This window comes from Dactylosporangium roseum (assembly GCF_025264685.1).
GTDB lineage: Bacteria > Actinomycetota > Actinomycetes > Mycobacteriales > Micromonosporaceae > Dactylosporangium > Dactylosporangium roseum.
In genome coordinates, this window is the sequence record NZ_CP073721.1 from 764,667 (window position 1) to 820,651 (window position 55,985).

56 protein-coding genes, 1 tRNA gene and 1 pseudogene (2 of these 58 cut by a window edge) are annotated in these 55,985 nt (G+C 71.7%); 34 read left to right on the top strand and 24 right to left on the bottom strand.

Annotated elements, in window-relative coordinates; genetic code table 11:
- On the top strand, nt 1-137 hold the final stretch of the coding sequence (locus Drose_RS03495; RefSeq protein ID WP_260726716.1) for a hypothetical protein. Its footprint begins 343 nt before the window's first position; 137 of the gene's 480 nt are visible here — the last part of the coding sequence; the start codon falls outside the window, past its left edge; it ends in the stop codon at nt 135-137.
- Between the two features lie 99 nt (nt 138-236).
- Here the strand turns inward: Drose_RS03495 and Drose_RS03500 are convergent.
- Nucleotides 237-512: pseudogene (locus Drose_RS03500) on the bottom strand (SDR family NAD(P)-dependent oxidoreductase); the annotation flags it as partial.
- 205 nt (nt 513-717) lie between these two features.
- Here Drose_RS03500 and Drose_RS03505 point away from each other — a divergent pair.
- From Drose_RS03505 to Drose_RS03515, 3 genes are all read left to right on the top strand, one after another.
- Nucleotides 718-1,671, top strand: coding sequence for an HpcH/HpaI aldolase/citrate lyase family protein (locus Drose_RS03505; protein WP_260726717.1), 954 nt, complete (start codon nt 718-720; stop codon nt 1,669-1,671).
- A 53-nt stretch (nt 1,672-1,724) separates the two neighbouring features.
- Nucleotides 1,725-2,633, top strand: coding sequence for an SDR family NAD(P)-dependent oxidoreductase (locus tag Drose_RS03510; protein ID WP_260726718.1), 909 nt, complete (start codon nt 1,725-1,727; stop codon nt 2,631-2,633).
- A 238-nt stretch (nt 2,634-2,871) separates the two neighbouring features.
- Nucleotides 2,872-4,071 carry an acyl-CoA dehydrogenase family protein gene (locus tag Drose_RS03515; RefSeq protein ID WP_260726719.1) on the top strand — a complete coding sequence of 400 codons (1,200 nt, stop codon included), beginning with the start codon at nt 2,872-2,874 and terminating at the stop codon, nt 4,069-4,071.
- Here the strand turns inward: Drose_RS03515 and Drose_RS03520 are convergent.
- From Drose_RS03520 to trxA, 4 genes are all read right to left on the bottom strand, one after another.
- Nucleotides 4,049-4,462 carry a CoA-binding protein gene (locus Drose_RS03520; protein WP_260726720.1) on the bottom strand — a complete coding sequence of 138 codons (414 nt, stop codon included), beginning with the start codon at nt 4,460-4,462 and terminating at the stop codon, nt 4,049-4,051. The two genes, Drose_RS03515 and Drose_RS03520, sit on opposite strands and share 23 nt — an antisense overlap.
- A 197-nt stretch (nt 4,463-4,659) precedes the next feature.
- The gene (locus Drose_RS03525; protein ID WP_260726721.1) at nt 4,660-5,370 is read right to left on the bottom strand and encodes a hypothetical protein; all 711 of its coding nucleotides are present in this window, start codon (nt 5,368-5,370) and stop codon (nt 4,660-4,662) included.
- A 54-nt stretch (nt 5,371-5,424) separates the two neighbouring features.
- The gene (locus tag Drose_RS03530; RefSeq protein WP_390891318.1) at nt 5,425-7,527 is read right to left on the bottom strand and encodes an intein-containing Rv2578c family radical SAM protein; all 2,103 of its coding nucleotides are present in this window, start codon (nt 7,525-7,527) and stop codon (nt 5,425-5,427) included.
- A gap of 73 nt (nt 7,528-7,600) precedes the next feature.
- Nucleotides 7,601-7,981 (bottom strand): thioredoxin, encoded by a 381-nt coding sequence (gene trxA, locus Drose_RS03535; protein WP_260726722.1) that lies wholly within the window; start codon nt 7,979-7,981, stop codon nt 7,601-7,603.
- Between the two features lie 132 nt (nt 7,982-8,113).
- Here trxA and Drose_RS03540 point away from each other — a divergent pair, with 132 nt between their 5' ends.
- Nucleotides 8,114-8,503 carry a thiol-disulfide oxidoreductase DCC family protein gene (locus tag Drose_RS03540; RefSeq protein WP_260726723.1) on the top strand — a complete coding sequence of 130 codons (390 nt, stop codon included), beginning with the start codon at nt 8,114-8,116 and terminating at the stop codon, nt 8,501-8,503.
- Nucleotides 8,504-8,747: 244 nt separating this feature from the next.
- Here Drose_RS03540 and Drose_RS03545 read toward each other — a convergent pair whose 3' ends face one another.
- Both Drose_RS03545 and Drose_RS03550 read right to left on the bottom strand, forming a co-directional pair.
- Nucleotides 8,748-9,635, bottom strand: a complete 888-nt coding sequence (locus Drose_RS03545) for an MFS transporter permease (RefSeq protein ID WP_313899994.1) — start codon at nt 9,633-9,635, stop codon at nt 8,748-8,750.
- Nucleotides 9,632-10,066 carry a hypothetical protein gene (locus tag Drose_RS03550; RefSeq protein WP_260726724.1) on the bottom strand — a complete coding sequence of 145 codons (435 nt, stop codon included), beginning with the start codon at nt 10,064-10,066 and terminating at the stop codon, nt 9,632-9,634. Before Drose_RS03550 ends, Drose_RS03545 begins: the two co-directional genes overlap by 4 nt.
- A gap of 328 nt (nt 10,067-10,394) precedes the next feature.
- On the opposite strand from Drose_RS03550, the gene Drose_RS03555 reads away from it, so the two are divergent.
- The 13 genes from Drose_RS03555 (at nt 10,395) to Drose_RS03615 (ending at nt 20,222) form a co-directional block, all read left to right on the top strand.
- Nucleotides 10,395-10,889, top strand: a complete 495-nt coding sequence (locus Drose_RS03555) for a MaoC family dehydratase (protein WP_259861350.1) — start codon at nt 10,395-10,397, stop codon at nt 10,887-10,889.
- Nucleotides 10,890-10,908: 19 nt separating this feature from the next.
- Entirely contained in the window at nt 10,909-11,667 is a 759-nt protein-coding gene (locus tag Drose_RS03560; RefSeq protein WP_260726725.1) for a DUF695 domain-containing protein, read from the top strand.
- Nucleotides 11,668-11,738: 71 nt separating this feature from the next.
- Complete coding sequence (locus Drose_RS03565) at nt 11,739-12,389, top strand: hypothetical protein (protein ID WP_260726726.1); 651 nt, start codon at nt 11,739-11,741, stop codon at nt 12,387-12,389.
- A 103-nt stretch (nt 12,390-12,492) separates the two neighbouring features.
- A complete protein-coding gene (locus tag Drose_RS03570; protein ID WP_260726727.1) occupies nt 12,493-13,116 on the top strand; it encodes a TrmH family RNA methyltransferase in 624 nt (207 codons plus the stop codon).
- Nucleotides 13,117-13,199: 83 nt separating this feature from the next.
- Nucleotides 13,200-13,838, top strand: a complete 639-nt coding sequence (locus tag Drose_RS03575) for a DUF6758 family protein (RefSeq protein WP_313899995.1) — start codon at nt 13,200-13,202, stop codon at nt 13,836-13,838.
- Between the two features lie 121 nt (nt 13,839-13,959).
- Complete coding sequence (locus Drose_RS03580) at nt 13,960-14,127, top strand: hypothetical protein (RefSeq protein WP_260729983.1); 168 nt, start codon at nt 13,960-13,962, stop codon at nt 14,125-14,127.
- Nucleotides 14,128-14,132: 5 nt separating this feature from the next.
- A complete protein-coding gene (locus Drose_RS03585) occupies nt 14,133-14,978 on the top strand; it encodes a PH domain-containing protein (RefSeq protein WP_260726728.1) in 846 nt (281 codons plus the stop codon).
- An 81-nt stretch (nt 14,979-15,059) separates the two neighbouring features.
- Nucleotides 15,060-15,749, top strand: coding sequence for a SigE family RNA polymerase sigma factor (locus tag Drose_RS03590; protein WP_260726729.1), 690 nt, complete (start codon nt 15,060-15,062; stop codon nt 15,747-15,749).
- On the top strand, nt 15,746-16,927 hold the full coding sequence (locus Drose_RS03595; protein WP_260726730.1) for a hypothetical protein: 1,182 nt from the start codon (nt 15,746-15,748) through the stop codon (nt 16,925-16,927). Before Drose_RS03590 ends, Drose_RS03595 begins: the two co-directional genes overlap by 4 nt.
- A complete protein-coding gene (locus tag Drose_RS03600) occupies nt 16,928-17,776 on the top strand; it encodes a PHP domain-containing protein (RefSeq protein ID WP_260726731.1) in 849 nt (282 codons plus the stop codon). It begins immediately after the preceding gene.
- A complete protein-coding gene (locus Drose_RS03605; protein ID WP_260726732.1) occupies nt 17,773-18,525 on the top strand; it encodes a TetR/AcrR family transcriptional regulator in 753 nt (250 codons plus the stop codon). Before Drose_RS03600 ends, Drose_RS03605 begins: the two co-directional genes overlap by 4 nt.
- Before the next feature lie 188 nt (nt 18,526-18,713).
- Nucleotides 18,714-19,331, top strand: coding sequence for a MarC family protein (locus Drose_RS03610; protein ID WP_260726733.1), 618 nt, complete (start codon nt 18,714-18,716; stop codon nt 19,329-19,331).
- Between the two features lie 36 nt (nt 19,332-19,367).
- The gene (locus tag Drose_RS03615; protein WP_260726734.1) at nt 19,368-20,222 is read left to right on the top strand and encodes a RecB family exonuclease; all 855 of its coding nucleotides are present in this window, start codon (nt 19,368-19,370) and stop codon (nt 20,220-20,222) included.
- An 84-nt stretch (nt 20,223-20,306) separates the two neighbouring features.
- Here the strand turns inward: Drose_RS03615 and Drose_RS03620 are convergent, their stop codons facing one another.
- Entirely contained in the window at nt 20,307-22,553 is a 2,247-nt protein-coding gene (locus Drose_RS03620; RefSeq protein ID WP_260726735.1) for a hypothetical protein, read from the bottom strand.
- A gap of 265 nt (nt 22,554-22,818) precedes the next feature.
- Complete coding sequence (locus tag Drose_RS03630) at nt 22,819-23,250, bottom strand: Fur family transcriptional regulator (protein WP_260726736.1); 432 nt, start codon at nt 23,248-23,250, stop codon at nt 22,819-22,821.
- Between the two features lie 116 nt (nt 23,251-23,366).
- Between Drose_RS03630 and Drose_RS03635 the strand changes: the two genes are divergently transcribed.
- Nucleotides 23,367-23,849, top strand: coding sequence for a DUF2231 domain-containing protein (locus Drose_RS03635; protein ID WP_260726737.1), 483 nt, complete (start codon nt 23,367-23,369; stop codon nt 23,847-23,849).
- Here Drose_RS03635 and Drose_RS03640 read toward each other — a convergent pair.
- On the bottom strand, nt 23,846-24,145 hold the full coding sequence (locus Drose_RS03640) for a translation initiation factor 2 (RefSeq protein WP_260726738.1): 300 nt from the start codon (nt 24,143-24,145) through the stop codon (nt 23,846-23,848). The two genes, Drose_RS03635 and Drose_RS03640, sit on opposite strands and share 4 nt — an antisense overlap.
- 114 nt (nt 24,146-24,259) lie before the next feature.
- The gene (locus tag Drose_RS03645) at nt 24,260-24,439 is read right to left on the bottom strand and encodes a hypothetical protein (RefSeq protein WP_260726739.1); all 180 of its coding nucleotides are present in this window, start codon (nt 24,437-24,439) and stop codon (nt 24,260-24,262) included.
- An 86-nt stretch (nt 24,440-24,525) separates the two neighbouring features.
- On the opposite strand from Drose_RS03645, the gene Drose_RS03650 reads away from it, so the two are divergent.
- Complete coding sequence (locus Drose_RS03650; RefSeq protein WP_260729984.1) at nt 24,526-24,708, top strand: hypothetical protein; 183 nt, start codon at nt 24,526-24,528, stop codon at nt 24,706-24,708.
- A gap of 152 nt (nt 24,709-24,860) precedes the next feature.
- On the opposite strand, the gene Drose_RS03655 is transcribed toward Drose_RS03650, so the two are convergent.
- On the bottom strand, nt 24,861-25,202 hold the full coding sequence (locus Drose_RS03655; RefSeq protein WP_260726740.1) for an FmdB family zinc ribbon protein: 342 nt from the start codon (nt 25,200-25,202) through the stop codon (nt 24,861-24,863).
- A gap of 3 nt (nt 25,203-25,205) precedes the next feature.
- Nucleotides 25,206-25,874 carry a 5-formyltetrahydrofolate cyclo-ligase gene (locus Drose_RS03660; protein ID WP_260726741.1) on the bottom strand — a complete coding sequence of 223 codons (669 nt, stop codon included), beginning with the start codon at nt 25,872-25,874 and terminating at the stop codon, nt 25,206-25,208.
- 41 nt (nt 25,875-25,915) lie between these two features.
- Between Drose_RS03660 and Drose_RS03665 the strand changes: the two genes are divergently transcribed.
- From Drose_RS03665 to Drose_RS03690, 6 genes are all read left to right on the top strand, one after another.
- On the top strand, nt 25,916-27,985 hold the full coding sequence (locus Drose_RS03665; protein ID WP_260726742.1) for a GGDEF domain-containing protein: 2,070 nt from the start codon (nt 25,916-25,918) through the stop codon (nt 27,983-27,985).
- A 9-nt stretch (nt 27,986-27,994) separates the two neighbouring features.
- On the top strand, nt 27,995-28,930 hold the full coding sequence (locus Drose_RS03670) for a UTP--glucose-1-phosphate uridylyltransferase (RefSeq protein WP_260726743.1): 936 nt from the start codon (nt 27,995-27,997) through the stop codon (nt 28,928-28,930).
- Nucleotides 28,927-30,213 (top strand): molybdopterin molybdotransferase MoeA, encoded by a 1,287-nt coding sequence (locus Drose_RS03675; protein ID WP_343871466.1) that lies wholly within the window; start codon nt 28,927-28,929, stop codon nt 30,211-30,213. The genes Drose_RS03670 and Drose_RS03675 overlap by 4 nt, the downstream gene beginning before the upstream one ends.
- Complete coding sequence (locus tag Drose_RS03680) at nt 30,210-30,830, top strand: GNAT family N-acetyltransferase (RefSeq protein WP_260726744.1); 621 nt, start codon at nt 30,210-30,212, stop codon at nt 30,828-30,830. The genes Drose_RS03675 and Drose_RS03680 overlap by 4 nt, the downstream gene beginning before the upstream one ends.
- Nucleotides 30,831-31,001: 171 nt before the next feature.
- Complete coding sequence (gene sepX / locus Drose_RS03685) at nt 31,002-31,754, top strand: divisome protein SepX/GlpR (RefSeq protein WP_260726745.1); 753 nt, start codon at nt 31,002-31,004, stop codon at nt 31,752-31,754.
- A gap of 64 nt (nt 31,755-31,818) precedes the next feature.
- A tRNA-Ala gene (locus Drose_RS03690) sits at nt 31,819-31,892 on the top strand.
- Between the two features lie 334 nt (nt 31,893-32,226).
- Here Drose_RS03690 and Drose_RS03695 read toward each other — a convergent pair.
- The 3 genes from Drose_RS03695 to rpsD all read right to left on the bottom strand — a co-directional run bounded on the left by Drose_RS03695 (nt 32,227) and on the right by rpsD (nt 34,260).
- Nucleotides 32,227-32,658, bottom strand: a complete 432-nt coding sequence (locus tag Drose_RS03695) for a hypothetical protein (protein WP_260726746.1) — start codon at nt 32,656-32,658, stop codon at nt 32,227-32,229.
- Nucleotides 32,659-32,809: 151 nt separating this feature from the next.
- Entirely contained in the window at nt 32,810-33,619 is an 810-nt protein-coding gene (locus Drose_RS03700) for a metallophosphoesterase family protein (RefSeq protein WP_390891415.1), read from the bottom strand.
- A 32-nt stretch (nt 33,620-33,651) separates the two neighbouring features.
- Nucleotides 33,652-34,260, bottom strand: coding sequence for a 30S ribosomal protein S4 (rpsD, locus tag Drose_RS03705; protein WP_260726748.1), 609 nt, complete (start codon nt 34,258-34,260; stop codon nt 33,652-33,654).
- Nucleotides 34,261-34,305: 45 nt separating this feature from the next.
- On the opposite strand from rpsD, the gene Drose_RS03710 reads away from it, so the two are divergent.
- From Drose_RS03710 to Drose_RS03720, 3 genes are all read left to right on the top strand, one after another.
- Nucleotides 34,306-35,019 (top strand): DUF2470 domain-containing protein, encoded by a 714-nt coding sequence (locus tag Drose_RS03710; RefSeq protein ID WP_260726749.1) that lies wholly within the window; start codon nt 34,306-34,308, stop codon nt 35,017-35,019.
- A 235-nt stretch (nt 35,020-35,254) separates the two neighbouring features.
- Nucleotides 35,255-35,524, top strand: a complete 270-nt coding sequence (locus tag Drose_RS03715; protein ID WP_260726750.1) for a helix-turn-helix domain-containing protein — start codon at nt 35,255-35,257, stop codon at nt 35,522-35,524.
- 12 nt (nt 35,525-35,536) lie between these two features.
- Nucleotides 35,537-38,083 carry a helix-turn-helix transcriptional regulator gene (locus Drose_RS03720; RefSeq protein ID WP_260726751.1) on the top strand — a complete coding sequence of 849 codons (2,547 nt, stop codon included), beginning with the start codon at nt 35,537-35,539 and terminating at the stop codon, nt 38,081-38,083.
- A gap of 161 nt (nt 38,084-38,244) precedes the next feature.
- Here Drose_RS03720 and Drose_RS03725 read toward each other — a convergent pair whose 3' ends face one another.
- From Drose_RS03725 to Drose_RS03740, 4 genes are all read right to left on the bottom strand, one after another.
- Nucleotides 38,245-39,801: a hypothetical protein gene (locus Drose_RS03725; protein WP_260726752.1), complete on the bottom strand. Its 1,557-nt coding sequence runs from the start codon at nt 39,799-39,801 to the stop codon at nt 38,245-38,247.
- Between the two features lie 28 nt (nt 39,802-39,829).
- Nucleotides 39,830-40,678 carry a hypothetical protein gene (locus Drose_RS03730; RefSeq protein ID WP_260726753.1) on the bottom strand — a complete coding sequence of 283 codons (849 nt, stop codon included), beginning with the start codon at nt 40,676-40,678 and terminating at the stop codon, nt 39,830-39,832.
- Nucleotides 40,666-41,139, bottom strand: coding sequence for an AI-2E family transporter (locus Drose_RS03735; protein WP_260726754.1), 474 nt, complete (start codon nt 41,137-41,139; stop codon nt 40,666-40,668). Before Drose_RS03735 ends, Drose_RS03730 begins: the two co-directional genes overlap by 13 nt.
- Nucleotides 41,140-41,291: 152 nt before the next feature.
- Nucleotides 41,292-43,802 (bottom strand): LuxR C-terminal-related transcriptional regulator, encoded by a 2,511-nt coding sequence (locus tag Drose_RS03740; RefSeq protein WP_260726755.1) that lies wholly within the window; start codon nt 43,800-43,802, stop codon nt 41,292-41,294.
- A gap of 371 nt (nt 43,803-44,173) precedes the next feature.
- On the opposite strand from Drose_RS03740, the gene Drose_RS03745 reads away from it, so the two are divergent.
- The 3 genes from Drose_RS03745 to Drose_RS03755 all read left to right on the top strand — a co-directional run bounded on the left by Drose_RS03745 (nt 44,174) and on the right by Drose_RS03755 (nt 46,449).
- Nucleotides 44,174-44,815: a DivIVA domain-containing protein gene (locus tag Drose_RS03745; protein WP_260726756.1), complete on the top strand. Its 642-nt coding sequence runs from the start codon at nt 44,174-44,176 to the stop codon at nt 44,813-44,815.
- Nucleotides 44,816-44,868: 53 nt separating this feature from the next.
- On the top strand, nt 44,869-45,279 hold the full coding sequence (locus Drose_RS03750; RefSeq protein WP_260726757.1) for a hypothetical protein: 411 nt from the start codon (nt 44,869-44,871) through the stop codon (nt 45,277-45,279).
- A gap of 159 nt (nt 45,280-45,438) precedes the next feature.
- Nucleotides 45,439-46,449, top strand: coding sequence for a cation diffusion facilitator family transporter (locus Drose_RS03755; protein WP_260726758.1), 1,011 nt, complete (start codon nt 45,439-45,441; stop codon nt 46,447-46,449).
- Nucleotides 46,450-46,453: 4 nt separating this feature from the next.
- Here Drose_RS03755 and Drose_RS03760 read toward each other — a convergent pair whose 3' ends face one another.
- Nucleotides 46,454-47,242 (bottom strand): DUF7144 family membrane protein, encoded by a 789-nt coding sequence (locus Drose_RS03760; protein ID WP_260726759.1) that lies wholly within the window; start codon nt 47,240-47,242, stop codon nt 46,454-46,456.
- Between the two features lie 493 nt (nt 47,243-47,735).
- Here Drose_RS03760 and Drose_RS03765 point away from each other — a divergent pair, with 493 nt between their 5' ends.
- Nucleotides 47,736-48,617, top strand: a complete 882-nt coding sequence (locus Drose_RS03765; protein WP_260729605.1) for a formylglycine-generating enzyme family protein — start codon at nt 47,736-47,738, stop codon at nt 48,615-48,617.
- Between the two features lie 241 nt (nt 48,618-48,858).
- Nucleotides 48,859-51,360 carry a LuxR C-terminal-related transcriptional regulator gene (locus tag Drose_RS03770; RefSeq protein ID WP_260726760.1) on the top strand — a complete coding sequence of 834 codons (2,502 nt, stop codon included), beginning with the start codon at nt 48,859-48,861 and terminating at the stop codon, nt 51,358-51,360.
- Nucleotides 51,361-51,637: 277 nt separating this feature from the next.
- On the opposite strand, the gene Drose_RS03775 is transcribed toward Drose_RS03770, so the two are convergent.
- The 3 genes from Drose_RS03775 to Drose_RS03785 form a co-directional block, all read right to left on the bottom strand.
- Nucleotides 51,638-52,444, bottom strand: coding sequence for a DUF7144 family membrane protein (locus Drose_RS03775; protein ID WP_260726761.1), 807 nt, complete (start codon nt 52,442-52,444; stop codon nt 51,638-51,640).
- 368 nt (nt 52,445-52,812) lie between these two features.
- Entirely contained in the window at nt 52,813-53,502 is a 690-nt protein-coding gene (locus Drose_RS03780) for a PP2C family protein-serine/threonine phosphatase (RefSeq protein WP_260726762.1), read from the bottom strand.
- Between the two features lie 140 nt (nt 53,503-53,642).
- Nucleotides 53,643-55,985, bottom strand: partial view of a LuxR C-terminal-related transcriptional regulator gene (locus tag Drose_RS03785; RefSeq protein WP_260726763.1) — the 3' portion only. Its footprint extends 462 nt past the window's final position; the window shows 2,343 of its 2,805 coding nt (coding positions 463-2,805); the start codon falls outside the window, past its right edge; its stop codon occupies nt 53,643-53,645.

The window sequence follows — 55,985 nt, forward strand, 5'->3', positions numbered from 1 at the left end:
GCCGCCTGACCCCGGCCGGCGGCACGCACGACCTCCCCGACGACTCGCAGGCGGCTCCGCCGCGGCCGTCCAGCGCGACCCGGGTGCCGAAGCGCCCGTTCCGCCTCCACAAGGTCCGCGGCGCGACCAAGCGCTGAGCGCTTGCCCGCTCGGTGCAGGTCCGCCGGGTCGAGCGCCCCCATCGCGTGTGCGCCGGACGCCGTGTCGACGATCCGCCCGTTGCGCAACTGCTCCCGGAGCAGGTTGCTGAGCAGGAGGCCGGCCAGGCGGTTGGTCTGCGGCGTCGCCTCGAACCCGTCCTGGGTGACCACCCGGCCGGACACGAGACCACCCGCGTTGTTCGCCAGAACGTCGATCCGCTGGTACCGCTGGCGGAGATGATCGACGAGGACGTGGACGTCGTCGAGACGGGCGAAATCGCTGCGGTACGCCGGGGGAGTGCGCCCGCCCGACGCGTCGCGCACCGCGGCGACGGCGGCGGTGAACCGGTCGGGGTCGCGGCCCACGAGCACGACGTGGGCACCCCGGCGGCCATGTCGCCGGCGGCGGCCAGACCAACTCCGGAGCTGGCGCCGGTGACGACAGCCGTACGGCCGGTGAGATCTCCCACAGGAGCACTCTGCGTGCTCACGCGACGAGGCTACCGTGGCGTAGCTTGCCCTGAACCAACGCTAAGGCCCGCCAGACATCGATTGCTCGGAGCAAAGGAGCCCCGCCATGGCCGCCCTCGGACGCCCGCGCCGCTCGTGCCTCGCCGTTCCCGGATCGAGCGTGAAGATGCTCGACAAAGCCCAAGGGCTCCCCGCCGACCAGGTGTTCCTCGACCTGGAGGACGCGGTCGCGCCGCTGGCGAAGCCGGGGGCGCGCAAGAACGTGGTGGCCGCGCTCAACGACGGGGACTGGGCCGGCAAGACCCGCGTCGTGCGGGTCAACGACCTGACTACGCAGTGGACGTACCGCGACGTGATCGAGGTCGTCGAGGGCGCCGGTGAGAACCTCGACTGCATCATGCTGCCGAAGGTCCAGTCGGCCGGCCAGATCGAGTGGCTCGACCTCACGCTCACCCAGATCGAGAAGACGATCGGACTGCCCGTCGGCAAGATCGGCATCGAGGCGCAGATCGAGAACGCGGCCGGGCTGGTCAACGTCGACGCGATCGCCACCGCCTCGCAGCGGGTGGAGACGATCATCTTCGGCCCGGCGGACTTCATGGCGTCGATCAACATGAAGTCGCTGGTCGTGGGCGGGCTGATCCCCGACTACCCGGGCGACCCGTACCACTACATCCTCATGCGCATCCTGATGGCGGCCCGGATGCACGACCTTCAGGCGATCGACGGCCCGTTCCTGCAGATCCGCGACGTCGACGCGTTCCGCGAGGTCGCCAAGCGCAGTGCCGCACTCGGGTTCGACGGCAAGTGGGTGCTGCACCCTGGCCAGATCGACGCGGCGAACGACGTCTACAGCCCGGCGCAGGAGGACTACGACCACGCCGAGCTCATCCTCGACGCGTACGACTACTACACCTCCGAGGCTGGTGGGAAGCTCGGCGCGGTCATGCTCGGCAACGAGATGATCGACGAGGCCTCGCGGAAGATGGCCCTCGTCATCTCCGCGAAGGGGCGGGCGGCGGGCATGCTTCGTACCACGACCTTCACCCCACCGGCCTGAGAAAACGCGCGTCGCATTGCCCGGTGGCGGATCCGGCAGGCAGGATTTGCCCTATGGCACCCGATCTACGTTCCAGTGGACCCGCCGGCAAGGGCGGCCGGCGCGACGTGAGCCGACCGTCCTCGGCTCGGCGCACCCTGCGAGCCGTTCCGTCCAGCGGTCCCGAGCTCGCCGACGATCCCGCGGGTGAGGAGTCCATGACGACCGACCGGCTCGACGGCAGGGTCGCCCTGGTCACCGGGGCCGGCAGCCCCGACGGCATCGGCTACGCCACGGCCCGCCGCCTGAAATCGATGGGCGCCGCCGTCGCGATCGTATCCACCACCCGCCGGATCCACGACCGCGCCAGCGAGCTGGGCGTCATCGGGTTCGTCGCCGATCTCACCGTCGAGGCCGAGGTCGGCGCCCTGGCCGACGCGATCAGCGACCAGCTCGGCGGGGTCGAGATCCTGGTCAACAACGCCGGCCTGGCCAGCAAGGCGAGCCCCGAGGTGCTGCGTCCCGTCGCGCAGCTCACCTACGAGGAGTGGCGTGCCGAGATCGACCGCAATCTCACGACCGCGTTCCTGGTCAGCCGCGCCTTCGTCGGCGGCATGGCCGAGCACGGCTGGGGTCGCATCGTCAATCTCGCCGCGACCGCCGGCCCGGTCAACGCTCTGCCCGCCGAGGCCGGATACGCGGCGGCCAAGGCCGGCGTGGTCGGCCTGACGCGGGCCCTCGCGATGGAGCTCGTCGCCGACGGCATCACGGTCAACGCGGTCGCCCCCGGCATCATCCACACCGGTGCGTCGACGCTCGTCGAGCTCAAGCAGGGCTTCGGCACGCCGATGGGCCGCCCCGGCACACCAGAGGAGGTCGCCGCCACCATCGCCTTCCTCTGCTCGCCGGGCGCGTCCTACATCACCGGCCAGATGCTGGTCGTGGACGGCGGCAACAGCGTCCGCGAGGCCCAGTACCGCTGACCCCCCTTTTTTCGTGTTGATCATGCAGTTGTGGTGCCTGACAAGCCGGACATCGTGGGAGTGTCGCGGCACCACGACTGCATGATCAACGCCAAGGGCCGGTCGGTCGGTAACTCCTCCGCTTGAGAACCATTTCACAGGGTGATGTGGTCCGCTCACAGTGGTCGCACCCGCCGGCGACCGCGATACTGCCTGCGAACCCGCCAGTAACTTGTTGCTGACCAATCGGAGGTCGACAATGGCCCGCCTTGCCCAGACACCCGGTCTGACCGACGTGCAGCGATCGATCCTCGAAACCGTGCGGGAGTTCGTCGACAAGGAGATCATCCCGCAAGCCCAGCGGCTCGAGCACGACGACGTCTACCCGGCCGACATCGTCGACGGCATGCGTGAGATGGGCCTCTTCGGCCTGACCATCCCCGAGGAGCACGGCGGGCTCGGTGAGTCGCTGCTGACCTACGCCCTAGTCGTGGAGGAGCTTTCCCGGGGCTGGATGTCCGTCTCCGGCATCGTCAACACGCACTTCATCGTGGCGTACCTCGTCAGCCACCACGGCTCGCCCGAGCAGAAGGCGGCGCTGCTGCCGCGGATGGCCGCCGGCGAGGTGCGTGGTGCGTTCTCGATGTCCGAACCCGGCTGCGGCTCCGACGTCGCCGCCATCCGCACCAAGGCCGTCCCCGACGGCGACGACTACGTCATCAACGGGCAGAAGATGTGGCTGACCAACGGTGCGTACTCGTCGGTCGTCGCCACGCTGGTCAAGACCGACCTCGGCGCCGAGTCGGTGTACGGCGAGATGACGACGTTCCTGATCGAGAAGGAGCCCGGCTTCGGCGAGACCGCGCCCGGCCTGACGATTCCCGGCAAGATCGAGAAGATGGGCTACAAGGGCGTCGAGACGACGGAGATGGTCCTCGACGGCGTGCGGGTGCCGGCGACCGCGGTCCTGGGCGGCGCCGCGAAGGCCGGCCGCGGCTTCTACCAGATGATGGACGGCATCGAGGTCGGCCGGGTCAACGTCGCCGCGCGCGCCTGCGGCATCTCGATCCGGGCGTTCGAGTTGGCCATCGCGTACGCGCAGCAGCGCCAGACGTTCGGCGCCCCGCTGGTCAAGCACCAGGCAATCGCCTTCAAGCTCGCCGAGATGGCGACGAAGATCGAGGCCGCGCACAGTCTGATGGTCAACGCCGCCCGGCTGAAGGACGCCGGACAGCGCAACGACGTCGAGGCCGGCATGGCCAAGCTCCTGGCGTCGGAGTACTGCGCCGAGGTGGTCCAGGAGGCCTTCCGGATCCACGGCGGCTACGGCTACTCCAAGGAGTACGAGATCGAGCGGCTGATGCGCGAGGCGCCGTTCCTGCTCATCGGCGAGGGCACCAGCGAGATCCAGAAGACCATCATCAGCCGTGGACTGCTCAAGGAATACGGGGCCCGGTGATCGCGTGCACCGCCCGGATGACGGCGATGCAGGTGTCCTCGAGGAAGTCGACCCCGGCGGCCTCGGCCAGCGCCCGGCCCTCGGGCGAGAAGATGTCCTGCTGCAGCCAGATCGCGGGCGCGCCGATCGCGAGCGCCTCCTTGACCACCTGCGTGGCGTCCTCCGACGGCCGGAACACGTTGACGACGTCGACGGGCTCGGGGATGTCGGCGAGCGTCCGGTAGGCCTTCACGCCGAAGATCTCGTCGGTGAACGGGTTGACGGGGATGACGCGCCACCCGTGGCGTTGGATCGAGAGTGGTACGGAATGTGCCGTCTTCGTGTGGTCCCGCGAGGCCCCGACGACAGCGATGGTGGTGGCTTCCCGCAGGATCTGTTCCGCGCTACGCATGAGCGAAACGGTATCTCGGCCCGGCGCCGATCCGCCCTTTGCCGGCCCGGCCCCGCATCGCGGGCACGACGAGACAGGCGACTGCGAGGTCGTGGCCGGCCTCGGCGGCGGTGAGCCGGAACGGCGGCTGGGACGTCCAGGCGGGCCGGGCCGGCGGTTCGGGGCGTCGTCGCCGGTCGTTGATGAACCGGTTGAACTCAGGTGAGCTGGAGGGCGAGCGCGCCGCGCAGGCGGTCGAGCTCCTCCGGCGTGCCGATCGCCGCCCGATGCTCGGGGTGCGCGAGATAGCTGTGGATCGACAGCGACAGGAACCACAGCGACACGTCGAGCGGCACGGTCTGCCCCGGCCGGAAGGCCTTGATCCGCCGCCCCCGCACCAGCTCCGGCCGGGCCAACGTCCACTGCGGACTGTCGTGCCCGGCCTCCAGCGCCGCCCACGGCACAAACGTGCGGCCACCGTCGATCGCGATCCCGTCGGCGGTGAGCAGCAGCGGCCCGCTCCGGAGCATCCGGTGGAGCATCAGGGCCAGGGCGGTCGCGTTGAACACCAGGATCGCCCAGGCCGTCGCCGGCACGACCCGGCCCGGCACCCGCAGCCCGTTGACCGCCATCAGCACGAGCGCCGCGCTGAGCAGCCCGTTGAACAGGCACTGCCGCCGGTAGTTCGGCCGCACCGCAAAGGCAGCCCGCCCGTCGTGCCCGACCAGCCGAAACGTCGACGGCCCCCGGTTGCTGCGGGTTAGCTGCACCAGCCCGACCACGATCCCGAGCGTCGTCAACGGCTGTAACACGATCAGCAGTGGCAGGAACGCCTCCGGGGAGTCGGCCACCACGACCACACCGACGGCCGCCCCGACGGCGACCGGCGGCCCCAGAAGCAGCAGATAGTCGCCGGCACGCGCCCCCATGCGGCGAACCCTAGCCAACGAAGCTGACCGTTAGCTGACCGTGAACCTTCGGTTTCACAGCAATGACAGTTGCTCGGCGATCACCGGTTCCCGACGCGTCCGCCGCTCATACCGTTGCTGCCCGCGCTGCTGTGCTGCCCACCCGGTCGTCCGTGTCGCCTGCTCGCCACCGTGCCCTGCCTGGTCGACCGGGTGCGCGCCCCCGGTGCCCGAGTCCGTGCCGCCGGTCGAGGGCGTGCGGGTGGTCCCGGTGCCGCCGGTCGGCACACCGTGGCGGCGCGCCGCGAGCCGCACCCGCGCGGCGACCTCCCGCTGATACGCCTGGGGGGCGTAGCTCCCGTCGCCGTACAACTCCCGGTATCGGGGCGCCAGACGCGGATGCTCCCGCGCCAGCCAGGCCTGATACCACTCCCGGGCACCGGGCCGCAGGTGCAGGGCGAGCGGCACGACGCTGGCCGCCCCCGCCGAGGCCAGCGCGGCGACCGTGGTGTCGATCGCCTCGGGCGTGTCGGTCAGGCCGGGCAGGATCGGCGCCATGAGCACGCCGACGGAGAACCCGGCGTCGGTGAGGCGGCGCACCACGTCGAGCCGCCGGCGCGGGCTGGGCGTGCCGGGCTCGACCGAGCGCCACAGTGTCTCGTCGAGGAAGCCGACCGACATCGAGATGCTCACACTCGTCACCGCGCGGGCCTGCTGGAGCAGGTCGAGGTCGCGGGCGATCAACGTGCCCTTCGTCAGGATCGAGAACGGGTTGGCGTGGTCGCGCAGGGCCGCCAAAATGTCGCGCATGAGCCGATATCGCCCCTCGGCACGCTGATAGCAGTCGACGTTGGTCCCCATCGCGATGCGGTCGCCGGACCACCGCTTCGACGACAGCTCCCGCCGCAGGATCTCGCCGGCGTTGACCTTGACCACGATCCGCGTGTCGAAGTCGTGGCCCGTGTCGAGGTCGAGATAGGTGTGCGTGTTGCGGGCGAAGCAGTTGTGGCTCACGACCCCGTTGGCGATGAAGTCGCCGGTGCCGGTGGTGATGTCGAACATCGGCACCTCGAGGCCGAGCGGCTCGATGGCCGTGACCCGCAGCGTTTCGTCGCCGCGAACCAGATCGCCGACGGCCGTGCCGGTCGCGGCGGCGGGGGCGAACAGCAGCCCGAACCGGACCCGCTCGCGGGTGCCGCCGAGGACGCACACACCGTCCGGCCCGACGTCGGGCCGGTCCGGACGGTCGGTCGCGAAACCGAGGACCGCCAAACACTCGACCAGCCAGTCGACGACCGCCTTGTCGACGGCGTGGAACCGCGGCATCCCGCCGACGAGCGCACCCACCGCGTCGAACAGACCGGCGACGAATCCCTGCCGCCACGCGCGGGTCGGCACCTCGGGCCAGCCGAGGACGGCGCTGGCGTCGCGGACGCTCGCACCCGCGTATTCCCGGTCGTCGGCGGCCATGGCGTGCAGCCCGCCGCACTCGGCGGCGTATCGCTGCGCCCGCCGCAGCGCCTCGTCGACGACCGGACCGGCGTGGCCGTCGCCGTTGACGAAGCCACACAGATAGCCCCGACGGTATTCGGGACTCTCCGCGGGTCGCTCGGGCAGTGCGCCGAATCCGGTGAGCCGGTTGGCGGTGGTGAGGTGCGGGCGGCGGCTGCGCCCGTGCCGAGCTCCGGTGGCGTGCTTCCAGCCGCGGTCGGAGAGGAATCGGTGATCGCCCGACGCCACGAGCGTGGTGCCGTCGGCGAGGGTCACCCGGTGCGCCGGCTTGACGGTCGACCAGTGGGCGTGGACCCGGGTCGTGACATATCGGCGGAGGCGGCCGTCGCGCACCGTGCCGACGACCTCATCGCCGACCGCCAGCTCGGCCAACGGCCTGGTCGTGCCGTCGGCCATGAGGATCGAGGTGTCGCCGGTCAGGCAGTAGACACACGCGTGTGAGCAGCCCCGGTAGGGGTTGATCGTCCACTCGAACGGCACCCGGGAGGTGCCCGGCACGCGGTTGACCAGGGACTTTGCCCGCACCTCATAGAACGTGACGCCGCGGAACTCCGGCGTGTCGAAGGTGCGGGCGACGGCCCCGGGCAGTGCGAGTGGAAGCACTCGCGCCTGCCCGGTGTCACCGGTGCCGGGACCGCCAGTCGCCTTCAGGTTGTCCCATCGCACGGGTTCATCCGAACATACGTACGAACAGAATACAAGCGCCCTGGGTCAGGGCTGACTCAGGGCGCTCGAACGGTTACGCTTCGGCGGTCTCGGTGGCGGCGGCCTCGGCGACCTTCGCGCGGACCTCGTCCATGTCCAGGTCGCGCGCCTGCTGGATCAGGGACTCGAGCGCCTGCTCGGGCAGTGCGCCGGGCTCCGAGTAGAGCGCCACACCGTCGCGCACGATGAGCAGGGTCGGGATCGACCGGATGTTGAACTCCAGGGCGAGCTGCTGCTCGGCCTCGGTGTCCACCTTGCCGAAGGTGATGTCGGGGTTCTTCTCGGACACCCGTTCGTACACCGGGGCGAACCGCTTGCACGGGCCACACCAGTCCGCCCAGAAGTCGACGAGGGCGATCCCCTCGCCGCCGACCTTCTCGGCGAAATTCTCAGCGGTCAGGTCTACGGTTGCCATGCTTCCTGCTCCGATCCTTCTGGGGCATCGCGTCGGGTACGCACGGTTGCAACCACGTACCCCTTACCGGCATTCCCAACCGGTGGCCGGGCTCACCGTGGCGGCGCGGGCCGGATGATCCATGATTGGCATATGGACCGGCCGACCTTTCTTTTCGATGGTGACTGCGCCTTCTGTTCATCATGCGCCCGCTTCATCGAGAAGCGCATCAGGCCGGACGCGGATGTCGTGGCGTGGCAGTTCGCCGACCTCGACGCGCTCGGGGTGACCGAGGAACAGGTGAGCTCCGCCGTGTACTACGTGGCCGCGGGCCGACCGGTGACCGCCGGACCGGTGGCCATCGCCGACCTGCTGCGTCGCGCCTCGGCGCCGTGGCACCTCGCCGGCGCGCTGCTGGGACTCCGTCCGGTCAGCGCGGCCGCCTGGCCGGTCTACCGCTGGGTGGCCCGCAACCGCCACCGCATGCCCGGGGGCACCGCGGCCTGCGCGCTGCCCCCGAACCACCCGGCCCGCGCGGCCTGAGCCCGGCCCGCCAGCGCTGCCGACCGGCGCGCATTCCGCCGCAATCCGCTGCCATACTGCTCGATCCCATGATCATGGGATTGATACGGCTGCCCCGACAGCCACATCTTTCCCATGATCATGAGATCGAGCGGTACGCGCGCCGACTGAACGCCTCCGAGACCGAATTGTCGGTCTTGCTCGGTTGGCAGGGTCACGGGGCTGAACTCACGGCTTGACCCCTGGCTGCACAAATGCGCCACGATCATGAAACTGGTCGCCGCCGTACCGTTTCCGGTGCGGGCTCGGCGGCCGGGGCGGCTGCGGTGCGGCGGAACAACCGGCGGACCCATGCGACCGGGGTAACCTTCTCCAGCGGCAGGAAGCTCGCCATCGCCACCTGGTGCGGGATGAACGAGATGGTGATCAGGCTGAACGTCATCAGGTGGAACAGGTAGAAGCCCGCGATCATCGCATACCGCAGCTTGGGCTTCAGCACGAACACCAATGGACTCAGCAGCTCGAAGCCCATGATCCCGAACTGGCTGACCACCGTGAATCCGGGAATGCCGAGCAGCCAGTGGGCCAGCGCCGTCCCGCGCCGGATGAACGACCTGGTCAGCGTGGCCCCGGTGAACCAGGCCAGCCCGCTGTCGCGCAGCTTCGCGACCGCGGCCAGGAAGTACGTGCAGATCACCCCGATCTGCGTCATCCGCAGCGCGAATCCGCCGGCCTCGGTGGTCGCCGTGTCGCCGTGGCGCGCCCGGCCCGCCGTCGGCAGTGCGGCCAGCGCGATGAGCAGGCCGAACCGGTCGTGGTCGATCTTGCCGTAGCTCATCGCGACGACCATCCACTCGAAGTACAGGACAAAGACCGTCCAGCCGAGCAGGCGGTGCGCACGGCCCGTCGCCGCCAGCAGCGACAGCGGGATCAGCGCCCAGAAGACGGTGTTGACGATGAGCTGGGTCGGCGTGGGCAGGTGCAGGAGCTTGCCGACCTCGAGCGGCTGGTACAGGTTGCCGGGAAGGTCGCCGTGCGAACGGATCCAGCCGCTGAAGAAGGCCACGTCCAGGGCGACGAACCCGTAGATCAGCGTGCGGAACGCCGCGATGCGTCCCTTCGGGACCGGTGCGAAGAGCCACTTCGTGATCACGGCCGCCACCTCGCCAGTACGACTTCCGTGATCTGCCCCGTCGGTTGCGCGTTGCGCAGGTGGTGCCGCTCCTCGACGATGTCGACCTCGACCAGCGGAGGTTTGCCGGGGTTGCGCGCCGCATAGGCGTCCTGGATCGAGCGCAGCAACGACGGGTCGGCCTTGAACCGCTCGATCTGCGACTCGATCTCGGCCCGCCGCACACCGGCGTTGCGCTCGTTGAGCTCCATGCGCCGCCCCGTGGCGTCGACGCCGTCGGTGCGCAACACCAGGATCGGCTCGTCGGGCGGGTCGGCGTTGGAGAACTGGCGCATCGGCGCGAACGGGAACCACCAGTCGTTGCCCACGGTCGAGCCGAGCAACGTCAGGGCGCCGAAGACCAGCGCGGCAACCAACCGTGCCGCGCGCCCCCGTGTCGTCAACCGTTCCATCGGCGCCAGACTTTACCGTCCGGTACCAAAAGCGAACTCCCCGGTCCGAAGAACCACTCACGCTCTGTAGTGAGATGGGAACCACAATCCGTAACGACAGCGCTCAATGGAGGTCTCGTTTCGGTAACTGTGACTTGCGTCTCTATACGGAGCGTTGCCAAGGGCGGGGGAGCGGACCAAGATACTCAATCACAGAGCGTGGGCGGCGGGCGCCAGGGAGGGCCCCGCCGCTCACTGCGTTTCTCACACTTGCCGGCTTTCCCTACCCGCCTCCCGTTCGGGCCTGCATGCTGCGGACCAACGACAACGTTGTCTGGAGGGGTGCGAGATGCAGTTCGGCCGCTACTTCGAGGAGTTCGACATCGGCGCGGTCTACCGGCACTGGCCGGGCAAGACGGTCACCGAGTCGGACGATCACCTTTTCTGCCTGCTGACGATGAACCACCACCCGTTGCACCTCGACGCCCACTACGCCGAGACGTCGACGCACTTCAAGCGCAACGTGGTCGTCGGCAACTACGTCTATTCGATCCTGCTCGGCATGTCCGTGCCCGACGTGTCCGGCAAGGCGATCGCCAACCTCGAGGTCGAGTCGCTGCGACACACCGCACCGACCTTCCACGGGGACACCATCTACGGCGAGACTGTGGTACTGGACAAGCGCGAGTCGGAGTCGAAGGACGACCGCGGTGTGGTGACCGTGGAAACCAAGGGCTACAAGCAGGACGGCACACTCGTCTGCGTCTTCCGGCGCCGGGTGATGGTGCCGAAGAAGTCGCACGCGGGTCCGGAGCTGCCGAGCTTCCCGGAGCCGAAACCGTAGTTCGTCAAGGAGGACGGCTGTGGGGTTGCTCCGCAGGCTGCTAGGGCGGGAACAGGCGTGGGCCGAGCGCTGGGCGGTGTACCCGGGCGAGGTCGGCGGCCATCTCGCGATGTACAACATCGACCTCGGCGCGGTGGAGGCCGCCCCGGTGGCGCGGCTGCCGCAACGGCTGGACGTCGAGTTCCGGTACAAGGGTGAGGGCGCCACCGGCATGCCCGACGCTTCGGAGTTGGCGTCCATCCACGCTTTGGACGAGGCGGTCCGTCAGTTGCTGAAGTCCGTCCACGGCGCGCTGGTCGGGCGGGTGCTGTCCGGCAACACCGGCCGGATCACCGGATACCTGCCCGAGGGTGCCGCCCCGCCGCCGCTCGCCGAGGTGTCCGGCCTGACCCCGGAGTCATCCCTTGTCTCCGACCCGGGCTGGACCCGCGTCCGGGATGAGCTGACCCCCGACGCGTGGCAGCGCAACATCATGGACGACAACCAGGTGGTGCAGGAGCTGGAGGCGCACGGCGACCGGCTCAGCTCGCCGCGGCCGGTCGAGTTCCTGGCGTACTTTCCGGATCCGGAGCGTGCGGAGGCCGCCGCGGAGGAGCTGCGCATCGACGGTTTCGCGGTCACCGTGGAGCGCGGCGACGAGGGAGACTTCGTGTTGCAGGCGATCCGCCGTGACCCGGTCGAGCCGCCGGCCCTGCACGAGGCGACCTGGAAGGTTCGCGGCATCGTGGAGCGCCACGACGGCCTGTACGACGGCTGGGGCTGCATGGTCCAGGCCTGACCGGCCGGGCCAGTCCATCATTTTCCGTTTGTCGGAGGATTTTCGGCATAGGCTCGATATGGGAGGTCGCCATGCCCAGCAAGCCCGCGCCGAGCCCCGCGACGCCGAAGCCCAGGACGCCATGCTCCGCGACGTCCGCCCCGGCCGACCCCGCCGGGCACGGCTCGCCGGTCGGTCCCGCGGCCGGCGACGCCACAGCGGCAGCCTCGGCCGTTTCGCAGCCGATGCCCACCGGGACCGGCGGGGCCACGGCGCGTTCCGCCATGCGGATCGATCTGCCGCTGCGGCGGTGGGAGTGGGATCTGCTCGTACGGCTGCCGAGAAGCGTCCTGCTCGCCGCCTGCGCCGGGCGGGCGGACGTCGACGCGGTGGCCGGGGTCGAGGCCATCGCCGCTGGGCAGCGGTCCCGCGCGGTGCTTGTGCGCGGGGTCGTCGCGGCCATCTTCGCCGAGCAACTCACCGACAACGACCTTGCTCCAGAAGCTTCGGACCAGGCGGCGGTACTGGCTGACTGCGCGTTCGCCACCGGCCTCCTGACCGAGCGGCTGGGCGCGGACGTCGCCCTCGCCTACGGCGAGTGGCTCATGGACATCGCCGCCAGCGTCGGCCGGATCGCCTGGTATCCGGACGTCGTCCGGCTCGGCGGCAGCACCGTGCCCCTCGCCGAGCGTCGTTTCGTCAACGAGATCGGCCACGAGCTGGCACGGGCCCTGCGCCGCTGAACCCCGGCGCCGGGCACCGCCCCGGGACGCCGGCCGGGTGGGCTGGTCAACCCTTCTCATCCGGCCGGCCTCCAGCACAGGCCGCAAGGTACCGTCACCGGAAATGGACGCGGACATCGAGCTCGCCGTGGGCGTGGGGCCCTGGGAAGGTCCCTGGCCGTCCGAGCCGCACTACGACCCGCAGTTGCTCGCCGAAGGCGATCGGCGCAACGTCGTCGACCGGTACCGCTACTGGCGCCTCGACGCGATCGTGGCCGACCTCGACACGCGGCGCCACGGGTTCCACGTCGCGATCGAGAACTGGCAGCACGACCTGAACATCGGGACCGTCGTGCGCAACGCCAACGCGTTTCTCGCCGCCGAGGTACACATCGTCGGGCGGCGGCGGTGGAACCGGCGCGGTGCCATGGTCACCGACCGCTACCAGCACGTCCGCCACCATGCGACCGTCGAGGAGTTCCTGGGCTGGACGCGGGCGCAGGGGCTGCCGCTCATCGGCATCGACAACCTGCCCGGCGCGCGGTCCCTGGAGCACGCCTCGCTGCCCGAGCGCTGTGTGCTGCTGTTCGGGCAGGAAGGGCCCGGTTTGTCCGAGCCGGCCCGGCGGGCCTGCGTCGCCGTGTACTCCATCGCGCAGTTCGGTTCGACGAGGTCCATCAACGCCGGCGTCGCCAGCGGCATCGCCATGCACGCATGGATCCGGGAGCACGGCGCGCGAAACCAGTAGCCGAAGGTGCTCCAACTGGACCGAATTGCCCTTACCGTGGGTATATGGGCGTCGCAGTAAGCTGTCCCCGTTGTGGCGGTCCGGTGCGGCCGCCGGACCTCATGCACTCGGAGTGGCGGTGTGACGACGACGGGGCTGTCCTGCCGTTGCACGTGGCTCACCACATCGGACCGGAGATCGTCGAGGCGGCCCGAGCGAAACTCCTCGCCGCGGCGCAGCGGGCGGGGATCCGCCCGACGCCGCTGTGGTGTCCGTGGCCGCTGCCGAGCGGCTGGACGGTCACCGGGGTCGGGCTGGTGGGTGACGAGCGGTCCGGCGTGCGCGCGACGGCCGTGGCCTGTAGCGGGCCCGGCCCGGTCGAGCGCGGCCCGGCCGACTGCGTGATCGTCGCCGAGGAGCCCGGCGTGGGACTGGGCAACCGGTTCGCCGGCATGCCGGGCACCGATCCGGGGCCGTTCTTCGAAGGAGACCTGGCGACCACGATCGCGCACGCGAAGGTCCGCGCGGCCGGCTGGCCGACGCCGCTGTGGATGACCAAGTCACCCGACGACCGCACCGCCTACGTCGGCGAGGCGATGGGCATGTGGCTCTACTTCGTGACCTGGCCGGCCGCGGCCGGATATCTCCTGGAAGAGGAGATCGACCTGCACGATCTCACCGAGGATGTGCCAACCCATCTCGTTTTCGGCGCGCCGTCGCCCTATCTTCACGGGAAAGCGTAGACGGGCGCGACTAGGATCAAGGTCCGAGTCGATGTCGGCGCGGCAGAGCTTAACCCTATGCCGTGCAACTGATACGCTGAGTTCGCCGCGACGCGGTTGCGCGACGTCGCGGGGGAGGGGATTGACGGCGATGCTAAAGAAGGTCCTCACCTGGGGAGGCATTGCCTTCCTCATCTTCTTCGTGGCATATCGGCCCCAGTCGGCGGCTGAGGTCTTCAAGTCCATCGGCGGTGGGATCATGGACATCGCCTCCGGGTTCGGCGACTTCTTCTCCAGCCTGGTTGCCTGAGGGCTATGAGCACCGGCCCCGAGCCGCCCGAGGGCGAATCGAGCTCCCGCCGCTGGCAGGACCGCGACACGGAGCCGATCCCACGTGCCCGGCCGAGCGACGCGACTCCGCCGCCGGCGCCCGACTACGAGCCGGTTGGCAGCTACACCGAGGACTCCTACGCCGACCCGCTCACCGACGGTGCCTACGCCGGTCGGGCCACCTACGACGCGCCGCCGTCGTTCACCCAGGACGAGTTCGCGCGGCTCCAGGGCGGTGACGTCGGCCCGGCCATGCCGCGGGGCAGTCGCATGGCGCCGCTCGACGAGGAGGCCAGCCGGCACGCCTCGCGGTATCTGTTCCCCACCGAGAAGTTCCGCGGTGAGTGGAAGCGGCACTGGATCCAACTGGCCAAGGAGGGCGCGGTCGCGGTCAGCGCCACGATCGCGATGGGGTATATCGCCGGCTGGCTGACCAAGCACAACCAGACCCAGTTGCGCACCGCGGTTCTGGTCGTGTGGGCGCTCGTGATCCTGTGGTGTGCGTGGCGGGTCGCGGATTGGTGGTACGACCGGTTCATCCTGACCAACAAGCGGGTCATGGTCGTTTCGGGAATCTTCACGCGCAATGTGGCCATGATGCCGTTGCTGCGGGTCACGGACATGAAATACGTCCAGTCATTGACCGGCCGCATGTTCGGATACGGTCATTTCGAGCTGGAGTCCGCCGGTCAGGACCAGGCATTGCGCAATATTCGCAATCTGCCCAATCCGAATGAGCTGTATCTGCGGATCGTCGAGGAGATGTACGAGCCGGAGGCCGTCGAGGCCCGGCTGGGCCGCGCCGCAGGCGCCGACGAGGACGGAACCTGAGAAAAACCTTCCGCGGGAATGCAACCCGTGGCCCCCTCCGTCGCGTCTTGCCACGTGGGCGGAGCGGGGGAGGGAGTGACGGTGCCGGACGAGGCAGGCTTCCGGGAGGACGATTTTCGTGAGTTCGTCGCGCAGCGGTCAGGTGCGTTGCTGCGCACGGCATATCTACTTGCCGGAGACTGGGCGACGGCCGAAGACCTGTTACAGATAGCACTGACCAAGACCTATCTCGCCTGGAAACGGCTCGGCCATATCGACGCCGTCGAGCCCTACGCGAGGCGCGTGCTCGTCAACACCTCCACGAGCTGGTGGCGGCGACGCTGGCACGGCGAACGCCCCACCGAGGTCCTTCCCGAGAGTCCCGCCGCCGATCGGCTCGAGGAGACCCTCGAGCGCGACGCCCTGTGGCGCCACGTGCGTGCGCTGCCCAACCGGCAGCGTGCCGTGCTGGTGCTGCGGTTCTACGAGGACCAGTCGGAGGCGGAGACGGCCCGGCTCCTCGGCGTCTCGGTCGGCACCGTGAAAAGCCAGGCCTCCCGAGCGCTCGCGACGCTCCGTCAGCGGCTCAGCGCGGAGGGCGTTGAGCCGGCCGCTCGTGTTCGGCCCTCGCGCCCGCCCACCGTGCCACTCAAGCGCCCCGCACCAGCGGCCGCAGCGTCGGCCGCTGGTGCCACGGCTGCGGCATCGCCGGCGGAAGAGACGGCGGGGGAGACGGCGGAAGAGACGCCGGCGGAACTCGATGAGCCAGTGGAAGTGGGACTGGGGACGTGACCATGCTCGAAGACGCTCTCCGCGACACGTTCGCGGCCAAGGCGGGCGATGCCCCGCCCGGGTCGCTGGACGACATCGCCGGCGCCGCCATCCGCGGCGCCGCCCGGATCCGGAACCGCCGCAGGGTGATGGCCGGCGGGCTCGCCGGCATCGTCGCCTTCGCCGTCGCCGCGATCACCGTGCTGCAGGTCATGAGCCTCGGCCAGCCCGCTGCACCGGGATCCACGGTCAGCCTCGCCGGTCCGCCGCCGACCGCGGCCGAGCCGATCCCGACCGGCACGCAGACGATCCCGCCGCAGACGGCCCGTGAGATCGACGCGATCGGCGGCGGATCGGCACAGCCGACGAAGAAGGTGCGCCTCCAGTTGCCCGACAAGGGCACGGTCGCCGCCGCCTACCAGGCGAAGGACGGCTACCTGGTCGTCAACACCCAGCCCGGCGGCGACAAGCAGCAGTTGGTCCTGCAGAACGACGACAATCAGCAGCAGATCCTCGTCGACGGTGCGAGCAACATCACGGTGGACAAGGACGGTGGCCAGGTCGCCTGGGCGAACCAGGGCACGGTCACCGTGGGCTCCCGCGCCGGGGACACGAAGAAGGTCATGACGAGGAACACGACCAGCGTGCCGAGCGACGCGAAGCCGGTGGCGTTCGTCGGCTCCGACCTGGTGCTCGGGCGCGCGGACGGCAGCGCGTTCGACGTCTGGTACACGAGCCGCAAGTACACCGAGTCGTGGGACGAGTCGGTCCTGCGGGTGTTCGGCGCCCACCCCGACGGCAAGAGCCTGTATGCCGAGGTGAAGCCGGTCGACCCGGAGAAGTCGATGTGCCTCGCGCGGCTGCTGCTCGACCAGCCCTTCACGGAGATGAAACGGATCTGCGGCCTGCCCCCGGCGGAGCGCAACGGCAGCCGCGTGTCCCCCGGCGGGCACTGGCTCGCCTACCCGGTGAGCGGCCGGAAGCAGGTCGCGATCATCGACCTGACCACGGTCTTCACCGACGGCAAGGCGCGGGTGGTGAACCTCGACGTGACCACCAAGACGGTCTGGCTCAACGCCACGACGTTCGTGGTGGACAACGGCGACACGTTCCAGGCGCTGAGCACCGACGGCAAGTTGGAGACGCTCGGTGTGGACAGTGCGAACGTGGTGCTGATCGAGCCGCTCTACGCTGGTTGAGTGCGGATCGATCTCCACACCCATTCGACGGCGAGTGACGGCACGTCGACCCCGGCGGAACTGGTCGCCGAGGCGGCCGCCGCCGGGCTCGACGTCATCGGGCTGACCGACCACGACACGACCTCTGGCTGGCCCCCGGCGATCGCCGCGCTCCCGGCCGGGCTCACCCTCGTGCCGGGGGCGGAACTGTCGTGCAGGTGGCACGGCGGTCCGTGGCCGATCTCGCTGCATCTGCTCGCGTACCTCTTCGACCCGACCGAGCCGGCGCTCGCCACCGAGCTCGCGCGGGTGCGGATGTCCCGGGAGACCCGTGCCGAGCGCATGGTCCACCTGTTGCGGGCCGACGGTATCGACGTGACCTGGGACGAGGTGCTCCAGCACGCGGCCGGCGGCACCGTCGGCCGTCCGCATCTGGCCCAGGCGCTCATCCGGCGCGGCCTGGTCGGCACGGTCTCCGAGGCGTTCGAGCCGGAGTGGCTCGGCCGGCGGTATCGGGTGCCGAAGGAGGATCTCGACGTCTTCGTCGCACTGCGCCTGGTCCTGGCCGCGGGTGGCGTGCCGGTGTTCGCGCACCCCCGCGCGAGCGCCCGCGGGCCGATCGTCCCCGACGCGTTGATCGCCGAGATGGCCGCGGCCGGCCTGTTCGGCCTGGAGGCCGATCACACCGACCACGCCCCGGAGGAGCGGGCACACGTGCGGGACCTGGCTGCGCGCCTGGACCTGGTGGTCACCGGCTCCAGCGACTACCACGGGCACAACAAGACGGTCCGGCTCGGCGCGCGGACCACGGATCCGGCCGTGTACGAGCAGATCGTGGCCGCCGGATCCGGAAGCGACGTGGTCGGGTGACCACCGAGTACAGCGGGTCCGGCGACCCGCGGCGCAGCATCGAGCTGTTGTGGGGCACCGCCCCGGCGCCGAAACGCGGGCCGAAGCCGAAGTTCACCGTGGCCGGCGTCGTCGCCGTCGCCGTCGCGCTGGCCGACGCGGAAGGGCTCACCGCGGTTTCCATGCGGCGGGTGGCCGAGCGGCTCGGCGTGACGGCGATGTCGCTGTACACGTACGTGCCGAGCAAGGCGGAACTGCTCGACCTCATGGTCGACGTCGTCTCCGCGGAGGCCGTCCGGCCCGCCTACGAGAGCGACGGTTGGCGGGCGCGGCTCCACGAGGTGGCCCGGACCAACTGGGAGTTGTATCGCCGGCATCCCTGGCTGCTGCAGATCGCCACCACACGGCCGGTGCTCGGACCGAACGTCATCGCGAAGTACGACTTCGAATTGCGCGCCTTTGAGGGCGCCGACGTGTCCGACGTCAACACCGACATGCTGCTCAGCCTGGTGCTCAATTACGTCGCCGGTGCGGTGCGCGCCGTGGTCCAGGCGGATCAGGCCGCCCAGACGACGGGCATGACCGAGGAGGAGTGGTGGGGTGCGTACGCGCCGCTGCTCGCCGAGGTCCTCGACGCGTCCCGGTTCCCGATCGCGACGCGGGTGGGCCAGGCGGCCGGCGAGGAGTACGGCGCAGGCGACCCGGTGCGCGCTTACGAGTTCGGCCTGGAGCGAGTCCTGGACGGCATAGCCACGCTGCTGTCCCCCTGACCCTCCAGTTCGCGCCGATCTTGCAGTTGTGGTGCCGGGACGCTCCCGGAAAGCCGCCAGGATCGAGCGTCTGCCCATGCAATCTCATGACTGTTAGGAGAATGAACTATTTACGGGCAACGTAGGGGCATGGTTCGATGCCGTCAAGGCTATGTCAGTGACGATGGTCGATCGAGGACAATTCGCCGGTGGATCTGAAGCTGTTCGGGGAAGTCTTCGTCACCCTGCTCGTGATCCTGGATCCGCCGGGTGCGGTGCCGATCTTTCTCGCGCTGACCGGCTCGATGTCCCGTCAGCACCGGAACCGGGCGGCCCTACAGGCGGTCGCCCTGGCGTTCGGGGTGATCGTGGCCTTTGCGCTCCTCGGGCGGCAGATCCTCGCGTACCTGCACATCGACCTGCCCGCGCTGCAGGGCGCCGGCGGCCTGTTGCTGCTGCTGGTCGCACTCGAACTGCTGACCGGCAAGACCGACGACCCGCGTGACCAGGTCACCACCAACGTGGCACTCGTGCCGCTGGGCACCCCGCTGCTGGCCGGACCGGGCGCGATCGTGGCGACGATGCTCTTCGTGCCGCGTGCCAACGACTTCTCCGGATATCTGGCGGTCGCGGTCGGCATCGTCGCGGTGATGGCCATCGTGTACCTCGTGCTGCGCTTCTCCGGCGTCCTGGTGCGGATCCTGCGCCCGAGCGGCATCGAGGTGCTCACCCGCATCGCCGGCCTGCTGGTGGCCGCCATCGCCGTGCAGTTGCTGGCCGACGCGATCGGCGCCTTCGTCACCGAGTACCTGCACTCGCCCCGCTGATTGGGTTTTGTCGTACCTCGGTGGCAGGATTCGGGCGTGGACAACGAACAGCTCGGCCTCTTCGCCCCGCCTCGGCGGCTGTTCACCTGCACGCCCAGCAAGCTCGGCAGCTACGAGGACTGCCCGCGCCGTTACCGGTTCTCCTATGTCGACCGCCCGGCCCCGCCCAAGGGGCCGCCCTGGGCGCACAACTCGCTCGGTGCCTCCGTGCACACAGCCCTCCGGAGTTGGTATGGGTTGCCGGCCGACCGCCGTGCCACCGCCGCTCTGCCGACACTGCTGAAGGCGACGTGGGTCCGGGAGGGGTATCGCGACGAGGAGCAGGAGCGGGAGGTGTTCCGCCGCGCGCTGGGCTGGCTGGAGTCCTATGTGGACGGGCTCGATCCGGACGAGGAGCCGCTGGGCGTCGAGCGCACGGTGGCCGCCCGCACCGAGACGCTCGCCCTGTCCGGCCGGGTCGACCGCATCGACCAGCGCGGTGACGAGCTGGTGATCGTCGACTACAAGACCGGCCGCACCGGCCCGGGTCCTGACGACGCCCGCGGCTCCCGTGCCCTGGCTCTCTACGCGATCGCCGCCGAGCGTGTGTTCCGCAAGCGCTGCCGCCGCGTCGAGCTGCACCACCTCCCGACCGGCACGGTCGCCGCCCACGAGCACACCGACCAGTCCCTCGAGCGCCACCTCCGCCGGGCCGAGGAGACGGCCGCCGACATCGTGGCCGCCGAGTCCGCGATCACCGCCGGCACCCCACCCGACGAGGCGTTCCCGGTCGCCGCCGGACCGTGGTGCTCGTGGTGCGACTACCGCAAGTCCTGCCCCACCGGCCAGCAGGCCGAGGTGAAGGACCCCTGGACGGCAGTGGACCGCCCGTCCCAGGTCGACACGCGCTAGGCGCCGCGACCTTGGTTGATCTTGCAGTTGTGGTGCCCCATGAACCGGGCATTGTGGGAGTGTCCCAGCACCACAACTGCAAGATCAACGCGGGGGAGGGGGGTGGAGGCGGTAGATCGCCACCGGGCCCCGCTGCCACACCAGGTCCGCCAGGTCCGCCAGGCGCGGGGATTCGGTGCCCTGTGCTCGATCGACCAGGATCCAACCGACCTTCTGGGAGCGCAGCCACTCCAGGCGCTCCGGGGTCGGGGCGTAGATGGCGGCGTCGTTCGCGGCGAGCCGGTCCGGGTTCCAGTACACGAGTGAGGGGCCCAGCCGGTGCCGGGCCGACTGCATCTCCGCCGACTCCGGCGAGTAGCCCCAGCTACCCAGCAGCACCCGCCGCTCGCTGTAGGCCGAGATCCAGTACGCCAGGCTCTGCCGGGCCTGTTCGCCGCCGCCGACGCGGTGCACGTTGGTCGCGACGTACTCGGCCGGAGTGCTGTGGTCCCGCAGCCAGCGGGCACCGGCGGCCTGCTCCGGCGTCACCCGCACGTGATACCGGACGCCGAGATTGGCGCTGGTCGCCGCGTCGTGCGGGAGCCGCGCGCCGCCGGCGAACAGCACCACTGTCAGCGCCGCGAACGCGCCCGTGCCGCGCAGCGCCGCACGCCGCCGACCGGCGAGGGTCAGGCCGGCGCCGACCGCGAGCGCCGTGAGCAGGACGACGCCCCCGAAGACGTACGTGGGCAGCGGGACGCCCCAGCGTGCGGGCACCCGCGGTACCGACGCCGTCACGGCGAAGACCGCCAGCGCCGCCGCGGCGGACAGGGCGACGGCGACCGCCGCCCGTGCCCCGGCGCGGTCGGGGATCCGGTCGGCGAGCAGCACCAGGCCCCACGCCGACAGGATCGCGCCGAAGGGCCAGCCCGCGATGATGAAGAAGTGCTGGCTCCACGACACGTGCCAGACGGTCAGCGACCCCACGACCCCGGTGGCGAGGGCGCCGGCCAGGAACAGCTCCACGTCGCCCCAGCGCCGGAGCGGGAACACGATCCCGGCCAGCCGGGCACCCATCGCGATCGCGTACGCGCCGAGCCCCCAGACGATGAGCGGGAGGTCGGCGGGTGTCGTGCCGGTGTGCTGGTCGCCGACGAAGTCCAGCATGATCGTGAACGGCCCCCAGGACAGCCCCTGCCCCTCGAAGCCGTAGAGGACCGCCACCGCGAACACCTCGACCACCGCGAACGCCCCGCCGAGCAGCCACGGCGTCCACGACGGCCGCCGCCGCAGGAGGTGTACCGCGCAGACGAGCGCCACGCCCACCCCCGCCAGCGGCAGGACCGTGGACTTCGCGCCCGTCGTACCGGCGGCGAACAGCACCGCGAGCAGCCACGTCCGCCGGTCCGCCTCCCGGCGCAGCACGGCCGCCGCCGCCGCGATGAACGGCATCGTGAGCGCCGCGGCGTAGAGGATCGACCGGCTCGACCAGGTGTAGTACGCCGTGATCGTGCCGAAGAAGGCGGGCGCCTGAGCCGGCAGGACCGCCTCGCCGACGACGAACATCAGCGCGGCGGCCACCGGCCCGGCCCAGGCGTGCCGGGTCACCCGCCAGCCGGTCACCGCGAACAGGCCCACCGTGAGCACCGCGAGCACCGGCAGGTCGAGCCGGAACCACAACACCGGCAGGTCGATGCCGGTCGACAGGCTGCCCGCGGCGAGGTGGCCGTAGGCGAACCAGTGGTACCGCAGCGGCCGGTCGCCCTGCTCCGGCACGGCGAGCGGGAAGTGGTGCTTGAGATCGGCGGCGACGGCGAGCAGGTTGAGCTGATCGATCATGTACTGCCGGGGCCCGCCGACCGGCACCGGAACGTTGACCGCCAGGAACGCGACGGTGAGGTACCCGAGGAAGAACAGCGCGATCCCGGCCACGGTCCACGACCAGACCACCGACGGCCGCTCGGGGTACCGCGGCATCCGCCAGTGCCGGCGCAGCCGTGGGACGGCCAGGAACACGGCGATCACGAGCAGCGGCCCGATCCACACCAGGCCGCGGAACGCGACCAGCGCGACCGTCTCGGCCAGCAGACCCACGACGGTGCCGAAGGCGACGTCCTCGAGCAGGCTGTGCGGCCTCGACCGCAGCGACCGGTAGAGCAGCGTGCCCGGCAGGACCACGCCGAGCCCCAGGTAGGCGGCGTAGCGGGCCACGTCCAGCGGGCTCGTGCCCAGGGCCAGGAGGAGACCGGTGACGGCGAGGGCCAAGGTCAGTGCGGGCGCCCAGGCCGACCGGCGGCGCCGCGGCGGCAGCGGCGTTGCGACGCGATCGGGGACGATGGTGGCCGTCGCCATGGGGAAGCCTCCGCGTCGGTGTGGTGTCAGGCGGACACCAGGTTGAACGCGGGCGACGCCCGTTTGTCACGCGCTGCCGATCCGGCCCGCTTCCGTCAGGCGGCGCATGGCGTCCTTGCGGGCCGGTGACTCGATCCACTCGATCGGAATGGTGAGCGGCAGGCTAACGCCTGGAGGTGCAGGCTGCGCAGGTCGCCCACCGTGATGATCGGCTCGCTGTGTGCCCGCCAGGTGACCGAGCCGGGACCGAAGAGCTCGAGGTCTGTCACTGGACGTCTTCACGGCGCTTCTGCTGGCAGGCCGGGCAGAGGCCCCAGAACGTCACTTCCGCCTCGTCCAGCTCGAAGCCATGGGCCTGGGAGGGGGTCAGGCAGGGCGCCTCGCCGACCGTGCAGTCGACGTCGGCGATCTCGCCGCAGCCCCGGCACACGATGTGGTGGTGGTTGTCACCGACCCGCGACTCGTATCGCGCCGGGCTGCCCGCCGGCTCGATCCGCCGGGCCAGGCCGGCCCGCGAGAGGGCATTGAGCACGTCATACACCGCCTGGGTCGACACCGTGTCCAGGCGCTGGCGCACCTGGGCCGCGATCTGGTCGACGTCGAGGTGCCCCGGCACCGACTCGAGGATCTCCAGCACGGCAAGCCGGGGTCGCGTCACGCGCAGACCCCGGGAGCGCAGCAGATCCTCACCCGACACAGCTCCAATAAGACCACGCTGCCTGGAACCCATCAAATGCTTCTGGACTCTTGAACCGCGGATCCTTAATGTGCGTAGACCCCGTCGGGGGAGGTTTGTCTGTCGAGGAGGCCCCGATGTTCGATCGAGTGCTCGGCCTGCCGGCCCATCCGCTGTTCATCCACGCGGCCGTCGTCCTGGTGCCGTTGCTCGCTCTGGCCGGCATCCTGTACGTGGTGTGGCCGGGCAGCCGGCGCCACATCCGGTGGCCGTTGATCGCCCTGGCGGTCGCCGCACCGGGCGCCGTCTTCTTCGCGAAGGAGTCCGGCGAGGCGTTCAGCGAGAGCCCGAACTTCGCCGCCGGTCCGATTCAGGAGCGGATCGAGCAGCACGAGGATCTCGCCAACACGCTGTTCCTCGTCGTGCTGGGCCTGGCGATCGTCGCGCTGGTCATGGCCTTCATGGTCAACGTCACGGCCGGATCGGTGTCGCTGATCAAGGCCCCGGTCGTGGTGCACTGGGTGGTCGTCGTGGCGGTGGTGGCCCTGGGCGCGGCCGCCTTCTACTACGTCTTCCGGGCCGGTGACACCGGCGCCCACATGGTGTGGGAGGGCTTCTAGAAGACGACCCGACCGCAGAGGACGAGGAGCAGGACGACCAGCACGGCGCCGGCGAACAGGCCCATACCCTTGGTCAGGATCGTCGCCGCCTGCTCCTCACGGTCGATCCGGTCGCGGTCCTGCCCGGGCAGCCGCCGCGGCGGCCGCGGGTTTTCGAGGGTCGGCGGGCGCCAGCCGCGCGGGGGCGGCGTGCTGCGCGGTGCGCCGGAGTAGGGGACGCTCGCCGGGGCGCTGGGCTCGGGCGGTGGCGGTTCGCTGCCCTCCGGGGGGCGCCGCCAGTAGGCGTCGTCACTCACGCCACGAGCCTACCCACGCAACCCCCGGGATGCGGTGCGGGCGCGTTCTTGATCGGCGGGCTGCGGGTTTCGGCCCGGGGCGGGGAAAGGATGCCCGCCCCGGGCCCGGGGAGGTCAGTCGCTGTCGAGGAGGTCGGCCAGCGACATGGGGCGGGTGGCGTCGGGATCGTTCACACGGTCGGCCGTGCGGCCGGATCCGTCGAGCCGCAGGGTCTCCTGCTCGTCGGCGGTCACCGCGTCGATCGATGCCCGGCCGGTCGCGCCGGGGTGAGCCCCGGGGGTGGGTTGCGTCATGACGCCGAGTGTGACCGGTGTACCGCGAAGGCGACTGTCGTCATTCGGCCACTTTCCCGCAAACTGGCCGGAGTACGCTCGCTGCCGTGGCAGGTACGAACGGGTGGGCTACCACCGATGATCAGCGTGAAGTGAGCTTCGAGGACTTCGCCGACGAGTTGGTCGTGCTGCCGGACCACACGACCGACGACACGGACGCGGGCTGGGGCGAGCGCGCGTCGGACAACGACGACCGCCTCCTCGCCGACCGCCCGCCGCACTGGGACTGACGCTCGGCCTGCCGGCACCGCGTGCGCGGCCGCTCCCTCGGCGGACCGCTGCTCCGGCCCGACCACCGGGCGAGCGGGCGGCGCGACCCGCGCCTGGACCCGAGCACGACGAAGCGCCCGGCCCGTGGACCGGGTGCTTCGTGTCGCGTATGTCAGGCCGCGGAGGCCGACGACGAGGAGGAGCCGGCGCTCGAGGTGGCCGCGGGCTTCGACTCCTTGGTCGTGGTCGACGTCGTGTCCGACGAGGACTTCTCCGAGGACTTCTCCGACGCCTTCTCCGACGTGGACGTCGACGACGCGGGCTTCGACGTGGACGACGAACGCGAGTCGGTGCGGTAGAAGCCCGACCCCTTGAAGACCACGCCCACCGCGGAGAACTGCTTGCGCAGCCGGCCCGCACACTCCGGGCACTCGGTCAACGGCTCGTCGGTGAACGACTGCACCGCCTCCAACTGGTGACCGCACGCCGTGCAGGCGTACTGGTAGGTAGGCACCGCTCAGCCTCCATTATTGGCACTCGACTGCTCCGAGTGCCAATGGTGCGCTACCGCACACCCTTTCGTCCAGTGGAGGTGTGGCTCCTCATACCCATCGGGATCATTTCCCACTAAAGCCCCACAAATGCGGCGATCATGCGGTTCGGCGGGCACCGAGCCGACCAGTTCACCCGGATAGAGCGGCGCGACCGTCGGCGCGGTCACCCGGGGCAGGACCCGGTCGTACGAGCCGCCGCCCTGGCCGAGCCGGACCCCGTCGCGGGACACCGCGAGCGCTGGGAGCAGCACGAGGCCGACCGCGGCCACCGCGTCGACGCCGAGACGCGGGCCGGTCGGCTCGATCAGCCCGTAGCGGCCCGCGGCGAATCCGCCGTCGTGGAGCGCCCAGTCGAGGTCCAGGTCGTCCAGCAGGACCGGGAGCAGCAGGCGCGGTGCCGCCTCGGCCAGCGCGGACACCAGTTGGGGACCGCCCGGCTCGGAGAGCATGGGCACGTATGCGGCGACCGACGTCGCGCCTGAGGCTCGTACGACCCCCACCGCCGCGGCGACCAGGGCGCGGTCCGCCGCCGCTCGAACCGCCGCCGGAAGCGCCCGCCTGGCGGACCGGATGTGCGCTCTGAGCTCTGATTTGGCGGACACCCTCGGCGGCGCCACTCCATCCCTCGTCATCTGTGACAGCATCGCATCAACCGACGTACGGGAGGACGGACGTGACGCTGCGCGCGCGGCTCACCGCCGCCTTCCTCGCCGTGGTGCTGGGCCCCGTCCTGCTCGGCGCCGTCTTCGTCGGCTTCGCCGTCGCTGCCGTCAGCGACCAGCGCGCCGCCGAGCGGCTCGACGCGGGCGCCGAAAATCTGCGGGCCGCGCTCGCCGTCACCTGCCAGCGCCTCCGGCTCGCGGCGGAGACCACCGCCCTGCTCAGCGTCGACGGCAACCGGCCCGACGCCGCGCAGGACGCCATCACGCGCGGCCTGGCCCGCGCGGTCGAGGTCACGCGGACCGACGGCGCGCTCGTGACCACCGCCGGGCAACTGCCGAGCAAGCCGTGGGCCGACTGCGCCGCGCCGACGCCGGCCGCCTACAGCGCCGTCTCCGCCGCCGTCGACGTCATCGACGCGAACGGACGGCGGATCGGGCGCGCGTACGCCGCCGAGCCGGTCGACTCCACACTGCTCGGCTGGCTGGCCGAGGCGAGCGGTGTGCGGGTCAACTCGCTCGCCGAGGGCGCGCAACCGTCCGAAGAGGACAAGGGCATCGCCGCCACGGCTCGCGGCCTGGTCGCCGGCGCCACCGGCACGTCCGTCGACGGCCGGCTGGTGCGCCGCCTCGACCCGCAGCCGGGTCAGCCGCTCATGCTGGCCATCAGCGTGCCCGCCCCCGACACCCAGGGGCTTTATGCGGTACTCGTGGCCGTCGTCGTCTGCGCGGGGCTCGTCGCCATCAGCGTCGCGTGGTGGCTCGCCCGGTCGACCACACACCCGCTGACCGAGCTGGCACAGGCGGTGGAGCGGGTCGCCGACGGCGACCTGGGCGCCCGCGTCCCGGTCCGCAGCCAGGACGAGGTCGGCCGGCTGGGCCAGACGTTCAACCGCATGACGCGCGAGATGCAGGGGTACGTCCAGGCCCTCACCGCCAGCCGGGACCAGCTCCGCGGCCAGCTCGGCGTGCTCGGCGACACGCTGTCGAGCACCCACGACCTGCACCGCATCCTCCAGGTCATCCTCCAGACCGCGACCGCCGCCACCGGTGCGCAGTCCGGGGTTGTGCTCATGGTCGACCCGGCCAGCGGTGAGCTGCGCGGCCAGGTCACCGAGGGACTCGTCGGGATCGACGTCGCCGAGTTGCGGCTCCACCTCGGCGAAGGGCTGCTCGGCACCGTCGCCGCCTCGGGCGAGCCGCTGCGCGGGCGGATCGAACGCGACGGGCCGGTGCTCTCGGCCGCCGAGCCGAGCTGTGTGACGTACGTCGCCGTGCCGATCGCCGCGCCCGGCGTCGGGCCGACCACGGGCCTGGAACAGCCCCAGCCGGACCGGCCGCCGGCGGCCCGCGGGGTGCTGGCCCTGTACGACCGCCACGGCTTCGACGAGTTCGACGACGCCGACCTCATCACGCTGCGTACGTTCGCCGGCCAGGCCGCGGTCGCCGTCGACAACGTGCGGGTCCACGAGGAGGCCCAGCGGCTCTCCCTCACCGACCCGCTGACCGGCCTGTCCAACTACCGCTACCTGCGCGAGTCGCTGCGCCGTGAGGTGGAGCGGGCCAGCCGGTTCGGCCGCAGGCTCGCCGCCCTCGCGCTCGACCTGGACCGGTTCAAGGAGGTCAACGACACGTACGGCCACGCCGCCGGCGACGCCGTGCTGGCCGAGTTCGCCCGCCGCCTGCGCGCCGAGATCCGCGAGGTCGACTTCGCGTTCCGGCAGGGCGGCGAGGAGTTCGTGGTGCTCCTGCCCGAGACCGACGCCTCCGGTGCCGCGGTGCTCGCCGAGCGGCTCGGCGCGGCCGTGCGACGCAGTCCCGTCATCGTGGTGTCCTCGACCGTCGGCCAGCCGCCGCGGCGCATCCCGGTCACGGTGTCGATCGGCATCGCCGTGTATCCCGATCACGGCTCGACCGGCCAGGCGGTGCTGGAGGCGGCCGACGACGCGCTCTACGCGGCCAAGGCCGGCGGCCGGGACACGTACCGGGTGGCCGGCGGCGCGACCGGTGTCCAGGGGAGCGGCGAGGTGACGCCCGGCGCGCCAAAGGCGGCACAACCACCACGACAGAGCCGTGCCGGATAGCCTTGCGACATGCCTGACACGACTCCTCACCAGCCCGCGCGGTCGCGCCAGCGGGCTGTCAAAGCCGTGATCCCGGCGGCGGGGCTGGCCACCCGCTTCCTCCCGGCGACCAAGGCCGTGCCGAAAGAGCTGCTTCCGGTGGTCGACCGGCCGGTCCTGCAGTACATCGTGGAGGAGGCGGCCGCAGCCGGCATCAGGGACATCCTCCTGGTGACCGGGCGCGGCAAGACCTCCATGGTGGACCACTTCGACCGCCGGCCGGACCTGGAGGCCCGGCTCGCCGAGAAGGGCGACGAAGAGCGGCTCGCCGCCGTCAAGCGCCCCAGCGAGCTGGCCGAGATCTACACCTGCCGGCAGGGCGAGCCGCTCGGGCTGGGACACGCGATCTCCTACGGCGAGTCGCACGTCGGTAACGAGGCGTTCGCCTGCCTGCTCGGCGACGAGTTCGTCGAGGAGACCAAGCCGCTGCTGCCCGCCATGCTCGATCTACAGGCGCGGACCGGCGGCATCGTGCTCGCGTTCATCGAGGTCGAGCCGGAGGAGTGCAGCCGTTACGGCATCGCCTCGGTCGAGCCCTCCGACCTCAGCGTCGACGGGGGTGAGGTGCTCCGCGTCACCGGCCTGGTCGAGAAGCCCAAGCCCGAGGAGGCCCCGAGCAACCTCGCGGTCATCGGGCGGTACGTGCTGCCACCCACCCTGTTCGACGCCATCCGCCGGATCGGGCCGGGCGCCGGCGGCGAGATCCAGTTGACCGACGCGATGGCGCTACTGCTCGCCGAGGGCACTCCTGTTCACGGAGTCGTCTATCGGGGTACCAGGTACGACACCGGCATGCCCCTCGGGTATCTGCAGGCGGTCGTCCAGCTAGCGGTACGGCGCGACGATCTGGGTCCGGCGTTCAGCCAGTGGCTGACGCAGTTCGTGGAGAAGGATCTGCGCGGGTGACAGCGGTTCCAGCGACGGGCTCCCACCACGACGCCGCGCGTGACGCGGGTGTCGGGCCGAACGCGCGCGTCCCACTCGCCGACTACCTGGCCGGCGTGCTCCGAGGGCTGCGCCCGTTGCCCCCGCTGGACCTGGAGATCACCGCCGCCCACGGCAACGTGCTCGCCGAGGACGTGGTCGGACCGGGTCCCGTGCCCGCGTTCGACCACGCCGCCATCGACGGCTACGCCGCGCGCTTCGACGACGTCAGCGACGCCCAGCCGGGGCGGCCGGTCCGGCTGAGCGTCGTCGGCGATCTGGTCGCCTCGAGCTGGCGCCCGGTCCGGCTCACCCCGGGCACCTGCTTCTCCGTCGCCGCCGGCGCCTTGATGCCGGTCAGCGCCGACGTGGTCGTGCCACCCGGGATGACCGACCAGGGCATGGCCGCGGTCGAGGTGTACCACCCGACGAAGCGCGGCCACGGCGTCCGGCGGGCCGGCGACGAGCTGCCCGCCGGGGCGGTCCTGGCCCGCGCCGGCGCCTACGTCACGCCGCCCCTGGTGTCGGTACTGGCCGCGAGCGGCATCGGCCACGTGGTCGTCCGGCCGAGCCCGCGGGTCGTGGTCATCGCCACCGGCGACGAGCTCGTCGACGTCGGCCGGGCCAGCCAGCCGGGGCAGGTCGTCGACGCCAACTCGCACGCGTTGACGGCGGCGGCCGCCGAGGCCGGCGCCCACGCGTACCGCGTCGGCATCTGTGACGACGATCCCGAGGGCCTTCGCGGGCTGCTGGACGACCAGATGCTCCGGGCCGACCTGATCATCACCACCGGTGGCACGGGCACCGGCCCGGGCGACATGGTCCGCCGGATCCTGTCCCGGCAGGTCGTCTTCTCCGACCTGTCGGTCTACCCGTGCTCTTCCCTCGGCTACGGCATGGTCGGCGGCCCCAACGGCGTGCCGATCGTGTGCCTGCCCGGCGACCCGGGCGCCGCTCTCATCGGCTTCGAGGTCCTCGCCCGCCCCGTGATCCAGTTGCTCGCCGGCGCCGACCCGGTCTTCCGGCCGAGCGTGCGCGCCCACCTGCTGGAGACCGTGAGCTCGCCGTCCGGCATGCGGGAGTTCCGCCCGGCGTACATCACCGAGCGCCGCGGCGGCGGCTACACCGTCGCCCCTCTGGCGGGAGGGCCCTACACCCTGTCAGGATTGGCCGACGCGAACGGGCTCATGGTGCTCGGCGAGAAGGTCATCAGTGCGGCCGCCGGGTCCACCGTTGACGTCATACTCTTGGATAGGCGGCGATGAGTCAGCCAGGTTGGCCCGCGGTGCTCTCCGACGGCCCGGTGGTGCTTCGGCCCTACCGCCGCTCGGACGCGCGCGCCTGGGCCGAGGTGCGCCGGGCCAACGAGCAGTGGCTGGCCAAGTGGGAACCCACACCGTATGGCACCTGGCACGACCTCAACTCGCCGGCCGCCTTCCGCGCTGTTCACGCCGACCTGCGGCGGGCGGCCCGGCAGGGCGGCGCGATGCCGTTCGCGGTCTGCTACGACGGCACGCTCGTCGGTCAGATCACCCTCGGCAACATCGTCCGCCGCGCCTTCTGCTCGGGATACGCGGGCTACTGGATCGACGCCCGCTTCGCCGGCAGGGGCATCATCCCGACCGCGCTGGCGCTCGTCGTCGACCACGCCTTCAGCGTCGGCGGCCTGCACCGCATCGAGGTCAACATCCGGCCGGACAACCTGGCCAGCCGCCGGGTCGTCGAGAAACTCGGCTTCCGCCAGGAGGCCTACCATCACCGGTATCTCCACATCGACGGCGACTGGCGCGACCACCTCGGATACGCGATGACCACCGAGGACCTCACCGGCGAGGGCGGGCTCCTGGCCCGCTGGCACAAGGTCTCGGCCACCGCCGCTTAGCTGCTGTTCGCATTACTCGGGTTGCATTCCCGGTTTACTCCTGCGTGTTGACGTGGTGATACGCCGCTCGGGCCGTACTGTCTGAGGCGGAGTTACCGCGTTGTAACTTCCACAGACTTGGATGACTCGACGCGCCTGGGGGATTGGCGCGACGAGGTGGGAACAGGAGGGGTGAGGGTGCCGACCTCGGTGCTCCTCGCCGTCCTCGCCGCTGCTGGGCTGCTGGCTCTGGCGCCCGCGTTGGTGCGCCGATACGACGCTACAGAGCGGCTGGTGGCGGAGCGGGCGTTGTCGACCGCACGGGTGCTGACCCGTGCGGATCGTCGGCGTCGCACGATTCCCGGCCGCCGTCCGGTCAACCCGCCACGCATCGTGGTGCCGCGCGTCACCTCGGGCACCGCCACCCCACAGGCCGTGCGTGATGCCGCCGCGCGCGCCGCGTCGGCGTCGGCTCGGGGTTCGGTCGCGGCCGGAGCGGCTTCCGGCGGCCGCCGGCCGCTCAAGTCGGTGCCGTCTTCCGCTCGGCGGCGCCGGGTGCAGCGCCCGCCGCGTGCGATCTACCGCCGCCGCCGGGTGCTACTGGCGCTGGTGCTGCTCAACCTGGTGGAGTTGTGCGGGGTCGCCCTGGTCAGCCCGGGGTTCTGGGTCAGCACCGCGGTCACCGGCGTGCTGCTCGTCGCCTACCTGGCCCACCTGCGGACCCGCGCGCTGGCCGACCGTCGCCGCCGGCGGCGCGAGGCGCAGTACGCCGCATGGATCGCCCGCCGCCAGGCCCAGGTTCGCCGCGAGCAGCTCCGCAGGGCGGCCCAACGGCGCGAGGCGGTGGCCCGCCAGTTGGCCGAGCGGGACCGCGCACGCCGCGAGGCCGCCCGCCTGTCCGCCCTGCGCGGCCGCCCGTACGACACGAAGGCGTCGGGCCAGTGATCTGATTCGCGTGTGGGTCTGGCGACCTGTTACTCTTAGCGCCGGTTCGCTCGGCGGACCGACTGGGGTTGTGGCGCAGTCTGGTAGCGCACCTCGTTCGCATCGAGGGGGTCAGGGGTTCGAGTCCCCTCAACTCCACATACATCCCGGGGCGGAGTCTGCTTGCAGGCTTCGCCTGCTGCGCCTTCGGGCTGTGGGTTCCTCGCGCAGGCTTCGCCTGCTCCCCAGTGGGGGCTTCGCCCACCCACACCCCCCGGAAGGGCTCGGCACTGTTCGCTCGCGACTGTCGGTCTTTGGCGGGAGTGTGTGCGTGCGTGATCACCGTTTGTGGACTGGGCTCCCGACCGCCGGGGTGGGTTGCCGTCGATGATCTTGGTTGGGACGCAGGAGAACTTGGGCTGGTAGCCAAGTTTTCCCCTGAAGCCGAGAGAGCCGGTCACTCAAGGTGACCGGCTCTCTCGTGTGTGGTGTCTTAGTTGGAGGCCACGCCCAGTCCGCCGGCGTTGCCGTGGAACTCGGTGCCCGTGACGAACGAGGAGTCGATCTGCTGGCGCAGGGCGTCGATCTCGGAGTACTGCGAGTCGGAGGCCTCGACGCTGCCCTCGGCGGCGAAGATGCTGTCGGTGGAGGCCTCGTCGTGGCTGTAGTTGGTGAAGTCGGTCTCGGAGTAGCTGGCGCCGTGGCCGTCGGTCCACTGGACGTTGTGGCCCTGCTGGAAGTCGGTCGACTCGGCGTTGGCGCTGTCCTGCTCGTAGACGTTGAAGTCGCTGTTGTACGACGAGTCGTTGGCGTCGACCTGGTGGAGCTGGTCGAGCTCGCCGTGCTGCTGACCGGCCTCGTAGTGGCCGTAGTCCACGTCGCTGCCGCCGTCGTAGCCGGTGTCGCCGGTGTCCCAGTCGCTCATGATGTCTTCCTTCGAGAATGTCGCGGTGGTGTGCGGTGGTGTGTTGCCAAGAACGTTAGGCGGACCGGCGACCGCTCGAATCCCGGAAACGTGCCACAGGTGCGTCAGGCCGGTTCGAGCGCCAGTGCGGCGGCCACCGATCCCGTCCGGCTCATCGCAACACCTGCCGAAGCTGCGCGGGCGGGGTCGAGCGCTTGCTCCACTCGCGTGGGTATCCGACGGACACCTCCTCGAAGCGCACCCCGTCGTGCCAGGTCGTGCGCGGGATGTGCAGGTGGCCGTAGACGACGGCGGCGGCGCGGAACCTGGTGTGCCAGTCGGCCGTGAGCGTGGTCCCGCACCAGAGCGCGAACTCGGGGTACCACAACACATCGGTCGGCTGGCGGACCAGCGGGAAGTGGTTCACCAGCACCGTCGGCAACTCGTCGGCGGCGGCGCGCAGGCGCGGCTCGGTGGCGGCGACGCGGGCCCGGCACCAGGCGTCACGCCCCTCGAACGGGTCGGGGTGCAGCAGCACCTCGTCGGTGCCCACGATGCCGGCGGCGCGCGCGATCTCCAGCGCCTCGGTGGTGGACGTGGCGCCGGCCGGCCAGAACGAGTAGTCGTACAGCACGAAGAGCGGCGCCACGATCACCGGGCCGCCCGGCCCCTCCCACACCGGATAAGGGTCCTCCGGTGTGTGGATGTCGAGACCCCGGCAGGCCGCCACCAGCAGGTCGTAGCGGGCTTGGCCGCGTGCCTGCTCCGGATCGTTCCGCGGTGTCCACAGCTCGTGGTTGCCGGGTGCCCAGATCACCTTCGCGAACCGCTCGCGCAACGTCCGCAGCGCCCACCTGACGTCGGCGAACTGCTCCGCGACGTCCCCGGCGACGATCAGCCAGTCGTCGTCGTGGGTGGGGCGTAATCGCTCGACCAGGGCCCGGTTCTCGGCATAACTGACATGGAGGTCACTGATCGCCATCAGTCGCCCGCTCACGACGCCGAGCCTACGGGTTACCGGCTGTAGAACTCCACGACGAGTTGCTCGTCGCAGAGCACCGGTATCTCGTGGCGCACCGGCATCCGGATCAGCCGGGCGGTGAGACCGGCCAGGTTCACGTCCAGGTACGGCGCGGTGCGCTCGCCCGCGTGCGCGCCGGCGGCGGCGATCACGAACGGCGTCTTCTGCCTGCTGCGCTCGGCGACCTGGATCACGTCACCGGGTCGCAGGCGTGCCGAGGGCCGGTCGACCCGCTTGCCGTTGACGACGACGTGCTGGTGGGTGACGATCTGCCGGGCCTGGTAGATCGTGCGGGCGAAGCCGGCGCGCAGCACCAGCGCGTCGAGGCGCGTCTCCAGGTCGACGATCAGCTCCTCGCCCGTCTTCCCGGGGCGCCGGACGGCCCGGTCGAACGCGGCCCGCATCTGGTTCTCCCGCAGGTTGTACTGCGCCCGGAGTCGTTGCTTCTCCACCAGCCGGACCTTGTAGTCGCTCACCTTCGGCCGGGCGCGGCCGTGCTGGCCCGGAGGGAACGGGCGGCGCTCGAAGTACTTCACCGACTTGGGCGTCAGCGGGATGCCGAGCGCGCGGGCCCGCCGAACCTTGGGTCGTGACTGGTTCATGCTCGACCTCCTTCTAGTAAGGTAAGCCTAACCTTAGGAGGTTGGATGCCCGCGATCAAGCTGCCCACCGCCGCAGAGCGCCTGCGCTCCCTGCTGACGGCCGCGCCGTCGCTGACCCTGAACGTGCCCGGTCACCGGTGTGATCTCGCCGGCCGCCACCGGGTCGACCACGCCGGCCGGATCGTCCTGGAGCTGCCGGACGAGAGTCATGTGGCGCATCTGGTACGGGCTGAGCCCGATCTCGCCGCGGTCGTCGAGCTGACGGACCTGATCGCCACGCCGGTCCGGGTGTACGCCGGCGCGGGCCGGGTGCGGGCCCGGGCGACCTTCTCCGGCTGGCTGACCCCGACGGCCGCGGCGGCCGGCGAGCTGCTCGCCGTCATGGAGCTGGTCTCAGCCACGCTGCTGGACCGCGGCTTCGGCGCGGACGAGGTCGACGTCGAGGCGGACGAGTTCGCCACCGCCCGGCCCGATCCGCTCGCCGAGGCCGAGGCCGACATGCTGTGTCACCTGGCGGCCGCCCACCCCGACGCGGTCGAGCGGTTGTCCCGCCTGGTGCCGCCGCATCACCTGCACGGCGTCCACCGGATCCTGCCGGTCCGCCTGGACCGGTTCGGCGTGGTGCTGCGGCTGGAGTTCGCGAGCCGCGCGCGGGACGTACAGCTTCCGTTCCCGGCTCCCCTCGACCGGGCGGAGCAGGCGGGGGAGCGGATACGGGAGCTGTTCGCCAGGGCACGCTGCTGCCGCCCGGGCCACTGAGGGTGCCGCGGATCACACGCGGAACCGGTCGACCAGGCCGCGGAGGCGGCCGGCGACGGTGGTCAGCTCCTCGGCGGCGCGGTTCGACGCGGCTGCGGCTTCGGTCACCGCTTGCGCGCTCGTGGCCAGGTGCGTGATGTTGCTCGCGATCACCTGCGTGCCGCCCGACGCCGTGCCCAGCAGGCGCTCGGTACCACCATGGAGAATATTGTAATACCAGGATTATCATCGAATCATGGTGCGTAACCCGTTGACCGCCGGCGAGCGGCACCGCGGCCTTGTGCTGGGGCGGCTGCTCCAGCAGGCGCGGGGTGAACGCAGCGCCGCCGCGGTCGCGTTCGAGGCCGGCATCTCGCTCGACACGCTCCGCAAGATCGAGCGCGGCGCCATCGCCACCCCGGCCTTCTTCACCGTCGCGGCCCTCGCGCGGGTCCTCGAGCTCGACCTCACCGCGCTCGCCGAAGCCCTGGCCGAGGCCGAGCCGACCGCGACGCGGGTGGCATGACCGGGCACGCCGATGCCGCTCTGGGAACGCGTCGATGCCCTGGCCGTCCTCGACGGCCTGCTGCGCGACGCCCGCCGGGGCGGCCGGGTCGCCCTGGTGGCCGGCGAGGCCGGGATCGGCAAGTCCTCCCTCGTCAGGGCGTTCGCCGCGAGCGTGCGGGGGCGGGTGCTCTGGGGCGGCTGTGATCCGCTCGTCACGCCGCGGGCACTGGGGCCGTTGCACGACATCGGCCGGCAGACCGGCGGCGTGCTCGCCGAGCGCCTCGCCGCGCGGGCCGGCCACGCGGAGCTGTTCGCGGCCCTGCTGGACGAGCTCGAAGGGCCGGCGCGGCGCACCGTTGTCATCGTCGAGGACGTGCACTGGGCCGACGAGGCGACCCTCGACCTGCTGGTCCTGCTGGTCCGCCGGATGGACCGGCTGCGTGCGCTGCTCGTGCTCACGTACCGCGACGACGAGCTCGGCGCCGACCACCCGCTGCACGGCGCGCTCGGCGCGTTCCCCCGCGACGTCGTGCGGGCGGTCACGCTGCCGCCGCTGTCCCGGGACTGCGTCGCCGAACAGGCCGCCGCCGCCGGTCGCGACCCCGCCGGCGCCTACGAGCTGACCGGCGGGAATCCCCTGCTGCTCACCGAGCTGCTGCACGACGGCGACGCGCGCGGCGCCGTACGAGGGCTGATCCTCGACCGGCTGCGGAGACTGTCCGGCGCCGCCCGGGACCTCGCCGAGCTGGCCGCCGTCATGCCGACCCTCGCCGACCCGGTGATCGCCGCCGGCGCCGCCGAACTGGTCGACCAGTGCGTGGCCGAGGGGGTGCTGGTGGCCGCCGACGGCGGCGTCGGCTATCGCCACGAGCTGCTCCGCCGGGTCGTGGCGGACGCGCTGCCGCCGGCCCGGCGCACCGCCCTGCACCGCCGCGCGCTCCGGATGCTCGCCGCCGCCGAAGGGGTCGACCCGGCGCGCCTGGCCCACCACGCCGGCCTCGCCGGTGACGCCGAGGCGCTGCGACGGTACGGCACCGCCGCCGCCGAGAGCGCCGCCGCCCAGGGTGCGCACCGCGAGGCGACGGCGCACTACCGCGCGCTCGTGCCGTACGCCGGCAGCCTCCCCGGCGGCGAGCGCGCGGAGCTGCTGGAGTCCTACGCGTTCCAGGCATACCTGGCCGGCCTGCCGGCCGAGGGCCTCGACGCCCGGCGAGCGGCGGCCGAGGAGCGGCGGCGGCGCGGCGAGATCGAGCGGGTGGGGGAGAACCTGCGCTGGATCTCGCGGCTGGCGTGGTGGAGCGGCGACACCGCCCTCGCCAGGGACCGCGCGGTCGAGGCGGTCGAGCTGCTGGAGACCATCGAGCCCGGCCGCGAGCTGGCGATGGCCTACAGCAACCGCTCCCAGCTCCACATGCTCGCCCACGAGCTCGACGCGGCCGTCGACTGGGGCGATCGCGCCATCGCGCTGGCCGAGCGGCTCGGCGACCTGGAGACCGCCGTCCACGCGGCCGTCAACGTCGGCACCGCGCGGCTCGACCGCTGCGAGCCGGAGGCGGCGGAGATGCTGTTGCGCCAGCACCGGATCGCGGACGCGGCCGGCCTCGTCGACCACGCCGCCCGCGCGCTGGTGAACCGGGCGGCCGGCGGTGAGGAGACCGGCGACGTGCTCGCCGCCGTCGAGGCCGTCGAGGTGGCGCTGCGGTACGCGCGGGAGCACGACCTCGACGGCTACGTGCAGTACCTCCTGGGTGTCCGCGCCGCGGCCCGCTTCGAGCTGTGCGACTGGGACGGCGCCCTCGCCGACGCCGACGAGTCGCTGTCCCGGCCGAACCGTATCGGCGTCGCCGTCGTCCCGGCCCTCGTGGCGCGGGGCCGGATCCAGTCCGGGCGCGGCGACCCGGCCGCACTGTCCACGCTGGACCGCGCGCTGGAGCTGGCCCTGACGACCGAGGAGATCCAACGGATCGGCCCGGTCGCGGTGGCGCGGTCCGAACACTTCCTGATCGCCGGCGACCCGGCGCGGGCGGCCGCGGAGGCGGGCCGCTGGTTGGCGCTCGCGACCGAGAAGCGGCACCGCCGGTACGGCGCGGAGCTGCGCTACCACCTCTGGCGCGCGGGCGGCGGGCAGGAGCAGCCGGACGGGCCGTTCGGGGAGCTGACGGCCGGGCGCTGGCGGGCCGCGGCGGAGCACTGGGAGCGGATCGGCCGCCGGTTTACCCGGTTGAGCGCGCTGGGCGCCGGGGACGCGGACGCCGCCGGTGCGGCGCTGCGCGTGCTGGACGATCTCGGCGCCCGCCGGACCGCGGCCTGGCTGCGCGCGGACCTGCGGCGGCGCGGCGTGCGTGGGATCCCGCGCGGCCCCAGACCGGCGACCGCCGCCAACGCCGCCGGGCTGACCGGCAGGCAGGCGGAGGTGCTGCGGCTCCTGGCCGAGGGACTGTCCAACGCGGACATCGCGACCCGGCTGACGCTGTCGCAGAAGACGGTGCAGCACCATGTCTCCGCGATCCTGGACAAGCTGGGCGCCGGTTCACGCACCCAGGCCGCCGCGGCCGCCCGCCGCCGCGGCCTGCTGTGAGACGGTGCTCGTCCGCTGTTCGTGTCGTGCCGCACCCGAGCAGCCGGTGGAGGCTGCGACACTCGTCGGATGACACGCAGCGGAGCCGTCGACGAAACCCGCACCGGTCGAGCCCGCAGTCCGGCCTGAGCGTGTCACCCGCCGCGGCGGTGCGGGTGGGGTCAGCAAGGTGGCGGAAAGTTCGCCAGGAGGTTGACGTCGTACAGCAGAACCGCGTACTTGCCGAGGTCGTGGCGCTCGACCGGCGGGCCGAACTGGGCCGTGGCCTGCTCCGGCGTGCCGTAGAAGGGCCGGTCCAGCTCGAGCACCACGAAGCGGGCGTCGTGGCTCGCGTCGTACATGCTCCGCTTCGACTGCCAGCAGAACGGCACCAGCCGGTCGCCGCCGCCGGCGACCGGCGCCACGGTCACCTCACGCTCGGTGGTGACGGTGATGTTGTTCGACGCCCAGTAGGCGCCGATCCCATACCGCAACTGCCGCTGCTCCAGGAAGTCGGCGACCTCCTGGGCCTCCGAGTCCGGGGCCTTCGGCGGCGCGTAGGCGACCAGACTGAGGGTCAGGGCGGCGAGGACGCCGACCAGGATCCGCCGCCCCCATCGCCGGGCCTTCGCCGGTTCGGCGGCGGCGAGCCAGGGCCCGGCGACACGCGCGGCCAGGACGGCGCTCATCGGGAGCACCGGGGAGATCTGGCGGGCCGCCATCAGGTCGATGGACAGGATGGAGACGATCTCGGCGCCGAGGTCGCAGGCGATCGCCACGACGAGGATCGAGTCGACCCGGTCGGCGGTCCCGCGCACCGTCCGCCACGCCGTCACGAGCACCGCGACCAGCGCCACCAGGAATCCGATCGCGTGCAGCGCCGACAGCGCGAGCTCCAGCGCCGGCGGGTGCCAGCCCGGGCGGTGGGTGCCGAAGACGACGCCGAGCATGCGGGCGGTCATGTACGCCCGGTGCGGCCACTCGGACACCGGTGACAGTTCGATGGGCGGGTGCGGCGTGTTGAACCCGCCGAGCCGGTCGAGGAGCGCCATCGCGCCGCGGGACAGGACGACCGAGACCAGGCCGGCGGCGACCAGCAGCAGGTCCTGGACCCGGTCCGCGCCCCGAGCGCGCAGCGCCCGCACCGCGGAGACGAGCACCAGCGGCACCGCACCCACGAACGTGACCATCGGATCGCCCACGGCGCCCCAGGCCAGCACCACCGCCACGACCGCGGGCATCCATCGCTTGTCGCGCAGGCGGTCGGCGGCCCACCACGCCAGGAGCATCGGCACGGCGGTGCCGGTGTGGTTCGGCGAGGACAGCAGCGTCTGGTAGCCGGTGCCCGGCACCGGCACGAGCAGGATCATGAGCACCACACCGACGCGCAGCCAGGCCTCCGGGCCGGTGGCCCGGCCTCGGGCGAGCCCGGCGGCCACGAAGATGATCAGCACATAGGTGATCGCGGCGGTGACGTGGACCTGGTCGGCGGTGACGCCGGTGAGGAACTGGACCAGCCCATACTGGATCAGCTCGGTCGAGTAGAACGAGACGTCGGAGAGCGTCCAGCCGCTCAGCAGCGGGTTGCCGTGGAACATGTCCCACGCCTGCAGCGCGTTGCTGGCGCCGTCGCCGTTGATGGGAAACGCGCGGGCCATCCGGAGATAGGCGAAGAACAGTCCGACGGCCGCCGCGGCGGCGCCGACTCCGATCAGCAGTTTCCGGTGATCCGCACGCACCCGGGCAGGGTAGCGGAGGGGGGCGGTGCTATTCGAACTCGTCGGCCAGGTCCCGATACGCGGCAAGCACCGTCTCCGTACGTTCAGTGAGCGTCCCGGCGGGCTCGTTGCCGCGGTCCGGGCGGGTGGCGATGGAGCCGAGGAGCGCGTCGGCGGCGGTCACCCGCATCCGGGCCCGGCGCTGCGCGGCCCGGTGGTCGAGGAACTCCTGACAGAGCTGGGCCAGCCGGCGCAGTTGCCCGGTGCGGCGGCGGACCTCGGCGTCGACCTCGGTCAGCCGCCGGGTGATCTCCGCCTGCCGGTCGGTGACCGCGGTGAACAGGCTGCCGGCGCCGATCGGTTCGCCGACCGACTGCCGCAGGTTCCGGTCGACGGCGCGCAGCTTGCCCCGCTCGGCGAGTGCCTCGGCCAGGTCCCAGAGCGCCCGTTCCAGGATCCCGGTCGGGTCGGTGGGCTCGCCGAGCCGCTCCAGGGCCGGCCACGTCAACCGGATCCGGTCGGCGTCGGCGGCGGCCGTCTCGAACGCGACCCGGTCGCGCGGGTCGGTGAGGAACTGCCGCATCGCCCGGCCGCGCCGGGTCGGCACGCGGACCAGGGCGTATCCGGACACCAGGAAGATCGTCGCCGCGATCGAGCCGAGCAGGCTCCGCGCGAACGGCGGCGGTGCCAGCCAGTTGATCGTCAGGGCGACGATCGCGGCCGCGGTGAGGCCGGCGCCGTACAGGACGTGGACCCACGGATCGGCGGGCCAGAACGGGCCGCCGCGGGCGCGCATCGTCTCGTCGCCGACGGCGCCGAGTGCGCGCTCGATCGCGGTACCTCCGCGCCGCAGCACTCCGATCCGCCGCGACCGCAGGTACTCGATCACGGTCCCCACCGCCCCCCACCGCGTTGATCATGCACTTGTGGTGCCTGGACATTCCCTGGATGTCCGTATTTGTCAGGCACCACAACTGCATGATCAACGCGGTGGAGGAGGGTGGACAGGGCGCTGGAGGTCACCAGCGCGACGAGGGCACCGAGGATGCCGGCCAGGGCGCCGCCGAACAGTACCGCCGCGGCGAGCGCGGGGATCGACAGCGGACCCAGCCAGCCGGGCAGGCGCTGGGCCGAGACGCCGACCAAGGTCATGAACGCGGCCGTGGCCAGGCCGAACAGCGGAGCGAAGGGCTCCTGGACGGTTGCGGCGAGGACCGCCGCGAGCAGGACGCCGACCAGCGGCCCCAGCCACGGCAGCACGGTGAGCAGCCCCACCGCGACGGCCGCCGCCTGGGCGTGGCCGACGCCGCTGACATGCAGCGCCGCCCAGGCGACGGTGGCGGCGAGCGCGCCCCACACGCACCGATGGGTGGCCGCGGTCGCCGGACCCGGGCCGGGATCGACGACCCGGACCAGCGCTACGCGTTCTTCCCCTTGCCGGCCGACGCCTTCGGCGCGTGGCCTTGGTTCTTCCCCTTGCCGGCCGACGCCTTCGGCGCGTGGCCTTTTTGTCACAACAGCCGCAGTTCCCGCGCGCGCTCGACGGCTTCGCGCCGGCGGCCGGCGTGCAGCTTGCGGTAGATGTTCTTGACGTGGGTCTTGACCGTGTTGACCGACACGTAGAGGGTCGACGCGATCTCCAGGTTCGACATGGTGCCCTGGAGGTACCGCAGGACGGTCAGTTCCCGCTCGGTCAGCGGTTCGACGAGGTTCCCGTCGCCACCGCCCCGCGAGCCGCCGGCCAGCGGCGACGAGCCGGCCGCCAGTTCGGCGGCGAGCGGGTGGTAGACCGGCAGGAGCGGGGCGAAGTTCGCCAGCAGGTCCCGCACCGGGTGCCCGCCGACCAGGAACGGACGCCGGAAGCTCTCCTCCTCGGCGATGTCCAGCGCCGTCTCGAGCCCCCGCAGGACCCGGTTGCGGTCGCCGAGCGCGCGGCCGGCGAGCGAGGTCAGGATGGCGGCGTGGACCGTCCAGGTCAGCGCGGAGTCCGTGGACGGCGTCGCGAACTGCGCCGCGGTCGACGCGGCGGCCGCGGCCTTGCCCTCCACGAGCGCCGCCGACGCGTCGACGCAGGCGGCCCAGCCCGGGAAGACGTCGGGGTCGCCGCCGGTGGCGACGAGCCGCCGCGCCGCGCCCAGGTCGCCGCCGCTGATCCGCAGCTCGGCCTCGGTCAGCGCGAGCGCCCGCTCGACGGCCGGCGCCAGCGGTGCCCCACCGAGCTCGCGGCGCGCCGCGTGCAGCACCTCCAGCGCCGCGGCCAGGCGTCCGGCGCCGTGGCGCAGCCTTGCCCGTACCGTCGCGATGGCCACCAGCAGGTCGGGGTCGCCGGCGGCGAGGTCGAGCCCCTCGTCGAGCAGCCGGTCGGCCTCCGCGATGCGGTCCCACTCGCCGTAGACGCTCGCGAGCGCCATCCGCACCCAGCCGAGGTCGGTCGCGTCGGTGATGCCGAAGCGGTCGGCGGTCACCAGCGCCTGGCGCCCCAGCCGGGCGGCGGCACGCAGCCGGCCCCGGGTCGACTCCAGGACGGCGAGCTGGCTGGCCGCGCGGACCTGTGCCTGCGCCATCCCGGCACGCTGCGCGAGGACCAGCGCGCCGTGCAGCGGTGCACCCGCGGCGGCGAGCTCGCCGAGCCGCAGCCTGGCCTCGCCCTCGTCGAGCAGCGCCAGGGCGCGCACCTCGTCGGTGTTCGGGTGCAGGTCCGGCAGCGCGGCCAGCGTGCGCCGGGCGTCGCCGGCGAGCCACGCCTCGGCCGCCGCGAAACCGGCCAGCATCGGGCTGCCGCCGTCGCGGTCGCTGCGGCGCAGGAAGTCGCGCGCGCCGTCGAGGTCGCCGACGCGGAGCCGCTCGGCCGCGAACGCGAGCACGAGGTGCGGGTCCGCCGCCTCCTCGACACCCGGTGCGTGCGGCGCCGCCTCGTGCGGCCGGTCGTAGCGGACCCCGCCGACGATGTCCGGCCAGTGCCGGTCGAGCACCTCGACCGCGCCGTGCCAGTCCTCGGCGAGCAGCGCGTGACGCAGGGCCTCGGCCGGGATGCCGTAGGTCGCGTGCCAGGCGGCCGCCCGCCGGTGCAGCTCCGGCACCCGTTCCGGGTTGCGGCGCAGCAGTTCGGCGTGCAGCGTCCGGGCGAAGAGCGGATGGAAGCGGTACCACCCACCGGGGCCCGCGTTGCGCGACAGGAACGCGTTCGACCCCTTCAGCTCCGCGAGCACGCGGGCGCCGTCGTCGCGGCCGGTGATCGCCTCGACCAGCCCGGCGTTCAGCCGCGGCGCGACCGCCGTGTCGAGCAGCAACTGGCGGGTGTCCGCCGGCAGGGAGTCGATGACCTCACCGGTGAGGAAGTCGCCGACGGCCGTGCTGAACGCGCCACCGTCGTCGAGCACCCGCTCCGGCTCCGGGTGGCCGCGCATCGCCATGGCGGCCAGCCGCACGCCGGCCGGCCATCCCTCGGTGATCGAGTGCAGTGCGTACAGTGTCGAGCCCGGCAGCACCACGTCGTGGGCCGCGAGCAGTTGTGCCGTCTCCGTGATGGTCAGCGACAGATCGTTCGTGCGCATCTCCGTCAGCGAGCCGTTGACCCGCCAGCGGTACAGCGGCAGCGCCGGGTCGCGGCGGCACGACAGCACCAGGTGGAGCTGGCCCATCCCGTGCCGGACCAGCGACTCCAGCTCTGTCAAGGCCTCCGGGTCGCTGATCTCCCGGACGTCGTCCACGACCACGATGTGCGGCCGGTCGAGTGCGTCGACGGCCTTGAGCAGGTCGTCTTCGTACCACTCGCCGGTCTTGTCCAGTTCGTCGTCCGGCTGTGTCGAAAGTGCACCCAGCAACTGTCCCGGAACATCGGCGCCGTGCGCCGAGTGGGACGTCACCCATCGCACCACCGGAGCCTCGTTGCCGTCGCCGAGGCGTGCGGTGCGGGCCCAGGCGACCAGCGCGGCCGTCTTCCCCCATCCGGCGGGAGCGGTCACCAGCGTCAGTGGCGCACGCACCGCGGCGTCCAACTGTGCGACGACCCGATCCCGCATCACATACCCCGGCGGGAGATCCGGCACCGCCAACGACGACGGTGCGAATCCACGGCGATCCTGCTGTACCAACGCTTGTGCCACCCGTGCCCCCCGATTTCGCTGCCCCGGGTCTTGCTTTCGGCCCTCCCGGTCAAACGTGACGAGCAAAGCACCGCGTGATCGCCGAGGGCCTCACCCTCCCTGGGTGGTATTCCCGCACGAACGTGCCCATTTGCCTTGCGTAGCAAGGGTTCCATCGACGCCGCTGCACCGGCGAGCCGTCCGCCGGAGGCTCACCCGGAACGGATGACGCGCGGTCACCACACCGGTCGGCAGCGTTCCCGCTATCGCCCGTCGCGAGAACGGGCCGAGGAGGGGGATGAGCCAGGATGAGCGCGCTTGTCGGCGAGATCGAGCTGCGCCCCGAGAACGGCTTCGAGCTGAGCCTCCGGGGCTACCATCGCGCCCAGGTCGACCGGTACATCGCCACCTTGCAGATGCGCCTGACGACCCTGGAGACGGAGCTGGCCTCGGCGCGATATCGCGAGCAGCAGCTCGCCGGGCGGGTGGAACGACTCAACACGGAGCTCAAACAGTGTACCTGCGGCGAGGAGAAGTCGAAGGCCGTCGGCGGGCGAATCCAGCGGATGATCGAGCTGGCCGAGGAAGAGGCCAACGCCCTGCGGACCCAGGCGCAGCAGGACCTGGAACAGGCCCGTGCCACCGGGGAGGCGCTGCTGGGGGACGCGCGCCGGCACGCCGAGGACGCGATGCGCGACTTCCAGACCGCGCTCGCGCAGCGGCGCAACGAGGAGGCCCGCGCGGAGGCCGCCCGGCGGGCACAGTGGGACGCCCGCCGGCAACGCCAGCGTGAGGCCGCCGAAAACCTCCTCGCCACCACCCGGTCGGTCGGCGGCGACAGCCTCCGCGTGACCCGCCGGCTGCTCGACGCGCTGACCGAGGAGCACGCCAAGCTGGTCGCGGAGGTCGAGCTGGCGGAGAAGGAGCTGTCCAACCTGTCGTCGACGTGAACACGACCGCCCCGGGCCCGGGTCCACTATGGACTCGGGTCCACCTATTTCCGTTGTGGAACAAGGCTTGCGGCGCGCTGGTTGTGAGAAGCGGCGGGCAGGTTCTTCACCCGGCACGGGTGACGACGCATCACTCGGACAGCCAGCAGGATTCTTGCCATGACGAGGCGAACGACCACTGGGCGGCGGGCCGTATGACCGCGACGCTGCCCGTGCTCGAGCCCGAACTGCGGGCGGATCTGACGGTGACTGCTGCACCGTCCATAGTGGTCCGCCCGTTCCCGCCAGCCGCGGGCGTCACGTCGTCGGTGGTCCCCGACGTGACGACCCAGCTGGGTCGCTCGGTGAAAACCGTTGAGCAGGGGGTACTCAACGGTCCAGGAGACAGCGGTGAATTCGGCCCGCGTCCTGAGCACCGGTCGGCCTTCAGCGAGGGCGGCGGGAGCCGATGGGTGGGCGGCTGATCCGGAGGAGGCCGCCCACCCATCGCAAGTCGCGATCCGACCTTTCACACCACCGCATCCTGATCGTCTGAACCAATGTGAGGACGGCGCGTCGGCGCCGGCGCGCTCCCAGGCCCGCGTCGGCGCCTTTCGCGTCCCCGCATCTGTCATGGTGTCCGTATGCTCCGTACGCATGGTCATGGCGGCTGGTGGCACCGGTTCCGGCATCGGGCCGGGCACCTGCTGGTCCCGCACTCCCACGACGCCGGCGACAAGGTCGACGCGGCCATGGAAGGCTCCAGGGAAGGCATGCGGGCCCTCTGGGTGTCGCTGCTGGTCCTGGGCGCCACCGCCATGCTGCAAGCCGTCATCGCCGCCTGGTCGGGGTCGGTCGCGCTGCTCGGCGACACGCTGCACAACGTCGCGGACGCCCTGACGGCGGTACCGCTGGGCATCGCGTTCCTACTGGGCCGGCTGCCGGCGAACCGCAGGTACACCTACGGCTACGGGCGCGCCGAGGACCTGGCGGGGATCGTCATCGTGCTGACCATCGCGGCATCGGCCGGCTTCACCGTCTATGAGGCCGTCGACCGGCTGATTCACCCGGCCGGCGTCACACGGCTGCCGTTCGTGGCGGCCGCCGGGGTCGTCGGGTTCGTCGGCAACGAGCTCGTCGCGCGGTATCGCATCGCGGTCGGTCGGCGCATCGGCTCGGCGGCGCTCGTCGCCGACGGCCTGCATGCCCGTACCGACGGTTTCACCTCGCTCGCGGTGTTGCTGAGCGCCGGCGGGCTGGCGGTCGGCTGGCGGTGGGCCGATCCGGCGGTCGGCCTGCTCATCACGGTCGCGATCCTGTTCGTGCTCAAGGACGCGGCGCGGGAGGTGTACCGGCGCCTCATGGACGCCGTCGACCCGGCCCTGCTGTCACGGGCCGAGGAGGCCCTGGCCGGGACGCCGGGGGTGCTCGCGGTGGGGGCGCTGCGGATGCGCTGGATCGGCCACCGCCTGCACGCTGAGACCGATCTCGTGGTGGCCGGTGACCTCACGCTCGTCCAGGCCCACGCGATCGCCGTCGAGGCCGAGCACCGCCTGCTGCACGCGGTGCCCCGGCTCACGGCGGCGACGGTGCATCCCGACCCGAAGGGCACCCACGCCCATGCGGGTCTGGACCACCATCGACCTTCCGTATGACGGGTCAGCCGGCGCCGGTGCCGTAACCGGAGGTGGGTGCGGCATGGGTCGGCGAGCCCGGCTGGCCGGGCGCGTAGGGGCCGGCGTTCGGACCGCGCTGGGCGGCCCCGCGGGGCTGTTGTTCCGTCCCTTGGTGGATCGAGCCGGGCGGCATGGAGGTGTGCATCGGCCCGGGCTGGATGGGTTGCCGCTGATAGGACTCCTGCTGATGGCCGTTCTCGGGCCGCTCCGGCGCCGCGTGGGCCGGTGCCTGGTGCCCGGGTGCCTCCTCCGGTGCGGCGTGGGCCGGGACGCCGCGACCGGCCGCCGGAGCGTTCACCGGGAAGCCCGCGGCCCGCGACTGCGAGTCGCGGTCCAACCGGTGGGAGCCGCCCGCCAGGTGCGGCTCGGGCTCGTAGGCGTCCGTCCAGTGCACCGTGAGCGCGAACAGGACGATCACGTCGAGCACGATCATGAGGAGCGACCAGACGGGGTACGCGCCGAGGGAACCGATCTGCGCCAGGGCGTGCAACGCGACGACGACGATGGCGACGATCCGCGCGATCCTGTTGCGGGCCAGCAGGCCAATGCCGGACGCGAAGAGCAGACCGCCGAAGACGATCATGACCACGCCGAGCCCGGTCAGGTCGACGACGACGAGGCTGCCGCCGTCGATGAACGTCACCTGGTTCTGCAGCAGGGCGACAAGCCCTTCGAGGACGTTGAGGAGCCCGATCAGGACGAGCAGCACGGCGGCGAAGGTCACCCAGCCGAACCACACGGTTCTGTTCCTGGTGGTTCTGGTCTCAGCCATGGCCTCTGTGTTCCTTTCCTCTGCGGGACACCGGCTCCTCGGCGGGACACCGGCTCCTTCCAGGGGATGCCGGCGGCGCCTCTTCGGGCCGTCGGGACACCGGCGGACCTGTCAGGACGACCGGGGAAAGGGGCGCAGGTGAGCGGGTTCGTCGTCCGGCCGCGGCGGACAAGAGAGGAGGCGCCGCGGCCGGATCCGGCGAAGCTCGTGTGGCGACCTCCCTCCCCTTACGGATGCGAACCGGTGCTTTTGCAAGCGATCGTTCGGCCGCCACGGATGACGGGACATCACCCGCCCGGTGTGAAAGCCGATTGACCATGGTCATCGGCGTCGCAGTGCGCTGCGACACGTGTCCCGCCGGGCCCGGAACAAATGTTGGAACTTAGCGCGCCACCTGCGAGAACGCCACCCGGCACGCCGAATCGCGAGGGTCCTCACCCGGACCGGGTGAGGACGGGTCACCCGACGCCGCCGCCACAATGCGGTCGTGGAGATGGCCTGGATCCCCGGTGGCACCTTCGCCATGGGCGCCGAGGGCTTCTATCCGGAAGAGGCGCCGGTGCGCAAGGTCACCGTCGATGGCTTCTGGATCGACTCGCACCCGGTGACCAATGCGGAGTATGCCCTCTTCGTGCAGGAGACCGGATACCGCACGGTCGCCGAGCGCCCCGCCGACCAGGGCCCTCCGGGCTCGATGGTCTTCGTCCAACCGCCCGGTCCGGTGCCCTTACGCGACTGGCGGGTCTGGTGGGAACTGCGGCCCGGCGCATCCTGGCGCCACCCGTTCGGCCCGGAGTCGTCGATCCGCGGCAAGTCCGCCCACCCGGTGGTCCACGTCGCCTACGAGGACGCCTTCGCATACGCCAAGTGGGCCGGCAAGGACCTGCCCACCGAGGCCGAGTGGGAGTTCGCGGCGCGGGGCGGCCTGGACGGCGCCGCCTATCCGTGGGGCGACGAGCCGGAGGCCGGCCGCGCCAACATCTGGCAGGGCATCTTCCCGTGGCTCGACCGCTCCGAGGGTGGCCACGGCACCAGCCCGGTCGGCGCGTTCGCGGCCAACGGCTACGGCCTCTTCGACGTCGTCGGCAACGTGTGGGAGTGGACCTCGGACTACTACCGCTCCGGTAACGCCCGGTTCGACGCCGGCGACGACCCACTCACCCCTGTGGGTGATGTCGCGGAGAATCCGCGAGTCGACACGCCCGCGGGTGCCGCCGTGTTCGCCAGCCGGGTGTTGAAGGGCGGTTCCTACCTCTGCTCCATCGGCTACGACCACCGCTTCCGGCCTGCGGCTCGACAGCCTGAAGCCATTGATTCCGGTAGTTGTCACGTGGGTTTCCGATGCGTGCGTAGGCAGGCGCTCCAGGCGGGGTGACCACGCACCGTCATTTGTTCACCCCCTACGGGTGAGGCGACATCACCTCTTGTCGCCCCACAATCCCGTGGTCATCCGCCGTGCTGCGGTGGGTGGGAGGGGGCGAAATACGTTGGGGCAGAAAACGCTCGTTGACACCATCACCCGTCCCGCACTGCATTTCGCAGTGCCCGAGCCGCCCCGCTATCACGTGCCGCGACCGCGTCTCCTGGACGCTCTCGATCGAGCCGTGGCGGGGCCATTGACATTGATCTCAGCTCCGGCGGGGTGGGGCAAGACCACCCTGCTGGCCGAGTGGGTGGCGGCGGGGCGGGTGCCCTGGCCGTTGGCGTGGTTGACCGTCGAGGCGCACCACGGCCCACGCTTTTGGGAGCACGTGCTGGAGGCGGTCTCCGCGTCGACCGCCGAGCACCAGGTGACCGACACCGTCGACGGTGACGGCGGGGCGCTCGAGGAACTCGTCGCCCTGCTGCGCCGGCCCGGTCCGCCGGTGGTGCTCATCCTCGACGACCTACAGGAACTCTCGGTTCCGCCGGTCTGGGGTGAACTGGAGACGCTGCTTTCCCAGGCGGGTGACCGCCTGCGTCTCGTGATCGCGTGCCGGACCGATCCGGCGCTCACGCTGTACCGCTTCCGAATCCGCGGCGCGCTGTCCGAGCTGCGCACCGGCCCGCTCGGCTTCACGCTCGACGAGACGGCGCAGATGCTCGTCGCGCACGGCGTCCGGCTCGCGGAGTCGGCCCTGGTCGAGCTGCACGCGGTGATGAAAGGGTGGGCCGCGGGCCTGCGCCTCGCCGCGCTGGCGGTGCAGGGGCATCCCGAGCCCGACAGCCTCGTCCCGCGCTTCGCGCTGCAGGACCGGGCGCTGGGGGAGTACCTGGTCGGCGAGGTCTTCGACACGCTGCCGGAGGACGTCCGCGAAGTTGTCCTCTGCACGTCGGTCCTCGACCAGGTGAGCGCCGAACTGGTGGAGGCGCTGACCGGCCGCGTCGACGGCGCGCGGATCCTCGCGCAGCTCGAGCACTCGAACCTCTTCGTCGTGCAGGGCAGCGGCAACGCCGGGATGTACCGGTGCCATCCGCTGTTCGGGCTGATGCTCTACGACGAGCTGCGGCACCGCCGGCCCGAGCAGGTCCGCCAGCTACACCGGCGGGCCGCGGACTGGTTCGCCGCGCACGACCAGCCGGCCGACGCACTGCGGCACGCGCTCGCCGCCCGCAACTGGGGTCAGGCGGCCGACCTGCTCGCCGAGAGCTGGCAGGAGCTGGTGCCGGGCGCGCGGCTGCGCACCATCAAGGAACTGGTTCCACCACCTCCGCAGGAGGTCCGCAACGACCCGAAGCTGGCCCTGGCGTTCGCCGCCGAACGGCTCGACGCCAGCGACCCGCAGGGCACCGAGACCTTCCTGCACCTGGTCGACCGGTCCCAGCACACCCTCGTCGACTCGGCGCGCGCGCAACTGCGCCCGATCGTCGACAGTTTCCGGATGGCGGAGGCACATCAAAGCCAGAAGCCGGAGCTGGTACTGGCAACCGCCCCGCTCCTCCTGCGTGAGGACACCGGCCTCGACGACCAGGACACCGCGCGCATGCGGGCCCTGGCGCTCGTCGCCGTCGGCGGTGCGCGGCTCATCCAGGGCGACCTCCAGGCCGCCGAGCACGCGCTGCAAGAATCGCTCAACCTGGCCCGCCGCAGCGGCGGCGTCCAGTCGCAGCTAGCTGCTCTACGACAGCTCGCCCAACTCAACGCGGCACGGGGCAGACTCACCGCCGCGATGCGTTACGGCAAGGAAACGCTCGCTCTGGCCGACCGCGAGGGCCAGACCCAGGGCAGCGATGTCGTGTGGGCACAGTTGACCGTCGCCGAGGTCTGCTACCTCCAAGCCCGGGTGCGTGCAGCCGAGCACTACCTCGACCGTGCACTCGACGGAGGCGGCCTCGCCGACCCCGCGTTGGTGGCGGTGGCGACCATGTCCCGTGCACACATCCGCGCCGCGGCGGGCGACGCGCGCGCGGCGTGCACGGAACTGGCCGCCATCCGCCGCCAACTGGCCGACTGGCGGTACACCCCGAAGCTCCAGCACTGCGTGACCCTTGCGGAGGCGGAGCTGCGGTTGGCGGCGGGTGACGTGGAGGCGGCGAAGCGCCTCCTGAACTTCGAACCGGTCGAGATGCTCGCCCCGTGGCACGGCGTGGTCCGGGCCAAGGCGCACCTCGCGGAGCGCCGCCCCGCGGCGGCCCTCGGCTCCGTCCAGCCCTATCTCGAGCCCACGACGGGCTCGCTGGTCTGGACCGTCGACGCGAACCTCACCTCGGCCCGCGCCCTGCGCGCCCTGGGTGATCGGTCGAAGGCCGGCCGGGCACTGGAGCAGGCGCTGCGGTTCGCCGACGACGAGTCGATCCGCTGGCCGTTCGTCGCGGGTGGTCAGCCGGTGCGGGAGCTGCTCGTGACGTACCTGCCGGCCGGCAGCGGCTTCCGCGGCCTGGCCGAGGACATCGCCGCCGAGCTCAACGGCTTCGGCCGTCCGGCGGCCGCCGCCGGCGAGCTGGCGGAGCCGCTCACGGAGCGGGAGCTGGCCGTGCTGCGGTACCTGCAGGGCACGCTGTCGGCAGGCGAGATAGCGTCGATGCTCTACGTTTCGGTGAACACCGTGAAGACCCACATGAAGAACATCTACCGCAAGCTGGGCGTGGGCCGTCGCCGCGAGGTGATCGAACGCGCCCGCGAGCTGAACCTCTTGTAGGAGTCGATTCCCGCGGAGCGCGGCGGTCTTCGGACCTGCCGCGCTTCGCTGTTCCCGGGCTTCTGCCGGGCCGGCCCCTCGACGGGCCCCGCCCGAGGTGCGGGTGGGTGGTACATCGCTTCGCCCGGGCACCCCCGAGCGGACCCAACCCCTCTGGTCCCTGGGCCGTCCGGCGCCCACGTCCGCGTGGTGCGCCGGGAGGGGAGACTCTGCCGGAACGACAACAGCGGCGGCGTCCGTGATGGACGCCGCCGCTGTTCGGCGGTGCGACAGGGAGTCAGCGCACCACGTACGGACGGGCGCCGATCGCGGCCAGCTCCTCCGGAGCGCCGTCCGGTGTGGACTCCCGCGTCGTCGCGGGCTGCTGCTCAAGGATCATCGGCAGCGGGTCGACCAGCGGGTCGAGGACCTCCCGCCGTGCCGGGGCCTCGTTCACCCGGACCGGGACCGTCGCGTGGCCGATCGCCCGCACCCAGGTCGTCGGGGTGTCTAGATCGGGCTCGACAAGCTCGGCGTCGACCGTCTCCGACGGCACGGCGTGCGGGTCCACCATCAGGTCGACCAGGATGATGTCACTGTTCTCGGCGCTGTGCCGCACCACCGGGTGGCCCGCCTTGTGCCGCGCCCGGTAGGCGTCCGACCGGCTGTTCCGGCGCAGCGCCAGTTTCGCCACCGGGGCCGGCGCCGACGCGGATTCGTCGGCCGCCCGCCGGTTCCGCGGCACGGTCAGGATGAAGATGATGATGACGTCCAGCGCGATCATGAGCAGCGACCAGGCCGGGTAGGCCCGCAGCATGGCCAGTTGTGAGATGGTGTGCAGCGCCACGATGCTCACCGCCGCGAACCGCGAGCTGCTCCTGCGCGCGCGCAGCGCGATACCCGTGATCGCGAGGAGCACGCCCAGCGTCACCGTGGCGGCGGCCCAGGTGCCGGCGCTGGTGAAGGCCACATCATCGCGGTTGAAGCCGACCCCACCGCTGGCGAACCCCACCAGCAATCCCTGTGAGACGTTCAGCGTGCCCACGAGCGTGAGCATGGTCGTACCGAACGCCGTCCATTCCTTCACCGCACCGCCGTCGCGCATCCGCCCGTTGTCTCCCTTGCCTGAGTCAGAAAACTGTTGAGGCCGTGCCGGCCCCGGTCGAAACCGAGACCGGCACGGCCTATTTCCCCCGTTACTTGTTCCCCCCGGAACAGGCGCGACAAGTGGTGTTCCGATCACGCCGCCCGCGTGACCGACCCACCGGCGCAGACCCCTCCGTGCCGGTTGCCGGGAAGCGGTCGAGACCCTGCCCGCGGACGTGGGTGGATCCCCGGCCTCCCCGGTTCTCCGGACATCGGCGCCAGCCGAAGTTCGGCAACGTGTCGTGCCTGGGAACATGATTTGAACGACAGGGGTGAGTAGTAATCACCCTCGATGGGTGACCAGGCGGGTGGCCACCCGGCACGGCGCTACACCGGCTCCGCGGCGAGGAGGCAGGCGTCGTCGTCGGGGTTGCCGCGGCGTGCCTGGTCGATGGCGTTGCGCAGCCGTTCGCCGGGCGCGGCGGTGCGCATCGCCAGGCGGACGTCGTCGGCGAGGTCCTGCACGCCCTGGTCGATGGCGCGGTCCCGCTGTTCGACGACGCCGTCGGTGTACATGAAGAGCATCTCGCCCCCGGCGAGACGCACCGTGGCCTGGGAGTACCGTGCGGCGGGATCGACGCCGAGCGCCATGCCCGGCGGCTGGAAGAGCGGCGACACACCCTCGGACGTGGCCCGCAGGATCGGCAGGTGCCCGGCCCTGGCCCAGGTGAGTGTGCGGTCGGCGGGCCGGAAACGGCCGCAGACCGCGGTGGCGAGCACGGTGGTGTGCCGGCGGCACAGCATCCGGTTGAGGGCGGCGAGCACGGCCCCCGGCTCGTCACCGGCCAGCGACAGCCGGGTCATCACGGCGCGCAACTGGACCATGGTGGCCGCGGCGGCACGGCCGTGGCCCATGACGTCACCGACCGCGAGCAGCACGTCGCCGTCGGGGAGGGCCATGCTCAGATACCAGTCGCCGCCCACGTTCGCCGTGCGGTCGGCCACCTCGCACCGCACCGCGACGCGGACGCCGTTGATGTCTCCTTGCAACGCGAGATCGTGCACTGCCAGAGCCATCACGCACCACATCCTCGGCCCGGGGTCCGCCGCCGGTCGGAGCACCGGTGACCGCAATATCGTGGCCTTCGGCACAGGGTGGGCGGCTCGCCCGAACCGGGTGGTTCACCGCGGCGCGGCGCCCACCCTGGCGGGGTGAATCAGATGAGGCTGAGCTCCCTCGCCCGGCGGACGGCGTCGCGGCGTCGGCTCACCCCCAGCTTGCGGTATACGTGCCGGACGTGGGTCTTGACCGTGTTCGACGAGACGCTGAGCACGGTCGCGATCTCGGCGAGCGACAGCATGCTGCGCAGATACCGCAGCACGAGCGTCTCCCGCTCGGTGAGCGGCTCGGTGATCCGGTCGTCGCCCGCGGAAGCCGGGAAGACCACGCTGGACGGCTCCGGGCCGGAAAACCCGGACGCCGGGGGAGCCGAAGCGGGGTGCGCGGTGACCGGGGGAGCGGAGACGGGGTGCGGAGATGCCGGGTGAGCAGCACCGATCTTCAAGGTGACGATGGGCCGGGCCGACGCCGTGACGACCTCCGTGCCGGGCGGCAGCGAGCGCTCTGCCGGTGACTCCAGCAGCTCCGAGATCCACGCTCCGTGCCCGAGGAACGGCCGCCTGATGCTCTCCGGCCCGGCCAGCCTGAGCGCCCGCTCGACCTGCTCCGCGGCACCCGGCAGGTCGCCGAGCTGCCGCAGCGCCTGCGCCAGCAGTACCGTTGCCGAGACCGTCGTCACGAGGGACAGCGGCTCGTCGGCGAGCACTCCCTCCAGGGTCCGTACCGCCGACGTGGAGCGGCCCTCCGCGAGGCTGCAGCGTGCGTCCGCCAGGGCCACCTCCGCCGTGCCGGGCCACTGCCGGTTCAGGCCGTCGAGGATGGCGCGGGCCTTGTCGAGGCGCCCGTCGAGCAGGCAGAGGTCGGCGTGCAACACGCGCACCGCCACGTCGATCATCCGGGGCATGCCGCTGCTCCGCCAGCCGAGCAGCGGCTCGAGAGCCTCGGCGGCGCCTGTGCGGTCGTCACGGGCGAACAGCAGGAGGGCGAGGGCGATGGAGCTGGCCAGCGTGCCGTTCGCGTCCGGTACGGCGTGCACGCTGATGCTCTCCTCGAGGTGGTACCGCGCCTCGTCGAGCAGTCCTCGTTCACGGGCGACAGCGGCCAGGACGAGCCGGGCGTAGGTGATGGTGCGTGCCTCGGTGACGCCGGCGTCGCGGCAGCCGTCGAGCACCCGCCGCGCGTACGCCGCCGCCGCCGACAGCCGCCCCCGGCGCAGGTGCGAGGCGGCCCGCTGCCAGTTGGCCTGCACCGCGAGCAGGCTGAAGCCCGACTTGCCGGCGAGTTCCGCCCCGCGCTCCAACGCCAGATCGGCGTCCTCCAGGTCGTTGACGGCGAGGGCGGACCCGGCCAGCCCCAGGTACGCGACGGCGCGGGCGGCATCGGTCGAGTCGGCGTAGATGTGCTCGCCGGCCGCCTCCTCGCTCCGTGCGAGCAGCCGCACCGCCGCGTCGCCGATGCGTTCCACGTCCTCGATCGCCACCGCCTCGGCGAGCCGCACCGCGGCCAGCATCTCGGCCTGGGCCGCGGACGGCGCCTCGCCGAGGGCGCGCTCACCCAGCCGGATGAACGCCGACATGCCGGCGATGTCGCCGCTGTCCCGGCAGCAGATGGCGAGCGCGAAGGCGAGCAGGGGCCGGTCCGCGATGTCCTGCGGCGGATGCGGACCCTCGCGCGGTGGCATGGCGCGGGGGCCGGAACCGGTCAGCTCGGGCCAGTACTGGAAAAACAGTCGTTCGGCGGTGATCCAGTCGCCGCCGGCGGCCGCGTGGGTGAGGGCGTCGCTGGGCAGCCCGTTCGCGGCGTACCAGCCGGCCGCGGCGCGGTGCAGCGTGCGCTCCTCGGCCGGCAGCACGGTGCGGATCTCGGCACGCAGCACGGCACGCAGCAGCCGCCGGTAGCGGTACCAGGAGTGCGAGCCCCCATAGAACGTGGCGAGCGCGTTCGCGCGGCTCATCTGGGCCAGCAGCCGGGCGCCGCCGCGGCTGCCGGTCAGCGCCTCGACCAGGCCGGGGCAGACGGTCTCGAGGATCGACGTGCGGAGCATGACCTCACGGACGTCGGGGTCGAGGTGCTGGAGGATCTCGCCGCGGACGTACTCCGTCAGCCCGACCTCCTCGTTCCGCCCGGCCTCGCCGAGGACGAGATCGGTGACGACGCGCTCGGGCTCGTGCCGACCGACCATCGCCGCGAGGGTCACCGCCACGGCGGCCGGCCAGCCCTCGGTCACGTGCCACAGCGCGTAGCGGAACTGCTGGGCCAGCCGGACGTCGTAGCCGGCGGCGAGGCCCGCCACCTCCTCCTGCGTGAACGAGAGGTGATCGGTGCGCAGCTCGGTGAGCTGCCCACGGACCCGCCACCGGTAGAGTGACAGCGGCGGCTCGCTGCGTGCCAGGATGAAGAAGCTGATGCGGTCGCCGAGCCGGGAGATGAGCCGCTCCAG

What these genes read in the sequence shown, in the direction of transcription:
- Drose_RS03505 (WP_260726717.1), top strand. Translation starts at nt 718, where the DNA reads ATGGCCGCCCTCGGACGCCCGCGCCGCTCGTGCCTCGCCGTTCCCGGA.
- Drose_RS03510 (WP_260726718.1), top strand. Translation starts at nt 1,725, where the DNA reads ATGGCACCCGATCTACGTTCCAGTGGACCCGCCGGCAAGGGCGGCCGG.
- Drose_RS03515 (WP_260726719.1), top strand. Translation starts at nt 2,872, where the DNA reads ATGGCCCGCCTTGCCCAGACACCCGGTCTGACCGACGTGCAGCGATCG.
- Drose_RS03520 (WP_260726720.1), bottom strand. Translation starts at nt 4,462, where the DNA reads ATGCGTAGCGCGGAACAGATCCTGCGGGAAGCCACCACCATCGCTGTC.
- Drose_RS03525 (WP_260726721.1), bottom strand. Translation starts at nt 5,370, where the DNA reads ATGGGGGCGCGTGCCGGCGACTATCTGCTGCTTCTGGGGCCGCCGGTC.
- trxA (WP_260726722.1), bottom strand. Translation starts at nt 7,981, where the DNA reads ATGGCAACCGTAGACCTGACCGCTGAGAATTTCGCCGAGAAGGTCGGC.
- Drose_RS03540 (WP_260726723.1), top strand. Translation starts at nt 8,114, where the DNA reads ATGGACCGGCCGACCTTTCTTTTCGATGGTGACTGCGCCTTCTGTTCA.
- Drose_RS03550 (WP_260726724.1), bottom strand. Translation starts at nt 10,066, where the DNA reads ATGGAACGGTTGACGACACGGGGGCGCGCGGCACGGTTGGTTGCCGCG.
- Drose_RS03555 (WP_259861350.1), top strand. Translation starts at nt 10,395, where the DNA reads ATGCAGTTCGGCCGCTACTTCGAGGAGTTCGACATCGGCGCGGTCTAC.
- Drose_RS03565 (WP_260726726.1), top strand. Translation starts at nt 11,739, where the DNA reads ATGCCCAGCAAGCCCGCGCCGAGCCCCGCGACGCCGAAGCCCAGGACG.
- Drose_RS03570 (WP_260726727.1), top strand. Translation starts at nt 12,493, where the DNA reads ATGGACGCGGACATCGAGCTCGCCGTGGGCGTGGGGCCCTGGGAAGGT.
- Drose_RS03585 (WP_260726728.1), top strand. Translation starts at nt 14,133, where the DNA reads ATGAGCACCGGCCCCGAGCCGCCCGAGGGCGAATCGAGCTCCCGCCGC.
- Drose_RS03620 (WP_260726735.1), bottom strand. Translation starts at nt 22,553, where the DNA reads ATGGCGACGGCCACCATCGTCCCCGATCGCGTCGCAACGCCGCTGCCG.
- Drose_RS03635 (WP_260726737.1), top strand. Translation starts at nt 23,367, where the DNA reads ATGTTCGATCGAGTGCTCGGCCTGCCGGCCCATCCGCTGTTCATCCAC.
- Drose_RS03645 (WP_260726739.1), bottom strand. Translation starts at nt 24,439, where the DNA reads ATGACGCAACCCACCCCCGGGGCTCACCCCGGCGCGACCGGCCGGGCA.
- Drose_RS03660 (WP_260726741.1), bottom strand. Translation starts at nt 25,874, where the DNA reads ATGACGAGGGATGGAGTGGCGCCGCCGAGGGTGTCCGCCAAATCAGAG.
- Drose_RS03670 (WP_260726743.1), top strand. Translation starts at nt 27,995, where the DNA reads ATGCCTGACACGACTCCTCACCAGCCCGCGCGGTCGCGCCAGCGGGCT.
- Drose_RS03680 (WP_260726744.1), top strand. Translation starts at nt 30,210, where the DNA reads ATGAGTCAGCCAGGTTGGCCCGCGGTGCTCTCCGACGGCCCGGTGGTG.
- Drose_RS03695 (WP_260726746.1), bottom strand. Translation starts at nt 32,658, where the DNA reads ATGAGCGACTGGGACACCGGCGACACCGGCTACGACGGCGGCAGCGAC.
- Drose_RS03700 (WP_390891415.1), bottom strand. Translation starts at nt 33,619, where the DNA reads ATGGCGATCAGTGACCTCCATGTCAGTTATGCCGAGAACCGGGCCCTG.
- rpsD (WP_260726748.1), bottom strand. Translation starts at nt 34,260, where the DNA reads ATGAACCAGTCACGACCCAAGGTTCGGCGGGCCCGCGCGCTCGGCATC.
- Drose_RS03710 (WP_260726749.1), top strand. Translation starts at nt 34,306, where the DNA reads ATGCCCGCGATCAAGCTGCCCACCGCCGCAGAGCGCCTGCGCTCCCTG.
- Drose_RS03715 (WP_260726750.1), top strand. Translation starts at nt 35,255, where the DNA reads ATGGTGCGTAACCCGTTGACCGCCGGCGAGCGGCACCGCGGCCTTGTG.
- Drose_RS03720 (WP_260726751.1), top strand. Translation starts at nt 35,537, where the DNA reads ATGCCGCTCTGGGAACGCGTCGATGCCCTGGCCGTCCTCGACGGCCTG.
- Drose_RS03740 (WP_260726755.1), bottom strand. Translation starts at nt 43,802, where the DNA reads ATGCGGGATCGGGTCGTCGCACAGTTGGACGCCGCGGTGCGTGCGCCA.
- Drose_RS03745 (WP_260726756.1), top strand. Translation starts at nt 44,174, where the DNA reads ATGAGCGCGCTTGTCGGCGAGATCGAGCTGCGCCCCGAGAACGGCTTC.
- Drose_RS03755 (WP_260726758.1), top strand. Translation starts at nt 45,439, where the DNA reads ATGCTCCGTACGCATGGTCATGGCGGCTGGTGGCACCGGTTCCGGCAT.
- Drose_RS03760 (WP_260726759.1), bottom strand. Translation starts at nt 47,242, where the DNA reads ATGGCTGAGACCAGAACCACCAGGAACAGAACCGTGTGGTTCGGCTGG.
- Drose_RS03765 (WP_260729605.1), top strand. Translation starts at nt 47,736, where the DNA reads ATGGCCTGGATCCCCGGTGGCACCTTCGCCATGGGCGCCGAGGGCTTC.
- Drose_RS03775 (WP_260726761.1), bottom strand. Translation starts at nt 52,444, where the DNA reads ATGCGCGACGGCGGTGCGGTGAAGGAATGGACGGCGTTCGGTACGACC.
- Drose_RS03780 (WP_260726762.1), bottom strand. Translation starts at nt 53,502, where the DNA reads ATGGCTCTGGCAGTGCACGATCTCGCGTTGCAAGGAGACATCAACGGC.